General features: G+C 60.3%; 48 protein-coding genes and 1 tRNA gene (2 of these 49 running past the window's edge). 25 read left to right on the plus strand and 24 right to left on the minus strand.

From position 1 onward, the window contains the following. From grxD to INHI_RS0107255, 7 genes are all read right to left on the minus strand, one after another. Nucleotides 1-68 carry the 5' portion of a Grx4 family monothiol glutaredoxin gene (gene grxD / locus INHI_RS0107225; RefSeq protein WP_014874815.1) on the minus strand. It extends 295 nt beyond the left edge of the window, so 68 of the gene's 363 nt are visible here — the first part of the coding sequence; its start codon is at nucleotides 66-68; its stop codon lies beyond the left edge, outside the window. A 101-nt stretch (nucleotides 69-169) separates the two neighbouring features. After that, nucleotides 170-400, minus strand: a complete 231-nt coding sequence (locus INHI_RS0107230) for a hypothetical protein (RefSeq protein ID WP_014880117.1) — start codon at nucleotides 398-400, stop codon at nucleotides 170-172. Between the two features lie 6 nt (nucleotides 401-406). After that, nucleotides 407-643, minus strand: coding sequence for a BolA/IbaG family iron-sulfur metabolism protein (locus INHI_RS0107235; RefSeq protein WP_014874813.1), 237 nt, complete (start codon nucleotides 641-643; stop codon nucleotides 407-409). Between the two features lie 67 nt (nucleotides 644-710). Beyond that, nucleotides 711-1,259: a hypothetical protein gene (locus INHI_RS0107240; RefSeq protein ID WP_014874812.1), complete on the minus strand. Its 549-nt coding sequence runs from the start codon at nucleotides 1,257-1,259 to the stop codon at nucleotides 711-713. A 96-nt stretch (nucleotides 1,260-1,355) separates the two neighbouring features. Further along, on the minus strand, nucleotides 1,356-3,521 hold the full coding sequence (gene purL / locus INHI_RS0107245; RefSeq protein ID WP_027247227.1) for a phosphoribosylformylglycinamidine synthase subunit PurL: 2,166 nt from the start codon (nucleotides 3,519-3,521) through the stop codon (nucleotides 1,356-1,358). A gap of 214 nt (nucleotides 3,522-3,735) precedes the next feature. Further along, on the minus strand, nucleotides 3,736-4,131 hold the full coding sequence (locus INHI_RS0107250) for a CBS domain-containing protein (protein ID WP_027247228.1): 396 nt from the start codon (nucleotides 4,129-4,131) through the stop codon (nucleotides 3,736-3,738). Nucleotides 4,132-4,736: 605 nt separating this feature from the next. Continuing rightward, nucleotides 4,737-5,642 (minus strand): LysR family transcriptional regulator, encoded by a 906-nt coding sequence (locus INHI_RS0107255; RefSeq protein WP_027247229.1) that lies wholly within the window; start codon nucleotides 5,640-5,642, stop codon nucleotides 4,737-4,739. A gap of 169 nt (nucleotides 5,643-5,811) precedes the next feature. Between INHI_RS0107255 and INHI_RS0107260 the strand changes: the two genes are divergently transcribed. The 10 genes from INHI_RS0107260 to INHI_RS0107305 all read left to right on the plus strand — a co-directional run bounded on the left by INHI_RS0107260 (nucleotide 5,812) and on the right by INHI_RS0107305 (nucleotide 17,763). Next, a complete protein-coding gene (locus tag INHI_RS0107260) occupies nucleotides 5,812-9,231 on the plus strand; it encodes an indolepyruvate ferredoxin oxidoreductase family protein (protein ID WP_027247230.1) in 3,420 nt (1,139 codons plus the stop codon). A gap of 262 nt (nucleotides 9,232-9,493) precedes the next feature. Next, a complete protein-coding gene (locus INHI_RS0107265; RefSeq protein ID WP_051001644.1) occupies nucleotides 9,494-10,414 on the plus strand; it encodes a lysophospholipid acyltransferase family protein in 921 nt (306 codons plus the stop codon). A 20-nt stretch (nucleotides 10,415-10,434) separates the two neighbouring features. Continuing rightward, a complete protein-coding gene (locus tag INHI_RS0107270) occupies nucleotides 10,435-11,244 on the plus strand; it encodes a glutamate racemase (protein WP_014874806.1) in 810 nt (269 codons plus the stop codon). Nucleotides 11,245-11,375: 131 nt separating this feature from the next. Then, a complete protein-coding gene (argC, locus tag INHI_RS0107275; RefSeq protein WP_027247232.1) occupies nucleotides 11,376-12,404 on the plus strand; it encodes an N-acetyl-gamma-glutamyl-phosphate reductase in 1,029 nt (342 codons plus the stop codon). Nucleotides 12,405-12,457: 53 nt separating this feature from the next. Further along, on the plus strand, nucleotides 12,458-12,901 hold the full coding sequence (gene ccmE / locus INHI_RS0107280; protein WP_014874804.1) for a cytochrome c maturation protein CcmE: 444 nt from the start codon (nucleotides 12,458-12,460) through the stop codon (nucleotides 12,899-12,901). Between the two features lie 122 nt (nucleotides 12,902-13,023). Continuing rightward, a complete protein-coding gene (locus INHI_RS0107285; protein WP_027247233.1) occupies nucleotides 13,024-13,635 on the plus strand; it encodes a holin-associated N-acetylmuramidase in 612 nt (203 codons plus the stop codon). Continuing rightward, nucleotides 13,626-14,237 carry a holin family protein gene (locus INHI_RS0107290; RefSeq protein WP_027247234.1) on the plus strand — a complete coding sequence of 204 codons (612 nt, stop codon included), beginning with the start codon at nucleotides 13,626-13,628 and terminating at the stop codon, nucleotides 14,235-14,237. The genes INHI_RS0107285 and INHI_RS0107290 overlap by 10 nt, the downstream gene beginning before the upstream one ends. Before the next feature lie 106 nt (nucleotides 14,238-14,343). Continuing rightward, nucleotides 14,344-16,308: a heme lyase CcmF/NrfE family subunit gene (locus INHI_RS0107295; RefSeq protein WP_027247235.1), complete on the plus strand. Its 1,965-nt coding sequence runs from the start codon at nucleotides 14,344-14,346 to the stop codon at nucleotides 16,306-16,308. Then, nucleotides 16,305-16,799, plus strand: a complete 495-nt coding sequence (locus tag INHI_RS0107300) for a cytochrome c-type biogenesis protein (RefSeq protein WP_027247236.1) — start codon at nucleotides 16,305-16,307, stop codon at nucleotides 16,797-16,799. Before INHI_RS0107295 ends, INHI_RS0107300 begins: the two co-directional genes overlap by 4 nt. A 187-nt stretch (nucleotides 16,800-16,986) precedes the next feature. Further along, nucleotides 16,987-17,763, plus strand: coding sequence for an enoyl-CoA hydratase-related protein (locus tag INHI_RS0107305; protein WP_014880102.1), 777 nt, complete (start codon nucleotides 16,987-16,989; stop codon nucleotides 17,761-17,763). Nucleotides 17,764-17,915: 152 nt separating this feature from the next. Here INHI_RS0107305 and INHI_RS0107310 read toward each other — a convergent pair whose 3' ends face one another. The 3 genes from INHI_RS0107310 to gltX all read right to left on the minus strand — a co-directional run bounded on the left by INHI_RS0107310 (nucleotide 17,916) and on the right by gltX (nucleotide 21,965). Then, complete coding sequence (locus tag INHI_RS0107310; protein ID WP_254656906.1) at nucleotides 17,916-18,806, minus strand: calcium-binding protein; 891 nt, start codon at nucleotides 18,804-18,806, stop codon at nucleotides 17,916-17,918. A 336-nt stretch (nucleotides 18,807-19,142) separates the two neighbouring features. After that, complete coding sequence (gene gltA / locus INHI_RS0107315) at nucleotides 19,143-20,438, minus strand: citrate synthase (RefSeq protein WP_014874797.1); 1,296 nt, start codon at nucleotides 20,436-20,438, stop codon at nucleotides 19,143-19,145. A 126-nt stretch (nucleotides 20,439-20,564) separates the two neighbouring features. Next, nucleotides 20,565-21,965, minus strand: coding sequence for a glutamate--tRNA ligase (gene gltX, locus INHI_RS0107320; protein ID WP_027247238.1), 1,401 nt, complete (start codon nucleotides 21,963-21,965; stop codon nucleotides 20,565-20,567). Nucleotides 21,966-22,044: 79 nt separating this feature from the next. Between gltX and INHI_RS0107325 the strand changes: the two genes are divergently transcribed. Continuing rightward, nucleotides 22,045-24,114, plus strand: coding sequence for a ComEC/Rec2 family competence protein (locus tag INHI_RS0107325; protein WP_027247239.1), 2,070 nt, complete (start codon nucleotides 22,045-22,047; stop codon nucleotides 24,112-24,114). 316 nt (nucleotides 24,115-24,430) lie between these two features. Here INHI_RS0107325 and lexA read toward each other — a convergent pair whose 3' ends face one another. The 7 genes from lexA to INHI_RS0107360 all read right to left on the minus strand — a co-directional run bounded on the left by lexA (nucleotide 24,431) and on the right by INHI_RS0107360 (nucleotide 29,980). Then, entirely contained in the window at nucleotides 24,431-25,114 is a 684-nt protein-coding gene (lexA, locus tag INHI_RS0107330) for a transcriptional repressor LexA (RefSeq protein WP_027247240.1), read from the minus strand. Nucleotides 25,115-25,253: 139 nt separating this feature from the next. Beyond that, nucleotides 25,254-26,426 (minus strand): molybdopterin molybdotransferase MoeA, encoded by a 1,173-nt coding sequence (locus tag INHI_RS0107335; RefSeq protein ID WP_027247241.1) that lies wholly within the window; start codon nucleotides 26,424-26,426, stop codon nucleotides 25,254-25,256. Next, nucleotides 26,427-26,897, minus strand: a complete 471-nt coding sequence (gene moaC, locus INHI_RS0107340) for a cyclic pyranopterin monophosphate synthase MoaC (RefSeq protein WP_027247242.1) — start codon at nucleotides 26,895-26,897, stop codon at nucleotides 26,427-26,429. It abuts the gene before it with no gap. Further along, nucleotides 26,897-27,709: an indole-3-glycerol phosphate synthase TrpC gene (gene trpC, locus INHI_RS0107345; protein ID WP_027247243.1), complete on the minus strand. Its 813-nt coding sequence runs from the start codon at nucleotides 27,707-27,709 to the stop codon at nucleotides 26,897-26,899. Before trpC ends, moaC begins: the two co-directional genes overlap by 1 nt. Before the next feature lie 14 nt (nucleotides 27,710-27,723). Next, on the minus strand, nucleotides 27,724-28,377 hold the full coding sequence (locus tag INHI_RS0107350; RefSeq protein ID WP_027247244.1) for a uracil-DNA glycosylase: 654 nt from the start codon (nucleotides 28,375-28,377) through the stop codon (nucleotides 27,724-27,726). Then, on the minus strand, nucleotides 28,374-29,402 hold the full coding sequence (gene trpD / locus INHI_RS0107355; protein WP_027247245.1) for an anthranilate phosphoribosyltransferase: 1,029 nt from the start codon (nucleotides 29,400-29,402) through the stop codon (nucleotides 28,374-28,376). Before trpD ends, INHI_RS0107350 begins: the two co-directional genes overlap by 4 nt. Further along, nucleotides 29,399-29,980 carry an anthranilate synthase component II gene (locus INHI_RS0107360; RefSeq protein WP_027247246.1) on the minus strand — a complete coding sequence of 194 codons (582 nt, stop codon included), beginning with the start codon at nucleotides 29,978-29,980 and terminating at the stop codon, nucleotides 29,399-29,401. The genes trpD and INHI_RS0107360 overlap by 4 nt, the downstream gene beginning before the upstream one ends. Nucleotides 29,981-30,178: 198 nt before the next feature. Between INHI_RS0107360 and INHI_RS0107365 the strand changes: the two genes are divergently transcribed. After that, entirely contained in the window at nucleotides 30,179-31,852 is a 1,674-nt protein-coding gene (locus INHI_RS0107365) for a divergent polysaccharide deacteylase family protein (protein WP_027247247.1), read from the plus strand. A 148-nt stretch (nucleotides 31,853-32,000) separates the two neighbouring features. Here INHI_RS0107365 and trpE read toward each other — a convergent pair whose 3' ends face one another. The 6 genes from trpE to fabI form a co-directional block, all read right to left on the minus strand. Then, nucleotides 32,001-33,512 carry an anthranilate synthase component I gene (trpE, locus tag INHI_RS0107370; protein WP_027247248.1) on the minus strand — a complete coding sequence of 504 codons (1,512 nt, stop codon included), beginning with the start codon at nucleotides 33,510-33,512 and terminating at the stop codon, nucleotides 32,001-32,003. Nucleotides 33,513-33,527: 15 nt separating this feature from the next. Continuing rightward, nucleotides 33,528-35,369 carry a peptidylprolyl isomerase gene (locus INHI_RS0107375; RefSeq protein ID WP_027247249.1) on the minus strand — a complete coding sequence of 614 codons (1,842 nt, stop codon included), beginning with the start codon at nucleotides 35,367-35,369 and terminating at the stop codon, nucleotides 33,528-33,530. A 147-nt stretch (nucleotides 35,370-35,516) separates the two neighbouring features. Then, entirely contained in the window at nucleotides 35,517-36,707 is a 1,191-nt protein-coding gene (locus tag INHI_RS0107380) for an aminotransferase (RefSeq protein WP_027247250.1), read from the minus strand. Between the two features lie 205 nt (nucleotides 36,708-36,912). Further along, the gene (gpt, locus tag INHI_RS0107390; RefSeq protein ID WP_014874783.1) at nucleotides 36,913-37,416 is read right to left on the minus strand and encodes a xanthine phosphoribosyltransferase; all 504 of its coding nucleotides are present in this window, start codon (nucleotides 37,414-37,416) and stop codon (nucleotides 36,913-36,915) included. Nucleotides 37,417-37,466: 50 nt separating this feature from the next. Further along, nucleotides 37,467-38,081 (minus strand): LysE family translocator, encoded by a 615-nt coding sequence (locus INHI_RS0107395; RefSeq protein ID WP_027247251.1) that lies wholly within the window; start codon nucleotides 38,079-38,081, stop codon nucleotides 37,467-37,469. A 98-nt stretch (nucleotides 38,082-38,179) separates the two neighbouring features. Then, nucleotides 38,180-38,998: an enoyl-ACP reductase FabI gene (gene fabI / locus INHI_RS0107400; protein ID WP_014874781.1), complete on the minus strand. Its 819-nt coding sequence runs from the start codon at nucleotides 38,996-38,998 to the stop codon at nucleotides 38,180-38,182. 167 nt (nucleotides 38,999-39,165) lie between these two features. Here fabI and pdxH point away from each other — a divergent pair, with 167 nt between their 5' ends. The 5 genes from pdxH (at nucleotide 39,166) to INHI_RS0107425 (ending at nucleotide 45,590) form a co-directional block, all read left to right on the plus strand. Beyond that, nucleotides 39,166-39,771 carry a pyridoxamine 5'-phosphate oxidase gene (gene pdxH, locus INHI_RS0107405; protein WP_014880086.1) on the plus strand — a complete coding sequence of 202 codons (606 nt, stop codon included), beginning with the start codon at nucleotides 39,166-39,168 and terminating at the stop codon, nucleotides 39,769-39,771. 118 nt (nucleotides 39,772-39,889) lie between these two features. Next, a complete protein-coding gene (locus INHI_RS0107410; protein WP_014874779.1) occupies nucleotides 39,890-40,426 on the plus strand; it encodes a cold-shock protein in 537 nt (178 codons plus the stop codon). A 4-nt stretch (nucleotides 40,427-40,430) separates the two neighbouring features. Continuing rightward, nucleotides 40,431-40,973 carry a DUF192 domain-containing protein gene (locus INHI_RS0107415; RefSeq protein WP_027247252.1) on the plus strand — a complete coding sequence of 181 codons (543 nt, stop codon included), beginning with the start codon at nucleotides 40,431-40,433 and terminating at the stop codon, nucleotides 40,971-40,973. Between the two features lie 43 nt (nucleotides 40,974-41,016). Beyond that, a tRNA-Pro gene (locus INHI_RS0107420) sits at nucleotides 41,017-41,093 on the plus strand. A gap of 852 nt (nucleotides 41,094-41,945) precedes the next feature. After that, nucleotides 41,946-45,590 (plus strand): vitamin B12-dependent ribonucleotide reductase, encoded by a 3,645-nt coding sequence (locus INHI_RS0107425; protein WP_014880084.1) that lies wholly within the window; start codon nucleotides 41,946-41,948, stop codon nucleotides 45,588-45,590. 213 nt (nucleotides 45,591-45,803) lie between these two features. On the opposite strand, the gene INHI_RS0107430 is transcribed toward INHI_RS0107425, so the two are convergent. Continuing rightward, entirely contained in the window at nucleotides 45,804-46,973 is a 1,170-nt protein-coding gene (locus INHI_RS0107430; protein ID WP_254656861.1) for an MFS transporter, read from the minus strand. A 236-nt stretch (nucleotides 46,974-47,209) separates the two neighbouring features. Here INHI_RS0107430 and INHI_RS0107435 point away from each other — a divergent pair, with 236 nt between their 5' ends. The 8 genes from INHI_RS0107435 to INHI_RS0107470 form a co-directional block, all read left to right on the plus strand. Then, nucleotides 47,210-50,053 carry an EAL domain-containing protein gene (locus tag INHI_RS0107435; protein WP_027247254.1) on the plus strand — a complete coding sequence of 948 codons (2,844 nt, stop codon included), beginning with the start codon at nucleotides 47,210-47,212 and terminating at the stop codon, nucleotides 50,051-50,053. Between the two features lie 363 nt (nucleotides 50,054-50,416). Beyond that, the gene (locus INHI_RS0107440; RefSeq protein ID WP_027247255.1) at nucleotides 50,417-51,163 is read left to right on the plus strand and encodes a FadR/GntR family transcriptional regulator; all 747 of its coding nucleotides are present in this window, start codon (nucleotides 50,417-50,419) and stop codon (nucleotides 51,161-51,163) included. Then, nucleotides 51,156-52,307 carry an aminotransferase class I/II-fold pyridoxal phosphate-dependent enzyme gene (locus tag INHI_RS0107445; protein ID WP_027247256.1) on the plus strand — a complete coding sequence of 384 codons (1,152 nt, stop codon included), beginning with the start codon at nucleotides 51,156-51,158 and terminating at the stop codon, nucleotides 52,305-52,307. Before INHI_RS0107440 ends, INHI_RS0107445 begins: the two co-directional genes overlap by 8 nt. A gap of 41 nt (nucleotides 52,308-52,348) precedes the next feature. After that, entirely contained in the window at nucleotides 52,349-53,605 is a 1,257-nt protein-coding gene (locus INHI_RS0107450; RefSeq protein ID WP_027247257.1) for an ABC transporter substrate-binding protein, read from the plus strand. Further along, nucleotides 53,587-54,537: a carbohydrate ABC transporter permease gene (locus tag INHI_RS0107455; protein ID WP_014874771.1), complete on the plus strand. Its 951-nt coding sequence runs from the start codon at nucleotides 53,587-53,589 to the stop codon at nucleotides 54,535-54,537. Before INHI_RS0107450 ends, INHI_RS0107455 begins: the two co-directional genes overlap by 19 nt. Before the next feature lie 9 nt (nucleotides 54,538-54,546). Beyond that, entirely contained in the window at nucleotides 54,547-55,398 is an 852-nt protein-coding gene (locus INHI_RS0107460) for a carbohydrate ABC transporter permease (RefSeq protein ID WP_014880078.1), read from the plus strand. A gap of 11 nt (nucleotides 55,399-55,409) precedes the next feature. Then, nucleotides 55,410-56,477 (plus strand): ABC transporter ATP-binding protein, encoded by a 1,068-nt coding sequence (locus INHI_RS0107465; RefSeq protein ID WP_014874769.1) that lies wholly within the window; start codon nucleotides 55,410-55,412, stop codon nucleotides 56,475-56,477. Nucleotides 56,478-56,519: 42 nt separating this feature from the next. Next, a protein-coding gene (locus tag INHI_RS0107470; RefSeq protein ID WP_027247258.1) for an AGE family epimerase/isomerase crosses the window boundary here: on the plus strand, nucleotides 56,520-57,671 show its 5' portion. 102 nt of this gene lie beyond the right edge of the window; 1,152 of the gene's 1,254 nt are visible here — the first part of the coding sequence; it begins with the start codon at nucleotides 56,520-56,522; its stop codon lies off the right edge, out of view.

Below are 57,671 nucleotides of genomic sequence, written 5' to 3' on the forward strand. Positions count from 1 at the left end.
CCCTTCATGAAGAGCACGACATCGCTGGCTTTGACGGTTTCGTCGATGCGGGTTTTTACGTCGGTCATATTGCGTTTCCTTTTGGCGGATGGGCCGTTGGTCCGTTGTCCGTCATATAGGCACAAAGAGAGGGATTGCCAATCGGCACAGGATATTTCAGGTGGCGCTGTTACTTTTTCCCCTTGGGCACAAAGAAGCGGGCGTATTCGTCCGGGTCCTTGGGCACCTTCCATGTCCGCATGGAGCCGCCCCCCATGCCCGACTGATAATCAGAGCGTAAGGTGTGGTAATTCGGATCGGTCTCATCCTCTTCAATCGGCGGACGGCGCTGGCCAATCAGCGCGACAAGCGCGGTCATGACAACGATGCCGAGGATCAGAAGGGACATGAACAGCGACATGACAGGTTACTCGGGCGCCTTGGTGGTCAGCGCAAGGGCGTGCAGCTCTCCATTGGCGCCATCCATCTTGCCCTTCAGCGCGGCATAGACAGCGCGTTGCTGCTGAACGCGGTTTTTGCCGCGAAAGCTCTCATCGATAACCATCGCGGACATATGCACACCATCATGGCCACCAACCTGAATTTCCGCATCGGGGAAACTCTCGCGCAGCAGGTCTTCGATTTCTTGGGCTTGCATCGGCATTGGGGGGATGTCCTTATTTCTAGCTTATTGAAAATGTAGGGTGCTGCAGGGACCTCTGCAAGGCGGATTAGCCGCGTGGCACCACATAGGGGGCAAGGCGCGGCACGAACTCAGGAACCTGCGCCAGAGCGTCCTGAACCTCCGGTTCCTCAAAATCCCAGATCGAGGTGCCATCGCGCACGGCAAGGGTCTCACTCAGGCGGGCCAGTTGTGCCCGCAGCTCGTCCGGCAGTGTCAGGGCGGCGGCCTCCTGCAAGATCAGCAGCGCCTCATGGATGGGGCGCAGGACACGCAGGGCGTAGGTCATATGGGGCAGAAGGTCAGGGTCGTCGCGCCATGTCTCGCCCTGAAACAGCACCTCTGTCACCCGCTGCCCGGCGCCGGCGCAGGAATAGGCGATACAGCCGCCAAAACCCCGGGTATTCAGATTGGCGTGGATGGTGCAGCTGAAACAGGATTGCGAGAGGTTGGGGCACGGGTGGTCCGTCTCCTTCAGGATCGCGAAATCCTCATCCGCCTGAAACGGGTAGGCCACACAGCAGAGCGCGGCGCAGCGGCTGCAATCTGCTGTCAGTTCGGGGAGGTCGATCTGTGCTGACTTGCCGGGCAGGGGCATGCGGTCACCTGAGAGAGGTCAAAAAAAGGGTGGGATGACGCCGCCATCCCACCCGGTATCCTGTCGTTGAGGACGCAGCCCCAACGCTGACTGTCTTTAGGCCACAGCGGCAGCGAAGCTGCTGCGGAAGATGTCTGCCAGTTCGGCCAGAGGCGCTTCGGAGCCGCCGATTTTCACCATCTCGCCGCCGAATTTTCCGACGCTGGTGACCGTGACACCGGCCTGACCCGCAGCCATCATCAGGGCCTCGGCCTGATCGAAGTTGCAGGCCACGAGGTAGCGCGCCTGATCCTCGCCAAACACAGTCGGGGTGTCGCCTGCGTCGATCTGGACGCCAACACCAGCGCCTTCGGCGAGTTCAAAGGCTGCCATTGCCAGACCGCCGTCACCGAGGTCGGTGCAGGCTTTGATCAGCTCACGGTTGGCGCGGATGAACTCACCGTTGCGCTTCTCTGCTTCCAGATCCACTGCCGGGGCGTCGCCGTCCTCGCGGTTGAAGACCTCCGCCAGCAGGGCTGATTGACCAAGATGGCCGATGGTGTCACCGATCAGAAGGGCGATATGGCCGTCGCGCACTTCGCCGGTGATGGCCTCTTCGTCGGCAGCGATCAGGCCAACGGCGCCAATGGTTGGTGTGGGCAGGATGCCCTTGCCATCGGTTTCGTTATAAAGTGAGACGTTGCCGGACACGATCGGCATATCAAGGGCGGCCACCGCCTCGCCGATGCCTTTGATGGCGCCGACGAACTGACCCATGATTTCGGGTTTTTCTGGGTTGCCGAAGTTCAGGTTATCTGTTGTTGCCAGCGGCTTAGCGCCCACAGCTGTCAGGTTGCGGTAGGCTTCGGCCACGGCCTGTTTGCCGCCCTCATAGGGGTTTGCCATGACATAGCGCGGCGTCACGTCCGAAGTGAACGCCAGCTGTTTGTCGGTGCCATGCACACGCACGATGCCAGAGCCTGCGCCGGGGCGGCGGGCGGTGTCGCCCATCACCGTGGTGTCGTATTGTTCATAAACCCACTGTTTGCCTGCGTAGTTGGGGCTGGAGATCAGCGCCTTGAGACCATCAATGGGGTCGATTGTGGGCACATCGGCGTCCGTGAGCGGCTCAGCTGCCGGTGTCAGTACCCAGGGACGGTCGTATTCCGGCGCGGTAGAGGCCAGTTTCGACAGCACCAGATCCGCCTTCACTTCACCATTGTGCAGGATGAGGAAGCGATCTTCTGCGATGGTCTCGCCGACGATGGCGAAATCGAGATCCCATTTTTCGAATACGGCGCGCGCTTCGGCTTCCAGTTCAGGCTTCAGCACCATCAGCATGCGTTCCTGAGATTCCGACAGCATCATTTCATAGGCTGTCATATTCTCTTCGCGCTGCGGAACGTCTTCGAGGTTCAGTTTAACGCCCAGCTTGCCCTTGTCGCCCATCTCGACTGCAGAACAGGTGAGGCCAGCCGCCCCCATGTCCTGGATCGAGATCACAGCGCCGGTCTGCATCAGCTCCAGCGTGGCTTCCATCAGGCGTTTTTCGGTGAAGGGGTCGCCAACCTGAACGGTAGGGCGTTTTTCCTCGATGGTGTCATCGAATTCGGCAGAGGCCATGGTAGCACCGCCAACCCCGTCGCGTCCGGTTTTCGCACCGAGATAGACAACCGGCATGCCAACACCCGAGGCGGCGGAGTAGAAAATGCTGTCTGTTTTGGCGAGGCCGGCCGCAAAGGCGTTCACAAGGCAGTTGCCATTGTACGCCGGGTGAAAGCGGACTTCGCCGCCGACGCATGGCACGCCAAAGCAGTTGCCGTAGCCGCCAATGCCCTCAACAACGCCATTCACCAGCTGGCGGGTCTTGTGGTGGGACGGCTCGCCAAAGGACAGCGCATTCATCGACGCGATGGGCCGCGCGCCCATGGTGAAGACGTCGCGCAAGATGCCGCCAACCCCGGTTGCTGCGCCCTGATAAGGCTCGATGTAGGAGGGGTGGTTGTGGCTTTCCATCTTGAACACCACGGCATCGCCGTCGCCGATATCCACGATCCCTGCGTTTTCGCCGGGGCCACAGATTACCTGCGGGCCTTCGGTCGGCAGGGTGCGGAGCCATTTTTTAGAGGATTTATAAGAACAGTGCTCATTCCACATGGCTGAGAAAATGCCCAGCTCCGTGAATGTTGGCTCCCGCCCGATGATTTCGAGGATCAGATCGTATTCCTCGGGCTTCAACCCGTGGTTGGCAATCAGTTCAGGCGTGATGGCGGGTTCTTGCATCCGTGTAACGTCCCCAATGGCTGCGATTGCGCGCCTTTTAGGGCAAGGAGGGCCAAGGGGGAAGGAAAAAGCGCAAGGTGACAGCTGGCGCCGCAGTGCGCTGTATAAATGTGGGTGGCCAGACAAGGAGAAGGGCCAGAGCCGATACGGCTCTGACCCATAGGTGATCCCCGGCCCCGCGAGGAGCGGAGGCGATAGCTGTCGGCGATACCGTTTAGTTCAAGACGGATCCGTCGGTGAGCTTGTCCGGATTTTCGCTGGCGTAGGTCTCCAGCATGGTGCGCAGCTCGCCAGTGGTCTGACCCATGCGCAACACGCCGTCGGTTTCCCACATGCCATCAAGGTTGAAGCGCAGGCCGCTCAGCTTGTCGGAGAAGCTGTCGCGGAATTCCACCAGGATCTTGCGATCTGGGCCCGGCTCGGTGCCGACCTCGACAACCTTGCCCAGGAACACGCCGTTAACGTCAACCACCGGGGCGCCCATGAATTCGATATTTTCCTCAAGGAAGGTCTCGCCCGCGTCATTCGGGGTGGCGTTTTCGGTTAGCACTTCAGCGCTTGCGGCGCCGGTCATTGCGATCAGGGCGGCGATAGAGGTCATGCGAAGCATATTTGCTCTCCTTCAAGTCAGTTATGTCGTTTGCTTACGATCTGGCTACTCAACGGGACGGCTCCGTCGAAGGTTCCTGACTTTTTTCAAATAGGATCGGTTTTTATGCGGTGATCAACCGAATTATCATTGTTCAACCCATTGATAGGGATGAGTTAACTCGGATCGGAATACTTCGGGAAATCATGTGCCGTGAAAATCGCAGGGGCGGTAGTTTTCCTGTCGGTGCAAGCGATATCTGCATGCGGAGGGGTGATAAATCCGGCAATAGCGCTGAAATTTGCAGCAGTTGCGTTCGGATCGTACACGAAGGCCGGTCAAGGCGGGATCTGCTGGTTGACGGTGGCAAGGATGGCTGTGACCTTGCAGGTGCCGATATCGCCAGACCTGCCTATATCGCCAGACCTGCCAGAGGCATGGAGCGGGTATCGGCCAAAAAAAAGGCCGAGCACTAAGCTCGGCCGAAGTCCAACAGGGAGGTATGAAGGACGACAATGTCGCTGCCTTCGAGATGTGATTTAGGGGTGTGATGCGCCCCGATCAAGAGCAATCAGACTGGGAAAATGACAAGGCCGCCATGCATTTTTTGCATGGCTCTCTGAATGTCAGATTTTGCCCAGTTCTTTCATGTGCTTGCGATGTGCAATAATCTCATTCTGGACGAAGTCCCGGAATGCGGAAATCCGCCGGGAATGGCGCAATTCTTCCGGGTAGGCGAGATAGACCGGCACGTCGCTGGTGTCCTCTTCCTGCAGGACTGGCACAAGATCAGGGAAGTCCTCGGTCACGTAATCCGGCAACACCCCGATGCCCAGATCATGGATCACGCCCTGTAGCACACCAAAGTAGTTGTTCACTGTCAGCAGGGAGGACGGGTTATGGGTCATCAGTTTCTGCACCAGAACGGCAGCCGAGCCGACCTGAGCGGAGCGAGGGTTCTGGCAGATCAGCCGGTGATCGACAATATCCTCCGCCTGTTCCGGTGCGCCGTTGCGTTCGACGTAGGCGCGTGAGGCATATAGTTTCATCTGCACGGTCATCAGACGCTTGCGGATCAGATCCGCCTGGCTGGGTTCCTTCATACGGATGGCCACATCCGCCTCGCGCATGGGCAGGTCCAGCACGCGCTCTTCCAGCATCAGATCAATCTTCAGGTCCGGGTATTGCTCATAAAGCTTGGTCAGGCGCGGCGCCAGCCACAGGGTACCAAAGCCAAAGGTGGTGGTGACGCGCAGCTCTCCGAACACTTCTTCTTCGCTGTCGCGGATGCGGGCGGAGGCGGCCTCCAGCCGTTTTGACATCGATTTGGTGGCGTCAAACAACAGCTCGCCCTGTTCGGTCAGAATCAACCCCCGCGCGTGGCGGTGAAACAGTGTCGAACTCAGGCTCTCTTCCAATGCGCGAATCTGTCGGCTGACCGCCGATTGCGACAAGTTCAGCTTGTCGCCTGCGTGGGTCAGACTGCCTGCGTCCGCCACCGCGTGAAATATTCTAAGCTTATCCCAATCCATACCCGTCACTTTCGATGCCTCTGTTGCAGCCTATATGAAATGTATCGAAACTTTCAATTTGATAGGGCGGTCAGAAACATATTCCGGCAAAAAACAGTATACAGGTCAGTATTTATGACCTAATATGATGCCAAGAAGTGCAAGCTAATCGAGGTTGGGGAGGCCCAGGATGAGCACGCAGAAAATTTCTCTGAACGACAAATTTGATCTGACAAAATCTCAAGTAATGCTGAACGGCACGCAGGCGCTGGTGCGTCTGATGCTGATGCAGAAACATCGCGATAAGGCTGCAGGCCTTAACACCGCTGGTCTGGTCACGGGCTATCGCGGTTCGCCCCTTGGCGCGGTTGATATGCAGATGAAGCGGGCGGAAAAACATCTGACTGCCAGCGATGTTACCTTTCAGTTTGGTCTGAACGAAGACCTCGCCGTGACTGCCCTGTGGGGCGCGCAGCAGGCCGAGGTGCGCGGCGAGGGCAAATACGACGGTGTCTTTGGGCTCTGGTACGGCAAGGGGCCGGGGGTGGACCGCTCAGGCGATGCGATCCGTCACGCCAATATGGCCGGCTCGTCCAAACACGGCGGCGTTTTGGTTGCGATGGGGGATGATCACACCGGCGAAAGCTCCACCGTGCTGCACCAGTCGGAATGGTCGCTGATGGATTGTTACCTGCCCATTGTCAGCCCGGCTGGCGTGCAGGAAATCCTGGATTACGGTGCTTATGGTCTGGCACTGAGCCGGTTTTCCGGTCTGTGGGTCGGGCTGAAAACGATGAAAGACACGATTGAGGTCACATCCGTCGTCGATGGTGACCCCGACCGGATGAAGTTGGTCACGCCGGAGTTCGACATGCCTGCCGACGGGCTGAACATTCGTCTGGATGATGACCGGTTCCGCCAGGAAAACCGCATCATCGACTACAAGCGCTTTGCAGCGGAGGCGTTCAGCCACGCCAACAAGATGGACAAGCGCATGTGGGGCAAACCCGGTGCCAAGATCGGTTTTGTTGCGGCGGGCAAGAACTGGCTGGATCTGGTCCATGCCATGTCGCTGCTGAATATCGACGAGACCATGGCCGAACGTTTGGGCATCACCACCTATAAGGTCGGCCAGACCTGGCCGCTGGATATGAAGGGCTTCAACGACTGGGCCGAAGGGCTGGATCTGATCGTGGTGGTCGAAGAAAAGCGAAAGCTGATCGAGATCCAGATCAAGGAAGCTATTTTTGACGACCGTCAGGGCCGCCGCGTCTACGGCTGGTACAAGGGCGGCGCGGGTGCGATGCACCGCGAAGAGCTGTTCCCGACCAAATACGCGCTAGACCCGATCATGATCGCCGAAAAACTTGGTCAGATCCTGATCGAAGAGGGGCGCGAAACGGAGGCGATCCGCGCCGGGCTGACCGCGCTGGATGATGCCAAACGCGCCGACAACGCCGAAGAGATCGCCGCCCGTCTGCCGTATTTCTGTTCGGGCTGCCCGCATAACTCCTCGACCAAGCTGCCCGACGGCAGCCGCGCCTATGCGGGCATCGGCTGTCACTTTATGGTGCAGTGGATGGATCGCGAAACCACCGGGTTCACCCATATGGGCGGCGAAGGCGTGAACTGGGTCGGTGAGGCGCCGTTTTCCAACCGCAAACACGTGTTCCAGAACCTCGGCGATGGCACTTACAACCATTCCGGCGTGCAGGCGATCCGGGCGGCGCTGGCCGAAGGGACGAATATCACCTTCAAGATCCTCTATAATGACGCCGTCGCCATGACCGGCGGACAAGAGGCCGAAGGTGGTCTGACCGCGCATCAGATCGCGCATGAGCTGACCGCGATGGGCATGAAGACCATCGCTGTGGTTTATGACGAGAAAGAAGACGTTGACGCGAAGCTGTTCCCGGCTGGCATGCGGATGCATGAGCGGGCCGAGCTGATGGCGGTGCAAAAGGAAATGGAAACGGTCGAAGGCGTCTCTGCCATCATCTATATCCAGACCTGCGCCGCCGAAAAACGCCGCCGCCGCAAGAAGGGCCTGTTCCCGGATCCCGACCAGCGTGTGTTCATCAACTCAGATGTCTGCGAAGGCTGCGGTGATTGCGGCGTGCAATCGAACTGCGTCTCCATCGTGCCGAAGGAAACGGAGCTGGGCCGTAAACGCGCCATTGATCAATCGTCCTGCAACAAGGATTTCAGCTGTGTCAAAGGCTTCTGCCCGTCCTTCCTGACCATCGAAGGTGCCAAGATCCGCAAGGAGCCGACCGCCGCACTGGACCTGCCGGACCTGCCCAAGCCAGAGCTGCCGAGCATCAACGGCACTCATAATGTGGTGATCACAGGTGTTGGCGGTACCGGCGTTGTCACCATCGGCGCGGTGCTTGCACAGGCCGCGCAGATTGATGGCAAGGGTGCCGGCATGATGGAAATGGCCGGTCTCGCCCAAAAGGGCGGCGCCGTGCATATCCACTGCCGGATCGCCAACAAGCCCGAGGACATCAGTGCCATCCGTGTCGCCACTGGCGAAGCGCATGCGCTGATTGGCGGCGATCTGGTGGTCTCGGCCGGGGCGAAAACCATCGGGTTGATGAAAACCGGCAAGACCGGTGCGGTGGTGAACAGCCATGAAATCATCACTGGTGATTTCACCCGCGATACGAATTTCCAACTGCCTACTGACCGCCTTCAGGTCGCACTGGAGGCCCGGCTGCGGGATCGTCTGGATCTGTTTGATGCCTCCGATCTGGCGCGGGCCAGCATGGGCGACTCGATCTTTTCCAACATGATGATCTTTGGCGCAGCCTGGCAGCGTGGTTTGTTGCCGATCAGCCTGGAGGCCATTCAGGAGGCGATCACGCTCAATGGGGCTGCTGTTGAACGCAATTTACGCGCCTTTGATATCGGTCGCTGGGCGGTGCTATATCCGCAGGAGGTGCAGAAACTGATCGCGCCCAATGTGGTGGAGCTGCCGAAATCGCTTGAGGAGCAGATTGCCTTCCGCAGTGCGCAGCTGGTGGACTACCAAGGCCCGCGTCTGGCCAAACGCTATGGCAAGATGCTGGACGGCATTTCTGACAAGGCACTGAAGGAAGCGGTGGCCAAGGGCTATCACAAGCTGCTGGCCTATAAGGATGAATACGAGGTCGCGCGCCTGTTGCTGTCCAGCCGGGAGAAGGCCGAGGCAGAGTTCGAGGGTGATCTGAAGATCTCTTATAATCTCGCCCCACCAATGCTGACCGGTAAGGATCCTGACGGGCGGCCAAAGAAGCGGAAATTCGGCCCCGGTCTGGAGCGCGGATTGCGTCTGTTGGCTAAGTTCAAAGGCCTGCGCGGCACGCCGTTGGATGTGTTCGGCTATACCGCCGAGCGCAAGATGGAGCGGGCGTTGATCAGCCAATACGAGGCCGACATGAAGGCATGGCTGCCCAAGGCATCGCCTGAGATCATGGCGCCGCTGATTGCGCTGGCGGAATTGCCATTGGAGATCCGGGGGTTTGGTCCGGTGAAACAGGCCAATGAGGCAAAGGCCGCCAAACGCCGCGAGGAGCTGCTGGCCGCATTGCGTCATGGCGGCACCGAATTGAAGACCGCTGCAGAGTAATCGACTGCATTGTCCTGGGGCGCAGTTGATTACACACCAAAGAACGCTCCGGTTTACCGGGGCGTTTTTCTGCTTGGTCCATCGCGTAGGACCCAAAAGACACAGGATGGCGGGTGGGCTGTCGTGTGCCTGTTACCTCGGTTGTGCAAACTAGGATACCGGCTCTATAGCCGGAGGAGGCAGCGAGGCTGCCCCTACGTCAGACCGCGACTGAGATCACGAGGCCCATCCCATGTTTCCCACCCGCAGCACGCCCGGTAACATGAACAGTTCTCCTAGGGAAAACGGATCACGACGTGAGGCGATGCGCAGCGCGCGTGATCTCTCTTATGCGCATTCCGCCCAGACCCGGCCCGGACGCGCAATGATCCGGGTGATGGAGAACGCAACCGGGCGTTTGCAGCTGATCAAACGCGCCGAAGGGTATGAGGCAGATGTCGCCGCCGGGCAAAGCTTCTGGAGCGTGATGCGCGACCGCTATGGTCTTCAGCTGGAGGTGGTGGGCGGCGCGCTTGCCAATATCCCCCAAGATCAGCCTGTGGTGGTGATCGCCAATCACCCTTACGGCATTCTCGACGGGTTGATGCTAGGGCATATCCTGTCAGAGGCGCGCGGTGATTTCCGTATTCTGGCCCATCAGGTGTTTCGCAAGGCTGATGATCTTTCCCGCGTCATCCTGCCGATTGATTTTGCCGAAACCAAAGCGGCGCTGAAAACTAATCTTGAGACGCGCAAGACCGCATTGGAGTATCTGGGGCAGGGCGGTGCAATCGGTATCTTTCCGGGGGGCACCGTGTCGACCGCCGCGCGGCCTTTTCTGCGGCCAAGGATGCCGCCGATGGACCCGATGTGGCGCGGCTTTACAGCGCGGATGATTGCCAAATCCCGTGCGGTTGTGGTGCCGATCTACTTTGACGGGCATACCTCCCGGCTGTTCCAGATGGCCAGTCATTTGCACCCGACGTTGCGTATGGGCCTGTTAATCAAGGAGTTTCGCAAACGCGTTGATACGCCGGTGCGCGTCTCCATCGGTGCGCCGATCCTGCGCGATGTGCTGGACCCGCTGGCAGGTGACGCAAAAGCAATGATGGATTTCCTGCGCAAAGCCACGTATGAGCTGTCTCCGACGCCACTCAAATCCTATGACTACGGGTATGAGTTCGAGGAGAAACACCGCGCCTGAGCGCACAGCGAGAGAGACAGATGGCTGTAGGTATCTTTGATTCCGGCCTTGGCGGGCTGACCGTGCTGAATGCCGTGCAAGAGCGGCTCCCGGATGTGGACTTCCTCTACTACGGAGACAACGCGCATGCACCCTATGGTGTACGCGATGCCGAAGATATTTATCAACTGACCAAGGCGGCGGTTGAGGACATGTGGTCCAAGGGCTGCAATCTTGTGGTCCTGGCCTGCAATACCGCTTCTGCTGCCGCACTGCGCCGCATGCAAGAGGACGGTCTGCCCGAGGGTAAGCGGGTGCTGGGCGTCTTTGTGCCGCTGATTGAGGCGCTGACCGAACGCCAATGGGGCGACAATTCCCCGCCGCGCGAGGTGGCTGTCAAACATGTGGCCCTGTTCGCGACACCCGCCACGGTGTCCAGCCGGGCGTTCCAACGCGAACTGGCGTTCCGCGCCATTGGTGTAGACGTCGAGGCGCAGGCCTGTGGGGGTGTTGTGGATGCCATCGAAGACGGGGACATGATCCTCGCCGAGGCGCTGGTGCGCAGCCATGTGGATGCGTTGAAACGCAAGATGCCGGAGCCGCAGGCCGCGATCCTTGGCTGTACCCATTATCCGCTGATGGAAGAGATCTTTCAGGCCGCACTGGGCGCTGATGTGCAGGTGTTTAGTCAGGGCAGATTGGTCGCCGATAGTCTGGCCGATTACCTTGAGCGTCACCCGCAGATGATGGGGCAGGGGCAGGGTGGGTTCTACACCACCGGCGTACCGGCCCGTGTCAGCGACCGCGCCACGCAGTTCTTGCGACGAGAGATGATCTTTCAGGCGGCCTGACCGATATTGGTGCAGCAGCTTCACGCGTGAAGTTTGATCTGCGACAATTCCTCCAGTGCCGTTATCAGCTATTGCTGCCGCGTCCCTGATGCGGTGTCTCGGTTCTACCCCAGTCACGAAAGAGGTCCCTGATGACCCATAAAGTAGCTATTCTTGGCGCCTCCGGTTACACCGGCGCTGAACTGGTGCGGTTGATTTCCCAGCACCCCACGATTGAGATCGCGGCACTGTCCGCAGAACGTAAGGCCGGTATGACCATGGCCCAGGTGTTCCCGCACCTGCGCCATCTGGAGCTGCCGGTGCTGTGCAAGATTGGTGAGATTGATTTCACCGGTATCGACCTGTGTTTCTGTGCCCTGCCGCATAAGACCAGCCAGGAGGTCATCGCGGCGTTGCCGCAGGATCTGAAGATCGTCGATCTGTCTGCGGACTTCCGGCTGCGTGATCCGGATGAGTATGAAAAATGGTATGGCAACCCACATGCGGCCCTCGCCCAGCAGAAAGAGGCGGTCTATGGCCTTAGCGAGTTTTACCGCGAGGAAATCAAATCCGCGCGTCTGGTGGCGGGCACTGGCTGCAACGCCGCCACGGGCCAGTTTGCCCTGCGTCCGCTGATCGCATCCGGGGTGATTGATCTTGATGAGATTATTCTGGATCTTAAATGCGCGGTCTCCGGCGCGGGTCGCAGTCTCAAGGAAAACCTGCTGCACGCGGAGCTGAGCGAGGGCTATCACGGCTATGCCGTTGGCGGCACCCATCGGCATCTGGGGGAATTCGATCAGGAATTCAGCAAGATTGCCGGTCGCCCGGTCAAGGTACAGTTTACCCCGCATCTGGTGCCTGCCAATCGCGGGATTCTTGCCACCGTCTATGTGAAAGGCGATGCGCAAACGATCCATCAGACCCTTGCGACGGCCTATGCGGATGAGCCGTTCATCGAGCTGCTGCCGTTTGGCGAGGCGCCCTCAACCCGGCATATCCGCGGCTCGAACTTCTGCCACATTGGGGTAGCGGCGGACCGGATCGAAGGCCGTACCATCGTCATCGCTGCATTGGATAACCTGACAAAAGGTAGCAGCGGTCAGGCCTTGCAGAATGCCAACCTGATGTTAGGTGAGGAGGAGACAACCGGGCTGATGATGGCGCCGCTGTTCCCCTAACGACCCAAAGGTCTGGCGCAACATGCGCCGGACCCACACCTAAAGAGGCCGCGATGAAGTCACTGAAAAAACAGCGCCGCATCCAGATCATCGCACTCACCACTGTGGCATTGGTGGTGGCCACGGCGCTGATCGGCTATGCCATGCGGGACGGCATCAATTTCTTCCGCTCGCCCAGCCAGGTGATGGAACAGCCGCCAGAGGCCAGTGAGGTGTTTCGTATCGGCGGTCTGGTGGAGGAAGGCAGCATCATGCGCGGACAGGGGGAAACCGTCCGCTTTGTTGTGACAGATGGCGGGGCGTCGGTCCCGGTGGCTTACACTGGGGTTCTGCCCGATCTCTTTTCTGAAAACCAGGGTATGGTCGGGACCGGTCGATACATTAACGGCACCTTTGAAGCCTCTGAAATTCTTGCCAAACATGATGAAACATACATGCCGAAAGAGGTTATGGACGCGCTGAAAGAGCAGGGCGTTTATCAGGAACCCGATACCTAAATTTCGCCCCTGTTACAGGGCGCACCCTGAGGGGTGTTGCGCCCTCAGCGTGCGCTCAGGTCCGGGTGCGCTCATTCTTTGTTGTCATGCTGATGTCCCGAACCAACCAAAGGGACAGACACATGCAAGACATCAAAGCCATTGCTCACGAAATCGTCGCCCGCGAAGGTGGCTATGTTGATGACCCGGATGATCCGGGCGGGGCGACGAACCACGGGGTGACGCTTGGCACCTTGCAACGGTTTGATATGGACCTGACTGGTGACGGGCGCATCGACAGGGCAGATGTGGCAGCGGTCAGCGTGGACCAAGCGGCTGAGCTTTATATCCGGCACTACTTCAATACCCCCCGGATCGCCGCATTGCCAGAGGTCCTGCACCCGTCGGTCTTCGATATGTATGTCAACGCCGGCGCCAATGCGGTGCGGATCCTGCAACGGCTGTTGGTGCAGATGGGATATCAGGTTGCTGTAGATGGTCGGATCGGTCCGCAAACGGCGGGCGCGGCCCGTAAGGCGGCCAAGATCGGGCGGGTTGCGCTGCGCGATGCCTATGGCGTGGCCCGGCGCAACTATTACTTCCGCATCGCAGATCGCCGTCGCGCCAGCCGCAAATACGCCCGCACCCGCAAAGGCGGCAAGGGGGGCTGGATCCTGCGGGCCGAGAGCTTCGTCTCGCCGCAGTACCATCTGAGTGAGGCTGAGTTTCAGGCGCGGGTGGCGGCATGGGGTTGATCGCAGATGTGCTGCGCGGGCTGTTCGGGCGGGAGCGCAATGTGGTTGCCGAGACGCTGGAGGTATTTCGCGAAAACGCGGAAGCCGGCGCGATACGGGATCACACCAGCCGGGCGGACGCGTTGGCGCAGTTTACAGCAGAATTCGCCCGTAGTCAGACAGGGCTCGGCCCCGTCAGCCGGTTTGATCGCTGGATGGATGGGGTGAACCGCCTGCCACGGCCCTTGCTGGCGCTGTCAACGCTGGCGCTTCTGGGCTCGGCGATGGTGGACCCCTTGTGGTTTGCCGCCCGGATGCAGGGGTTGGCATTGGTGCCAGAGCCGTTGTGGTGGTTGCTGGGGGTCATTGTCTCGTTTTACTTTGGCGCGCGCCAGCAGTTGAAAAGTCAGGGGTTCCAACGCGAGATTGCCGCCAGCCTGGCCCAGGCCCCCGCTGTGGCGGCGAATGTCTCCCGGATCAATGATTTGCGCGCGGCTGGACCTGATGCGCCTGTGATAGCCGCCCCTTCCGAAGGAGATAATGTTCAGGATGTAACCATCGATAACAACATGGAAAATCCAGCACTGGAAGAATGGCTGGAACTATCCAAGGCGGGCAAGTGAACGGCTTGCACCGGCCGCTTTCAGGCGCGCGTGGGCGGGGACACTGCGGCGTGAAGACGCGCCGATTGCGATTGGCGGCCTTGTCGGATCGGCCTATAGATAGGCTATGATTACAGAACTCGGTCACTTCGCCCTCATCCTCGCATTTGTGATTGCCATCGTGCAGATGGTGGTGCCGCTGGTCGGCGCCCATTTCCGCTGGCCCGGCTGGATGTCAGTTGCGGAACCTGCGGCACAGGCGCAGTTCTTCTTTACCGGCTTCGCCTTCATGGCGTTGATGTGGGCGTTCATCACCTCCGACTTCTCGCTGCGGCTGGTCGCGCTCAACAGTCATTCTGCCAAGCCGATGCTTTACAAAATCTCAGGCACGTGGGGCAATCACGAAGGCTCGATGCTGCTCTGGGTGCTGATTGTCAGCCTGTTCGGGGCGGTTGCATCGGTGTTTGGCAACGGCTTGCCGCCGACGCTAAAGGCACGGGTGCTGGCAGTGCAGGCCTCTATCGGGGTCGCGTTCTTTGCCTTCATCCTGTTTACCTCCAACCCGTTTCTGCGCCTTGCGGTGCCGCCGTTTGACGGGCAGGGGCTGAACCCACTGTTGCAGGATCCGGGCCTCGCGTTTCATCCGCCATTTCTCTACCTCGGCTATGTCGGCCTCAGCATGGCGTTTTCCTTTGCCGTTGCTGCGCTGATTGAGGGCCGTGTGGATGCTGCCTGGGGGCGCTGGGTGCGGCCCTGGACGCTGGCGGCCTGGATCTTCCTCACCATTGGTATCGCGCTGGGGTCGTGGTGGGCCTATTACGAGCTAGGCTGGGGCGGGTTCTGGTTCTGGGATCCGGTTGAAAACGCCTCCTTCATGCCGTGGTTGCTGGCGGCGGCACTGCTGCATTCCGCCATCGTCGTGGAAAAACGCGAAGCGTTGAAAAGCTGGACCATCCTGCTGGCGATCCTTGCCTTTGGCTTCTCCCTGATCGGCACATTTATCGTGCGCTCCGGGCTGTTGACCTCGGTTCATGCCTTTGCCAGTGACCCGGAACGCGGGGTGTTTATCCTGTATATTCTGGCGTTTTTCACCGGTGGCGCGCTGCTGTTGTTTGCGCTGCGCGCACAGGCGATGCAGGCCAAGGGTGTCTTTGGTCTGGTGAGCCGCGAAACCGCGCTGGTGGCTAATAACATCCTCTTGGCGGTGAGCTGCTTCGTCGTCTTCTTTGGCACGCTGTGGCCGGTGGTGGCTGAAATGGCCTTTGACCGCAAGCTGAGTGTGGGGCCGCCGTTCTTCAACGCGGCCTTCACTCCCTTCATGGTGGTGCTGGGTGCGATCCTGCCGGTGGGCGCGATGCTGCCGTGGAAACGCGGCCTACTGGGACGCACGGCCTGGCGGCTGCGCTTTGTCTTTGCCTTGGCTGTTGCTCTTGGCGTGCTGGCCTGGGCGATGCAGACCGGCCGGTCTGGGCTGGGGCCGATTGGGCTGTTTATTGGCGTCTGGGTGGTTGTCGGGGCTTTTGCCGACCTCTGGCTGCGGGGCAGCGCGACCGGGCGCTGGCAGCGTCTGCTGCGCCTGCCGCGCGCCGACTGGGGCAAGGCGCTGGCCCACGCGGGGCTGGGGGTCACGATCTTTGCCATTGCCGGGCTGACCGCCTGGCAGGACGAAGACATTCGTGTCGCCGAGGTCAACCGCCCCTTCAACGTCGGCGCCTATACGCTGGAATTGCAGAATGTGCGCCGGGTTCAGGGACCCAACTACCTCAGCACGATGGCGGATATTGAGGTGACCCGGGCCGGGCGTTTCGTAGCGCTGTTGAACCCGGAAAAGCGGGACTACCCGGTTTCGCGCATGCCCACCACCGAGGCGGCGATCGATTACCGGTTCCTGCGGGATCTCTATGTGGTGATCGGCGACCAGCAGGCCAATGGCGGCTGGACGGTGCGGACCTACATCAAACCGCTGGCCAATTGGATCTGGGGCGGTTGTCTGTTGATGGCGCTAGGAGGGTTGCTGAGCCTGACGGATCGGCGGTTCCGTGTTGCAGCTGGGGCACGTCGCACCCCGCATGAAGGAGTGCCTGCGGAATGAGACGTCTGTTTCTTGCCCGGCTGTTGCTGTCGTTGACGCTGCTGGCTCCGATGGTTGTCGTCGGGACCCCGGCGCTGGCGGTTGAACCTGACGAAATTCTTGACGATCCGGTTCTGGAAGGCCGCGCGCGCGATCTGTCCAAAGATCTGCGCTGTCTGGTGTGCCGCAATGAGAATATCGACGAAAGCAACGCCGACCTGGCCCGTGATCTGCGCCTTCTTGTGCGCGAGCGTCTGGTTGCCGGTGACAGCAATGATGAGGCGATGGATTTCATCGTGGAGCGCTATGGCGAATATGTGCTGCTCAGCCCTCGGGCAAGTGGTGCCAACTGGCTGCTTTACGCGGCTGGCCCGCTGATGCTGGTTCTGGCGCTGATACTGGCCGGGGGCTATATCCGCACCCGCAGCCGCACCCCGAGCGCGGAGGATCCCGGTGCCGAGGGGCTCAGCGCGCAGGAGCGGGCGCAATTGGATCGCATCCTGAAAGACTGACCGCACAGATGTCAGCATATTCCGATGTAGCGGGCCTCGGATCAGGTGGGCTACAACCCCTCCGGCATACAGCGACAGGGGCGCACCGTCTGGGTGGTTTTGCAGCCCGGGGTTACGCGGCGTTTGCCTTTTCCTGCGGGCTTGCATAGGCAAGTCTGCGAAAAACCTTTAACCACGAGGCCCTTTGATGGATTACCAGGAAATTCTGTTCTCGCTGGAAGACGGCTTGGCCGTTGTGACGCTGAACCGCCCCGCCAAGATGAACGCATTGACCGGTCTGACGCGGGCGGAAATCACCCATGCGATGCAGCGCGCCGGCAAAGAGGCCCGTGCCGTGGTTCTGACGGGGTCCGGCGTGTCATTCTGCTCAGGTCAGGATCTGTCCGATGCGGCAAGCCAGGGCAAGCTGGATCTGGAGCGCACGCTGCGGGATGAATACACCCCGATGCTGGAGGCGATCTACAACTGCCCGGTACCGACCATTGCCGCCGTAAACGGCCCGGCTGCGGGCGCGGGCGCCAATCTGGCGCTGGCCGCAGATGTGGTGATTGCAACGGAGAGCGCCTATTTCATGCAGGCCTTTGCCCGTATTGGCCTGATGCCGGACGCCGGGGGGACCTGGTTCATGCCGCGTCAGATGGGCATGGCAAAGGCGATGGGGGCCGCGCTGTTTGCAGACAAGATTTCCGCCAAACAGGCGAGCGACTGGGGCATGATCTGGGAGGCCATTCCCGACGCCGAGTTCGACGCCCATTGGCGCGCACGCGCGGCCTATCTGGCGTCCGGTCCGACCCGTGCCTTTGGCGCGATCAAGACGGCCATCCGCGATGGCTATGGCAACAGCCTGCCGGAGCAGCTGTCCGAAGAGGCACATCTGCAAGGCCAGTGCGGCAAAACCCGCGATTTCATGGAAGGGGTCACAGCCTTCATGGAAAAACGCCCGGCGAAGTTTGAGGGCCGCTGAGCCGCCGCGATCTGCGTCTGACTATTGAACAGTGCAAATATAAAAACCCGCCCCTCCGCTATGCGGTCGGGCGGGTTTCTTTTTGCGGCATTCATGCGGGCTATACCGGGGCGGGCCAGATCAATTGATCCCACCCCCAGCGGAGTTATCTATCAGCCGCTGCGGGCAACCAGAGCGACATGCTCTGCCAGGTTAAAGGTGGTACCGGCGTTGATCAGGCGTACCACTTCCTCGCCATTGGCGACCAAGAAGGCATCGGTGCCGCCATCATCGTTAGCGCGGGTGACCACGTCCAGATCCGGCTCGTCTTCGTTTTCGTCGTAGTAGTAGACCACCCGGTCATCATCCGCCGTGAAATCGGTGACGGTCGCCTGTTCATCATCGGTCAGCCAGGCTCCGGTTTCGAAGCTGTCGTTGCCGCTGCCACCGGTCACCGTATCGTTGAGACCAAAGAGCACGGAGTCGTCCCCAGCACCGGCGTTGATGGTATCGCCTGCAGCGTCCTGATCGGCCGTGTAGTCAAAGTTCAGCAGGGCGTTGACCTCGGCTGCGGAGGTCGGCGTCTCACGGCCCTGAACGATGTCTTCATAGGCGCCTTCGTCCAGAATGCCTGCGGCGATGATCAGGTCATTGCCCTGACCGCCGACCAGATGATCTGCGCCGCGGGTGTCGATCAGGGTGTCATCCCCAGCGTTACCGCGCATGAAGTCATCGCCATTGCCGCCGACCATCGTATCGTCGCCGTCTCCGCCAAAGACGTTGTCATCTGCCGAGCCACCGTCCAGCCGGTCGTCGCCTGCGCCGCCTTCGATCGTATCGGGACCGCCGCGTGCGTCGATATTGTCGTCACCAGCGCCGCCAAGCAGGTTTTCACTGCCGGTTGTGCCAAACAGCAGGTCGGCGCCGTCGGTGCCCTCGACAACGGTTTCGGTGTTGTCTTCGTTACCGCTTTCGTTGGCGCCGGAGTCTGTGCTGTCGGAATCGTCGGAATCATTGATGATCACGCCAGCCAGCAGGCCAACCCCAAGCAATGTCATGAGCATAAGCACGGTGCGTCTCCCGTTAAGGTTTAATTAGCAATTGACGACATGCCTATGCAGGAGGTCGAATTTCGTCAATCGAAACCCGCTCTAATTGAGTAAAATGCGATGAAAGGGGTTAACCAGGTTTCCGGATTGGAAACATCAGCTGGCTATCCTTTTGATTGTCGCACTCACCGAAAGACGTAGGTCTGCAATCGAAAGGTGTATTTCTCGATTTGGGGACGGCAGGTCCGTCGTGCCTTCATCGTGTCGGCTGAGACCATGAAAAAACCCTGCCTCCGGGAAGGCAGGGTTTACAGTTTTCCGTCACCGATGATGCGGCGAAGTAGCCTGTGATCAGCGGCTTTCGATATCGATGTAGTCGCGGGCAGTTTCGCCGAGGTAGAGCTGACGCGGGCGACCGATTTTGTTCTGTGGATCCGCGATCATTTCTTTCCACTGCGAGATCCAGCCGACGGTGCGCGACAGCGCAAAGATCGGTGTGAACATCGAAGTCGGGAAGCCCATCGCCTCAAGGATGATGCCGGAATAGAAATCCACGTTCGGGAACAGTTTCTTCTCGATGAAATACTCATCGTTGAGCGCAGTGCGCTCCAGTTCCTTGGCGACCTGCAGGAGGGGGTTGTTTTCAACACCCAAGAGTTCCAGCACTTCGTCGGCGGATTGTTTCAGCACCTTGGCGCGGGGATCGGTGTTCTTGTAGACCCGGTGGCCAAAGCCCATCAGGCGGAACGGATCGTTCTTGTCCTTGGCGCGCTCGATGAACTCAGGGATACGGTCAACCGAGCCGATTTCCTTCAGCATCTCCAGGCAGGCCTGGTTGGCGCCGCCGTGGGCCGGACCCCAGAGGCAGGCGATGCCGGCCGCGATACAGGCAAACGGGTTGGCACCGGAAGAGGACGCCAGACGCACGGTCGAGGTCGAGGCGTTTTGCTCATGATCGGCATGCAGGATGAAGATGCGGTCCATCGCACGGGCGAGGATCGGATCGACATGGTATTCTTCTGCCGGAACAGAGAAGCACATGTGCAGGAAGTTTGCCGCGTAATCGAGATCGTTGCGCGGATACACGAAGGGCTGGCCGATCGAATACTTATAAGCCATCGCAGCAATGGTGGGCAGTTTTGCGATCAAACGGATCGCGGCCACTTCGCGCTGCCAGGGGTCATTGATGTCGGTGGAATCGTGGTAGAAGGCCGACATTGCACCAACAACACCCACCAGGGTTGCCATCGGATGCGCGTCGCGGCGGAAGCCACGGAAGAAGTTGTGCATCTGTTCATGCACCATGGTGTGACGGGTCACACGGGTCTCGAAATCCTCCAGCTGGGCTGCGGTCGGCAGCTCACCATAGAGCAGCAGGTAGCAGACTTCGAGGTGGTGCGATTTGGATGCCAGCTGGTCAATCGGGTAGCCGCGGTGCAGCAGTTCGCCCTTGCCACCATCGATATAGGTGATGGTGCTGTCGCAGCTCGCGGTGGAGGTGAAGCCGGGATCATAGGTAAACACACCGGCCTGGCCGTAGAGCTTGCGGATATCCAGAACATCGGGCCCGGTCGTCGGCGAGAAAATGGGAAGCTCGTAAGTTTCGCCATTCAGGCTGAGCTGGGCGGTCTTCTTTGTATCGGTCATAGATGTCCCTTCCTGATACAGGCACGAAAGCGGGGGAGGCCCCCGCCTTGTGCAGGCAGCACCTGCACGGCAATCGCGCAGGTGAGGTCATAGCGGTACCGACTTACCCAGCAGTTAACGACAGGGTTAGCCAGCAACGTCGGAGAGTCGGGCCAGTGTTTCGTCCCGGCCCAGAATCAGCATCATGTCGAAAACTGAAGGGGTTACCGCACGACCAGCCAGCGCCGCCCGCAAGGGGCCCGCCAGTTTGCCGAACTTGGTATCCTGTGCTTCTGCGAATGCGTTCAGAAGCGCCTCCAGATCGTCTCGGGACCAGCTAGCATTTTGCAGCTGCGGCGTCAATTCACTCAGTATACCGTCGGATACAGATGCAAGGGCTTTTGCGGCCTTCTGATCTGGCTCAATCGGTCGTGAAACCAGAATAAAATGAGCTTTTTCAAGCAGCTCAGGGAATGTCTTGGCGCGATCCTTGAGGCAATACATCGCACGTTCAAGATCGTTTGACTGAACGTCATTTAACTGTGGCTTGCCAGCCGCAGCCAAATAGGCCTGCAGCTCATTCCGCAGCGCAGCATCATCGCTGATGGCGATATGCTGGCCGCAGAGGTTTTCCAGCTTCTTGGTGTCAAACCGTGCGGGGCTTTTGCCGATGCCGTCGAGATCAAACCAGTCACGCGCCTGCGCATCGGTGAAAAACTCATCATCGCCATGGCTCCAGCCCAGACGGGCCAGGTAGTTGCGCATCCCGGCAGCAGGATAGCCCATCGCCTGATACTCCTGCGCGCCCAAGGCGCCATGGCGTTTCGAGAGTTTCTTGCCGTCCGCTCCGTGGATCAGCGGGATGTGGGCCCAGACCGGCACATCCCAGCCCATCGCCTCATAGATCATCATCTGACGCGCAGCGTTGTTGAGGTGATCATCACCCCGAATGACATGGGTGACGCCCATATCGTGATCATCCACGACAACTGCCAGCATATAGACAGGCGTCCCGTCTGAGCGCAGCAGGACCATATCATCGAGCTGCGCGTTCTTGATCGTGACATCGCCCTGAACCTCATCGCGGATCACGGTGGTGCCGTCCTGCGGGGCCTTGATGCGGATCACATAAGGTGCATCGGGATGGCTGCTGTCATCGGCATCGCGCCAGGGGGAGCGGTAGAGGGTCGATTTCCCCTCGGCCTTTGCCTGATCACGGAAGGTCGCGATTTCTTCCTGTGTGGCAAAGCACTTGTAGGCCTTGCCAGCCTCAAGCAGTTCACGGGCAACGGCTGCGTGACGTTCGGCGCCTTCGAACTGGCTGACCACCTCACCATCGTGATCCAGGCCGAGCCAGGCCATGCCCTGCAGGATCGCGGCCGTCGCCTCCGGGTTGGAGCGCTCGCGGTCGGTGTCTTCGATCCGCAACAGGAATTTGCCGCCACGGCCACGGGCATAGAGCCAGTTGAACAGTGCGGTGCGCGCACCACCGATATGCAGATAGCCGGTGGGCGAGGGGGCGAAACGGGTGACGACCGGTTTGGACATGGGGGTGATTTACCTTTTGGAAACCATGGAAGGGCTAGTTTTGTCGCCTGTCTACCGAGCCAGAAGGCAAGGAGCAAGCATGCGCGCCCTGGGCGTCCTTGATGGTCTGTTGCAATCCCAGCGCGGGGATCTCTTTCCCTGGGTGCCGGTCTTGTTCGGAATTGGCATCGGGCTGTTTTTCTCACTTAAGTTTGAGCCGGAACCGGCGCATTATCTTTGGGGCGCTGGGATTGCCTGCGTCGCGCTGGCACTGGTGTGGCGCGGCGACCGGCAGGATACAGTGGTCTTTCTGGGCTGGACGGTGCTGCTGATTGCCCTCGGGTTTGCAGCCGCCGGGATGCGCGCACATGCGGTTGGCGCGCCGGTGCTTCAGCACCGCAGCTATGGCGCGGTGGAAGGGCGGGTGATTGCCATCGACCGCTCTGCCCGTGACCGGCTGCGGATCACGCTGGATCAGCTCTTTCTTGACCGCATTGCGCCTGATCAGAGCCCGGCGCGGGTGCGGCTGTCGCTGCCGGAGGGGGCACGGATTCCGCGCATTGGCGACCGGGTGATGACCACGGCCCATCTGATGCCACCGCAGGGTCCAGTTGAACCTCATGGGTTTGATTTCCGGCGACATGCCTGGTTTCAACAGCTCGGCGCGGTGGGGTACACCCGTGTGCCCGTACTGATCATCAACCGCAGCCCGCGTGATCTGCCGGTTGAGCAATTGCGCCAGCGGCTCTCCACCGGTATCCGTTCGCAAATGCCGGTGGCGACGGGCGGCTTTGCGTCGGCCATTACCACGGGGGATCGTTCTGCGATCCCCCAGGTGGCGCTGGAGGCTTTGCGTGCCAGTAACCTCGCGCATTTGCTGGCAATTTCCGGGCTGCATATGGGGCTTCTGGCAGGCGTTGTCTTTGGCGGGTTGCGGCTGTTATTGGCGCTTGCGCCGGCCGTGGCGCAGCGTGTCGACACCAAGAAACTGGCGGCGGTTGGAGCTTTGCTTGCAGCCAGCGCTTATCTGGTGCTGTCCGGGATGCAGGTTGCCAGCACACGCGCGTATATCATGGTGGCGATGATGCTGGGGGCAGTGCTGCTGGATCGGCGGGCGTTGTCCCTGCGCGCGGTGGCTTTGGCTGCCATCGTGATCCTGGTCTTGCGCCCGGAAAGCCTGCTCAGCCCGGGTTTTCAGATGAGTTTTGCCGCCACCACCGCCTTGATCGTGGTTTTTGGCGGCCTGCGAGACCGGCTGACCCCAACCGGCCCGCGCTGGCTGCGGATGGCGGCGGGTGTTGTGCTGTCCTCGCTGATAGCGGGAGTAGCGACCGCGCCGTTTGGGGCGGCGCATTTCAATATGATCTCGCATTACGGATTGCTGGCCAATGTCCTGGCTGTGCCTGTAATGGGCGCGCTGGTGGTGCCAGCTGCGGTTCTGTCGCTTTGTCTGGCACCTGTGGGGGCGTCATGGGTTGGTCTTGCACTGATGGATCTGGGGATCGGCTGGATCCTGTTTGTTGCCAATTGGGTCGCCGCTCTCGATGGGGCACAAGGGGCGGTGCCGATGCCGCCTGCGCTGGTCTTGCCGCTGGTGGCTTTAGGGGGGCTGCTGCTTGGCCTTTGGCGGGGGCGGTTGCGACTTCTTGGTGTGCCGGTGCTATTGGGGGCCGCGCTGATATGGCATGGCAGCCCGCGCCCCGACGTACTGGTCGCGCCAAATGGCGGCATCGTCGGGGTCCTGAGGGCGGAGGGACGGGCATTGTCGCGTGCCAAGGGCCATGGGTATGCGGCGGAGCGTTGGGCGGAGAATGACGGGAGTTTACGGACGCAGGCAGAGGGCGCGCAGCTATGGCCGCTGGTTGCAGGTCCGGAGGCGCCCGGTAAATCGGTTACGGCATATCTGGCTGCGACGGATCAGAGGCTGATCCATGTGATCGGCAAGGCAGCGGCCGAGGCACTGACCGTATGTGCAGCCGATGAGGTAGTCATCAGCGCCAAGTCAGTGGCGCCGGTCGGGGACTGCCTGGTGTTTGATGCAGACGCGCTGCATCGTCTGGGGAGCGTGCAGATGGATGCGGCGGGGCGCTGGACTTCGGTGCGGGATGTGGTTGGGGCGCGGCTGTGGAGCCACGGTCCGGTGCGGTCACGATTGGAACAATGGCAATAGTCCAACGACGATCAAGGCCAGCGATGATCGGAGGGAGCCCCATCTTCGCTTTGGCTCATCCAACCTTAAGGTGCTGATGCGCTATCTGCATGGAGGTTACGTCGGGCTGCGTCTGGCCGATGTATGATCGCGCAGCACCGAGTTGGCACAGCGATACTGTCCGAACATCATCAAGAGCTAAGCCGAAACACAGGCTGCGTATCGGTCGATTTTTGTCGCTTTGCCCGTATTGTCTTGCCCGTGCCAGATTGTCCCTATCGAAGCGCATGGGCTGATCCATGCGCTTGTCCTTGGATATTTTCGCCCGCGACGCTGGTCAGTAGGTGCGGATGAGGCCGACGAGGCGGCCCTGTACCTTTACCTGATCCTGCGGGTAGCGGCGGGTTTCATAGGCAGGGTTGGCGGCCTCCAGCGCGATGGTGCTGCCCTTACGATAGATGCGTTTCAGTGTGGCTTCCTGCCCCTCGACCAGGGCAACCACCACGTCGCCGTTGTCTGCCACAGCTGTTTCCCGGATCACGACGATATCGCCGTCGTTGATCCCGGCCTCAATCATGGAGTCTCCGCGCACCTCCAATGCGAAATGTTGCCCCTGGGCGGAGAGCATGGAGGCGGGCACTGCGACCTGATGGGATACCTGATTGATGGCCTCAATCGGGACACCGGCAGCGATGCGTCCCATGACCGGCAGTTCCATCGCGGCGATCATGGCGGGCGCCGACACCTGATTGGCGGGGCCCGGGGCAGCAGGTGCCGCCTCAGCCGCTTGCGCGGTGTTTCCGAGGCTGTCCGGCAGGCGAATAATCTCAATCGCGCGGGCCCTGTGGGCAAGACGGCGAATGAATCCCCGCTCCTCCAGCGCGGTGATCAGCCGGTGGATGCCGGATTTTGAGCGCAAATCCAGAGCCACCTTCATCTCGTCGAAGCTGGGGGGGACACCATCCTGCTGCAGGCGTGTGTTGATGAAATCCAGCAAATCCAATTGCTTCTTCGTCAGCATGACATCCCTCTCAACCGCTCAATGTTTCTCTTTGTTCTACGCATGTTCTCGTTTTGTGTCAACGGTGCCTGGCGTAAAACCTTTCATATTCAGCGGAATTGACGGTGAATTGTTGGCAAAGTGAAAGCGGAGTATGGTGTCAGATAACAATGTAGGAGAGTGGCTCACCCTTACTCCGAGAGGGATCATGCGGGGGTCGGATGGCGAGAGCATTGGCCTCTGACAAAAGTGTCAGCCGCGCGCTGTCTTGATCGTCGAAGACATGCAGATCGCCACCGCTCAACCTGGCGCGCATATAGTGCGTCCGCGGTCCGTTTGCAGGCAGCTCATGAGCCAAATTCGCCGTCGCTGGCTGGTGATCCATAGCGGGCAACCCCTGCATCACACGCAGCATGGGCAACAGGAAGACATGCCCGCAAACCATTGCCGAAACAGGGTTTCCCGGCAATCCGACCATCGCGGAACGGCCCAGGGTTCCGGCCATCAGCGGTTTCCCCGGGCGCATGGCCACCTTGTAGAAGGCGCGGGACATCCCGAGCCCTTCGGTCACTCCGGCAACCAGATCGTGATCCCCAACCGAGGCACCGCCAATGGTGACGATCAGGTCAGCGTTCTGCGCCAGGTCCAGTGCCATGCGCAGGCTGCTTTCGGTGTCGCGGGCAATGGGCAGAATCCGGGACTCGGCGCCTGCAGCGGCCAGCATTGCGTCCAGCCCGAAGGTATTGGATGCGATGATCTGATCCGGGCCGGGGCTTTCGCCGGGCATAACCAGCTCATCCCCGGTGGAGATCAGCGCCACCGTTGGTTTCCGGCGCACGGGTACCTCGGCGATATTCATCGCCGCAAGCAGGGCAATGTCTGCCGGCGTCAGGACACGCGGCGCATCAACGGTGGTGCCAATCTGGAAATCACCGCCTTTTGCGCGAATATTATGGCCGGGTCCGGGATGATCTGTGATAGTCAGCAGAGATCCGGTAACGCTGGTATCTTCCTGAATAACAACGAAATCAGCGCCATCAGGCACTGGCGCTCCGGTGAAGATCCGCACCGCCTGACCGGGTCCGACACGCCCCTGAAAGCCATGGCCGGCAGCGCTTTCTCCGATAACTTTGAACATTGCATCCCGCTCTACCTCTGCCGCTTTCATTGCGTAGCCGTCCATGGCGGAGGCGGCAAAGGGGGGCTGGTCGCGGTTGGCAGACACCGGCTCCGCAAGCACGCGACCGGCAGCGGCGCGCAGGGGAACAGTCTCCACTTCAAGCGGTGCCACCAGATCAAGCAGCGTGTTCAATGCGTCGGAAACTGAGATCATTTAGGCCTCGTATCGTCCTGATTTTCCGCCATCTTTCAATGTTACACGGATGCCACCGATTTCCATCGCCTTGTCGACGGCCTTGGCCATGTCATAGACCGTAAGCGCGGCAGTGGAGACAGCGGTCAGCGCCTCCATTTCGACCCCGGTCTGGCCGGTGGTTTTCACGGTGGCCGCGACGCGCACGCCGGGCAGGTCGGGGTCAAGGGTCAGATCCACGGCGACCTTAGTCACGGGGAGCGGATGGCAGAGTGGGATCAGATCCGGTGTCTTCTTGGTGCCCATGATCCCTGCGAGCCGTGCCACCGACAGGACATCGCCCTTCTTTGCGCGACCTTCTGCAATGATATCAAAGGTTTCGCGCGCCATGGTGATGTGGCCTTCGGCGGTGGCGATCCGCGAGGTCACTGCCTTGTCCGAGACATCGACCATATGGGCGTCGCCGCTGCTGTTGAAGTGGGTAAGTGGCATCACATTGCCCCCGGCATCAGCGGGTTAGCAAGAATATCACGGGTCGCGGCGGCGACGTCATCCTGGCGCATCAGGCTTTCACCGATGAGGAAACTACGCGCGCCATAGCGGGCCATGTCGGAGAGATCCTGTGGTGTGGAAAGCGCGCTTTCGCAGACGATGGTCCGGTCGGCAGGAACCAGACGGGACAGGGTGCGGGTGGTGTCCAATGTGGTCTCAAAGGTCTTGAGATTGCGATTGTTGATGCCAAGAAGGGGCGATTTCAGCTTGCAGGCGCGATGCAGCTCTTCCTCGTCATGGACCTCCAGCAGCACGTCCATATTCCAATCAGCGGCGGCGGCTTCCAGCTCAGCCGCCTGTGTGTCGGAAACGGAGGCAAGAATGATCAGGATGCAATCGGCACCAAGCGCGCGCGCCTCGGCGACCTGATAGGGATCATACATGAAATCCTTGCGCAGGGCCGGGAGGGCACAGGCCTCGCATGCCTCCGTCAGAAAGGATTTCGCGCCCTGAAAACTGGGGGTATCGGTCAGCACGGAAAGGCAGGTTGCACCACCGGCCTCATAGGCCCGGGCGAGGTCTGCGGGGTGAAAATCTTCCCGGATCAACCCTTTGGAAGGGCTGGCTTTCTTGATTTCGGCAATCAGTCCGTAGCCATCGCGGCTGGCCTGCATCAGCGCCTTGGCAAAGCCACGCACCGGGCTGGCATCACGGGCTTCGGCCTCAACCGCTTCGAGGGGTTTGGCTGCCTTGTCGGCGGCGATCTCTTCCAGCTTGTAGGCCTTGATCTTGTCCAGCACTGTTTCAGTCATCTTGACGCCTCCCGTCACGCGTTCCAGTCAATTGTTGGCTGACCCTGCTCAGCAAGCCAGCGGTTCACCGTCGAAAAGGGGCGCGAGCCAAAAAAGCCGCGACGCGCAGACAGTGGTGAGGGGTGCGCGGTCCTCAGGATAAGGTGATCACCCGGTTGGATATATTTTTCAAGCCCTTGGGCCTGTTTCCCCCAGAGAATATAGGCCGTCGGGCGCTGACTGGTCAGGCTGAGGACCTCATGCGCCAGCTGCTGCCAGCCAAGGTTTTTGTGGCCGTTGGCATCACCTGCGGGAACTGACAACACGGTGTTGAGCAGCAGAACCCCCTGACGCGCCCAGCCGCGCAGGTCGCCTGTTTTGCGTTCGACACCAAGATCATCGTGCAACTCTTTGAAGATATTGTTCAAAGAGCGCGGCAGCGGGCGCACATCAGGCGCCACTGAAAACGCCAGGCCATGGGCATGACCCGGTGTTGGATAGGGGTCCTGACCCAGAATAACCACGCGGGTTGCCTCTGATGGGGTCAGAGAGAGTGCAGCAAGGCGCTGATCCGCTGGCGGAAGAATGTCGCGCGGATCCTCGGCCACGGCCTCAGCAATGGCCGGGTAGCGTTCTGCGAAAAACGGCAGCTTGGACCAGCCGCCAAGATCCGACAGGTCCGGGGTCATGTGGCGGCGGCAGCCGTGGTGATGCGGGCGAGCGCTTCGATCTTCTCGCGTGCCGCACCGCTATCGATGCTCGCGCGGGCCATCTCTGCGCCGGTTTTCAAATCGCTTGCAGCCCCTGCCACCACCAGCGCCGCGGCAGAATTCAACAGCACAGCATCGCGGTAGGCTGATGCCTCGCCCGACAACAGTGCCGCAAAGGCCTTTGCGTTTTCTTCCGGGGTGCCGCCGACGATCGCCTCAAACGGATGCACGGGCAAGCCTGCGTCTTCGGGGTGGATTTCCATCTCAGTGACACTGCCACCTGGGTTCAGCGCGGCGACCCAGCTGACGCCGGTGATGGTCAGCTCATCCGTGCCGTCAGAGCCATGGACCAGCCAGGCCTGCTCTGACCCCAGCTGGCCAAGGGTTTCAGCCATCGGCCGGATCAAATCACGGCTAAACGCGCCGGTGAGTTGTCGTTTGACGCCGGCAGGGTTGGTGAGCGGGCCGAGGATGTTGAAGATCGTGCGCGTGCCGAGTTCCTGCCGGGTGGGCATCACATGGGCAATGGCGGGGTGGTGCATCGGCGCCATCATGAAGCAGATACCTGCCTCGCGCAGGGCCTGTTCGGCCACTTTCGGACCGACCATGACATTGATCCCCATCTGACCCAAGGCATCGGCTGCGCCGGATTTCGACGACAGGTTGCGGTTGCCGTGTTTTGCAACAACGGTTCCGGCCCCGGCCACGACAAAGGCGGTTGCGGTGGAGATGTTCAGCGTGCCCTTGCCGTCACCGCCGGTGCCGACAATGTCCATCGCGCCCGCAGGCGCTACAACGGGGTTGCATTTGGCGCGCATCACGGCCGCCGCCGCCGCGTATTCATCTACGGTTTCGCCGCGGGTACGCAGCGCCATAAGTAGGCCACCCATCTGGCTCGGCGTGGCGTTGCCTTCAAACAGCTGGGTGAAGGCGGCCTCTGCTTCCTCCCGGCTAAGGGCGCGCTCCGCAGCGGCATCGATCAGCGGCTTCATTGCATTGCTCATGCGGGCACCTTCATCACGTTGAGGAAGTTCTTCAGCAGCGCGTGGCCGTGTTCGGAGGCGATGGATTCCGGGTGAAACTGCACGCCGTGGATCGGAAGCGTCTTGTGCTGAAGACCCATAATGGTGCCGTCTTCCAGCTCGGCAGTGATCTGAAGACTGTCAGGCAGGCTGTCGCGGTCCACAATCAATGAGTGATAGCGTGTCGCCTCAAACGGTGAGGGCAACCCGGCGAAAAGACCTGTGTCGGTGTGATGCATGGTGCCCATCTTCCCGTGGACGATATCCTTGCAGCGCACAACATTGCCGCCAAAGGCCTGACCGATGGTCTGATGACCGAGGCAGACACCAAGCAGCGGGGTCTGGGTCTCAGCCGCAGCCTCGGTCAGGGCGAGGCAAATACCGGCCTGATCCGGATCGCAGGGACCGGGCGACAACAGAATGCCGGCCGGGTTCATTGCCATGGCCTCCTGCACATTCAGCGCGTCATTGCGGTGGACCTGAACGTCAGCGCCCAGTTCCCCCAGATAATGCACGAGGTTGTAGGTAAAGGAGTCGTAGTTGTCGATCAGCAGCAGCATAGTCGCGGGCTCGTTTAAGGGCTGGCGGGCCGGGGCCGCGCCGCAGTATAGTGGTCGCAACATACATGTTCAGGGTTGCGCGGCAGCGTCAAGAGCACATCACCAACAGCAGGCGGGCCAAGCGTGCGCGACAGCTTTGGTGTGGCCTGGCCAACAGAATGCGACCGGTTCCAGAAGGCAACGAGAGGCAGGACAGAGATGCGAGGGTTTCTTGGAGGCGTGAGTTTCGGGGCCTTGGTGGCCGCAGGCGGCGCCGTGGTGTGGTCGCTGTCGGTGCCCTTGCCCAAATCGGTTGAGGTCAGCGTGGCCGAACCTGCTCGCAGTGAAGTGCAGGCCCCGGCGGCGGACACTCCGGTTGAAAGCGCTGGAAGCGATCCCGACCTGGTCGAAACCCCGCCAGCGGCGCTGGATCCGCAGGTGGTCGGTGATGATCTGGCCGCGCTTGCGGATGCCGATACCGATCCCGCCAGCCGCCCCGACGTTGGCACCGAGCTGGGCAGCGGGGATCGCGCCGCGCCCGGTGGCGTCGGCGCACCGGCAATTGATGTGGCGCGGGATGCACCTGTCACCCCGGTTGAGGCACTGCCGGCACCCAATGCCCCCAGTCAGGAGCAGCGTCTTGTAGTGGTGTCCGAACCGGCTCAGCCACCTGTGCCGCAGACTACGAACGAAGCGCCGTCCCGACTGACGACAGCGCCGGATCAACCCTCTTCCGATCAGCCGGCGCAGGACCAGTCCACGCCGTCGGCCGAGGTTGATGGTGGCGGTGATGAGGCCTCCGCAACCGCCAGCCTTCCGGTGCCGGATGTGGCAACCGGTGGTCCGGCACTCAGCGGGGCAGAGGCCGGGGGGGATCAAGGACCAGCGTTGGGTGCGGTACCCGGCCCGACGGCGATTCCTGTGGTGCCGGGACTGGGACAGGCCGGCCCGACGGAGGTGGGCACGCAGCCTGCCACAAATTCCAGACAGGTTGACGGGGCTCAACCCGAGACGACAGGCGAAGATGCAAGCGAAGACGCTGGGGCGCGGCGGATTGCGGATCTGCCAACAACCAAGCCCACGACAGAGCCGGACAGCGCAGTGGATGAAGCCGAGAGCCGCCCACGGATTGGGACCCCGGTCCGCCCGCTGACGGAGCGGGATCAGGCCAATGCACCGGCGGTCGGCAGTCAGACCAATGCGCAGGCGGATGGGGTGCCGTTTGAACGCAACGCCGAAGCCTTCACACCGGAGGCAGACCGCGCCCTGATGTCGATTGTTCTCATCGATGATGCCGATGCGATAGGCGCTGAGGCCTTGCAGGATTTCCCCTATCCGCTGAGCTTTGCGCTGGATCCAAGGGACCCGGAGGCGGCCGCGAAGATGGCACGCCACCGCGCTGCCGGGTTTGAGGTGATGCTGATCGCCGATCTGCCCCGCGATGCCGCTCCGCGGGATGCTGAGACGGCGTTGCAGGTCTGGCTGGAAAGTTTGCCAGAGGCCGTCGCGGTGTTGGAAGGCGTGAATACCGGGTTTCAGGGCAACCGCCCACTGGCCGATCAGATGGCCACGGCGCTTGGCGCGATGGGCTACGGGATGGTGACGCAGGATGCCGGGCTCAATACCGTGCAGAAACTGGCCCTGCGCGAAGGCGTGCCCGCCGGGGTGGTGTTCCGCGATTTTGACGGCGCCGGGCAGGATCCCCGCGCGATCCGGCGCTTTCTGGATCAGGCTGCGTTTCGCGCCGGGCAGGAGGGCGCGGTGATCATGCTGGGCCGGGTTCAGCCGGATACGATTTCAGCGCTGTTGATCTGGGGCCTTCAGGATCGTGCCAACAGGGTGGCGCTTGCGCCGGTGTCGGCCTCTCTGCGTGCGAAGTTGCAGGCGGAATAATCGGGACGGTCAATTGGGACAGGCGACTGACACTTATAATCAAAAGCGCCGCTCCGATTGGAGCGGCGCTTTTGGTGCCTTCGGCGAGAGTATTTTAGGAAAGATGACAGGCGGGCGCTGATGACAGGACGCCTGTCGGGGCCTTGACCTAGCTGTTGCCGTTGCCGGTGAATCGGGCGGCATCCGCAGCCGCGCGGCGGATGGCGTTGGATTTATGAACCGTTTCCATATATTCCGCCTCCGGGTCACTGTCATAGACAACGCCGCCGCCGGCCTGGATATAGAGGTTCTGGTCCTTGACGATGGCTGTGCGCAGCGCGATGCACATGTCCATGTCGCCGCCTGCCGAGAAATAGCCGACGCCGCCGCCGTAGACGCCGCGTTTTTCCGGCTCCAGCTCATCAATGATTTCCATCGCCCGAACCTTGGGGGCGCCGGAGACGGTGCCTGCGGGCATACCGGCAAAGAAGGCGTCCAGCGCGTCCTTGTCCTCTGCCAGCTCACCCACAACGTTGGAGACGATGTGCATCACGTGGCTGTAACGCTCGATGATGAATTTCTCGGTTGGGCGCACGGTGCCGATTTTGGCGACCCGTCCGGTGTCGTTGCGGCCCAGATCCAGCAGCATCAGATGCTCGGCCAGTTCTTTCTTGTCGGCGAGCAGATCCAGTTCCAGCGCCTTGTCTTCCTCGGGCGTGGCGCCACGTGGGCGGGTGCCTGCAATAGGCCGAATGGTGACCTCCTGCCCGAAGACACGGACGAGGATTTCCGGAGAAGCCCCCACCACCTGAAAGCCGCCGAAGTTGAAGTAAAACATGAAGGGCGAGGGGTTGGTGCGGCGCAGGGAGCGATAAAGCGCGAAGGGGGGCTGGCGAAATTCCTGGGTCCAGCGCTGTGCAGGCACCACCTGAAAGATGTCGCCCGCGCGGATGTAGTCCTTGGCCGTCTCCACCGCGGCCATATAGCCGTCCTTGGTGAAATTGCTCACAGGCGGCGCTACCTCATCGGCATCGCCGAGATCGCGGCTTTCGGCGGGCATGGCGCGTTCCAGATCGCGGACCGCGTCCATCACCCGCTCAGCGGCCTGGGCGTAAGCCGCCTTGGCCGACTGGCCGTCGCTGGCCCAGGCGGGGGAGACCACGGTCACCTCACCCTTAACCCCGTCGAGCACCGCGATAACAGAGGGGCGCAGCATCAGCGCGTCAGGCAGGCCAAGAGGATCGGGGTTCACGTCCGGCAGATGTTCGACCAGCCGGATCATGTCATAGCCGAGGTAGCCAAACAGGCCGGCTGCGGCCTGCGGCAGATCATCCGGCAGGTCTATTTTGCTTTCGGCGATGAGGTCACGCAGGCAGTCCAGCGGGTTGCCGTCCAGCGGTTCAAAGGCATCAGCGTCAAAGCGGGCAGACCGGTTGAGCGCGGCGCGCTCCCCGTGGCAGCGCCAGACCAGATCCGGTTTCATGCCGATGATGGAATAGCGTCCGCGCACCTCACCGCCAGTGACGGATTCCAGCATGAAGGCGTCCTTCTGGGCACCTGTCAGCTTCAGCATCAGCGACACCGGCGTGTCGAGATCGGCGGCAAGCCGGGTGTAGACAACCTGGTTGTCACCGGCCTCATAGGCCTTGGCGAAGGTGTCGAAATCGGGGGTCAGGGCCATCTGGATCTGCCTTGGTTACTGGAAGTTGGCCTGCACGGCGTTGAGCGCCTGCGGGTCGATGCGCGGCGCGGCGCGTGTCTGGGAATCCTGTACGAAGGCTTCGAACAGGGCCTGTGCCAGCGCCTGATCAAGCTGGGTGCCCATTGCCTCGGCCAGCGCTGTCATCTCCGGCGTGTCGGCCACCGGCAGGGTTTCAGCGAGGCGCACCACAACAGTGGCAGTGTCATCGCTGACCACGGCGACGTCGCCCTCTGCCAGATCAAAAACACGGGCCATCAACGGCTGCGGGGCGGCGTCAATATAGGCAGCGCGGGTCAGGCCGGTTTCGGACGTCAACTCAATACCCTCGGGGAGGTCTTCGGCGTTTCGCAGCATGCCGGCAAGACGCTCGGCCTCGGCTTCCAGCGCATCCTGCAGCCGTTTGCTCTGCCAGGCAGCGCGCAGTTTGTCCTGCGCATCTGCGAAGGGTTCGGGGCGCGGTTCCAGTTCCTCATCAAGGCGGATTGCAAACAGGCTGCCATCTTCAAGGAAGGCCACTTCGGGAAAGTCTTCGGCGGTGACCGCGGAGGCGGCCTGGCGGAACCCGTCATAGGCGGCGATGCCATCGGTGCTGCCGTTGTGCCAGTCGATTTTGCCGAGTTCCATGCCGGGTTCGTCAATCAGCTCTTCCAGCGTGGCGCCACCGGCCAGCATGTCGTTGATCTCCTCAGAGCGGGTTTCAATCAGGCGACGGGCACGGTCGGTGGCCAGTTCGGCGCGCAGCTCATCCTTGACATCCTCAAGGCTGGTCACGCGCGCTTCAAGACGGCCATTGATGCGGAACAGGGCCGGGCCCAGATCGCTGTCGAGCGGGCCCACGACATCACCGACCTGCGCGGCAAAGACGTCCTGACCGGCACTGGCAAGGTCGCCCATGGTCACATCGCCCAGATCCACGTCCTGCAGGCTGAGGCCACGATCCGCGACCAGCGCGTCAAAGGTGGTGCCGTTGATGTCGAGCTGTGCCTTGGCGCTGTCGGCGGCGTCCCGGTTGGCAAAGACCAGACGTTCCACCAGACGGCGCTCCGGCACCTGATATTCGGCGCTGCGATCGTTGAACAGCTGTTCCAATGCTGCCGCGTCGATCTCGATCTCATCCACCAGCGCGTCGGGGCGCAGGGCGGCATAGGTGATGACCTTGGTGCGGGGCAGGGTGAACTGGTCGATATTGGCGTCATAGAAGGCTCGCAGCTCGTCTTCGCTCGGCTCGACCGCAGTGAGGGCAATGCTGTCTTCGCTTACGGTCAGCCAGTCGAAGCTGCGGCGCGCGCCGACATAGCTGGTCAACGTGTCGCGCAGCGTGTCGGGCATTTCGGTGCCGGCCATGATGGCGCCCTGCACTAGGGTACGGGCGGATTCGCGGCGCAGGTCGGCTTCAAACGCGGCCTCGGTCAGGCCGATATTATCGAGCGCATATTGATAGGTGTCGCGGTTGAAGGCGCCGGTGCCATCCTGAAAGGCCGGGATCCGGCTGATTTCGTCAAACAGGTTTTGATCACCAATCGACAGGCCAAGATCGCTGCTTTCCTGATCAAGAGCGGCAATGGCAATCAAGCGACCCAACACCACGCGGTCAAGGCCGAGCGCGGTCATCTGGGCGATGGGGACGCGTTGGCCCGTCTGGGCCTCAAGTGCGCGCTGCTCGCGCTGCAATTCGCGGGCGTAGTCATCGACCGAGACCTCCTGATCGCCAACCACTGCGACGGAGGACACAGAGCCTGTGAAGTTCACTGCGCCAAACCCGGCGAGACCGATAATCAGCATCCCCATCAGGATCCAGACAAATGTATTTGATAGTTTTTTCATGCCTGCAGCCATGATGTCCTCGTATTGCCGGTCGCCGGACTGCGCCGCGGCAGCCGGGAATGCTGAAATGTCGAGGCTCTGAATACGCTGCCACCTTGAAAGGGGCAAGGGACGACTGATCAGCGTCAGTGTTCAGAGCGGGTGAGTGGGATGGATGGGTCAGGCTGTCCAGTTTGTCAGCCGTTCAAAAAGCGTGCGGATGCCATGTGAATCGACATTGGCAAAGGCAATGCGGAACTGTCGCGCGCCGGTGGGGTCGCCATCCGGAGTGAACATGCTGCCGGGCAGCATCAGGATGCCAGCCTCCTTCACCAGACGTCTGGCCAGTTCGTCCGATGATGCCGCAAAGGGATGGGCGACATAGGCAAAATAGGCGCCACATCCGAGGAGCTGCCAGCCTTGCGCGGCAAGCGGGGCAAACCCCGTCTCAATCGCGGCGCGGCGGTTGAGCAGTTCCTGCCGTTCGCCGGCAAGCCAGTCATCGAGGTTTTCCAGCCCCCAGAGCGCCCCGGTCTGCCCGAGTTGGGCCGGACATATGGTGACAGTATCGAGGAATTTTTCCATCTCCAGCAGCTGGTCCGGGTGGGCGGCAATCGCGCCGAGCCGATGGCCGGTCAGCCGATAGGCTTTGGAGAAAGAATAGAGATGGATCAGCGTCTCCGACCAGTTCGGATCCTGAAACAGCGTATGGGGCGGCCCGTTGCGGCTGTCAAAGTCGCGGTAGGTTTCATCCACGATCAGCGCAAGACCATGGGCACGGGCAAGATCATAGAACCGCTGCACCAGACCGTCCGGATACTTCACCCCGCAGGGGTTGTTTGGGGTCACCAGAACGATCGCGCGTGTCCGGTCGGTGATCAGCTTTGCGGCGGCATCCGGGCATGGCAGCATGGCTGCGCCGACCGGCAGCGGGCAGGTGTCCACCCCCTGCATGTCGAGCCACATTTTATGGTTGAAATACCAGGGCGTTGGCAGGATCACCTGATCGCCCTCACCACAAAGCGCCGCGATGGTCGCGGCAAAGGCCTGATTGCAGCCAGAGGTGATGGCCACTTCCGCCGCAGAAAGATCGCCCGCGTAGTGACGGTTCATCTTGTCGGCGAGGGCTGCGCGCAGCTCATCCCGCCCGAGCACCGCGCCATAGAGATGGCTGCTGTCGTCAGTCAGGGCCGCCTCTGCAATGGCGCGGCGCAGCCCCTCCGGGGGAGGATCAGCTGGTGCGGCCTGACTGAGGTTCAGCAGTGGCAGATCCGCCGGCAGCGTCAGCCCCTGAAGCCAGCGTCGGGATTCGACAATCGGCGAGACAAAGGTGTCACGGGTGCGGGCGCTCGGAAATGAAGCCTGTGGCATGGGTGGTCCTGTTCTGCGTCAGCGCAAGGGCCGGAACGGCGGCGCCTGTTCGGGCCACTCCGCCGCAAGTTCACAGGTTTTGCAAGGGGTTTTGGTCTTCGTCAGTCAAGCCGTCACGCGATTGGACACCCTGCATTTGGGCGCAAATGAATAAGACGCCCCCGAAGGCGCGTCTTACTAGATGAATTGCTTGGATCCGCAAAGATCAGTCGGTCCCGCGATAGGGTTCGACATATTGCAGCGCCATATCCCAAGGGAAGAAAATCCAGGTGTCCTGGCTCACCTCGGTGATGAAGGTGTCGACCATCGGGCGGCCTTTGGGCTTGGCGTAGACGGTGGCGAAATGTGCCTTGGGGTACATCTGGCGCACCAGCTCCAGCGTTTTGCCGCTGTCGACCAGATCGTCGATGATCAGCACGCCTTCACCGTCGCCCATCAGCTCTGCGTCGGGGGCTTTCAGTACTTCGGCCTGTCCCTGATCCTGGTGGTGGTAGGATTTCACGCCGATGGTATCGACAATGCGGATATCCAGCTCGCGGCTGACGATCATCGCGGGGGCCATGCCGCCACGGGTGATAGCCACTACGGCGCGCCAGGCGCCATTATCGGGCCCTTGCCCGTCGAGACGCCAGGCAAGTGCGCGGCTGTCACGGTGCAGCTGGTCCCAGGAAATATGAAAGCCTTTTTCATGAGGCAGACGATCGGTCATATTATTGATGCTCCTGTTAGGGTCTGGCGTCCGGGATCGCGCATCTGCCCTCAGAGGGCGGCGATCTTGACGCCGAGGGCGGCCAGCAGACCACCAAAGACCCGGTCGATCACATGTTTCAGATTGATATACCCGCGGCGCGTTTTCTCAAAGGAGAAGATACGGGCCACGAGGGTGTTCCAAGTGACTTCACCCAGAAAGATGCAGGTGAGCAGGGCGGTAAGGGCCAGGTTGCTGCTACCTTCGGGTACGGTACCGACAAAAACGGCGCCGAAAAAGGCGGCCGGTTTGGGGTTGGCCAGCTGGGTGAAGATCCCAAGACGGAAGGCCGCAAAAGCAGTCTGCGGCAATTGTGCGTCACTGTCCTGCGACATCGGTTCGCTGGCATGACGCCACATGTTCCAGGCCATGTAGATCAGGAACATGGCGCCGCCGATTTTCAGCAGGGTCAGCAGAAAGGGGGCATAGTCAAACAGCAGGTTCAGCCCAAAGAGCGCGGCGGAGGCCCAGAATACTGCCCCCGCGCCGATACCAATCGCCAGGGCCAGTCCGCTCCGCCAGCCATGGGCCAGGCCGACGCGCGCGGCCATGAGGACAGCAGGGCCGGGGCTGATGGCGGCCATCAGACAAAGCAGGACGGAAGCGGTAAAGGCGGCGAGTGTCATGATGCGGTCCCTGTCATTGGAAGAGGCGCGCGTGGGCCGCGCGCCTGCTGTGTCTTGCTCTGTGGTGCAGATGCGCGCAGCATCTGCTGGACCCGTGTTTATTTGCGTCCGGTTGCCGCGTCGATGTCGGGGGCGTCAACCGCCTTCATCCCGACGACGTGATAGCCGGCATCGACGTGCAGGTTCTCGCCGGTCACACCGGAGGAGAGATCCGACAGCAGATAAAGCGCGGATTTGCCCACGTCATCAATGGTCACGTTGCGGCGCAGCGGCGAATTATATTCGTTCCATTTCATGATGTAGCGGAAATCGCCGATACCGGAGGCCGCCAGTGTCTTGATCGGGCCAGCCGAGATCGCATTGACGCGGATGCCGTCCTTGCCCAAATCTTCGGCCAGGTATTTGACGGATGCTTCCAGCGCGGCCTTGGCAACACCCATGACATTGTAATGTGGCATCACCTGTTCCGCGCCATAGTAGGTTAGTGTCACGGCGCTGCCACCGTCGGACATCATCTTTTCGGCGCGCTGCATCACCGAGGTGAAGGAGTAGACCGAGATATCCATGGTCATCTGGAAATTGCCGCGCGTGGTGTCGACATAGCGACCGCGCAGTTCGTTCTTGTCGGAAAAGCCGATGGCGTGCACCAGAAAGTCCAGTTTGCCCCATTTCTCTTCCAGCGCGGCAAACAGCGCATCGACGGAGCCCTCATCGGCCACATCGCAGGGCAGGACGATATCGCTGCCCAATTGCGCCGCCAGCGGGTCGACGCGTTTTTTCAGAGCATCGCCCTGGTAGGAAAACGCAAGCTCAGCGCCGGCGTCGGCGCAGGCTTTGGCAATGCCCCACGCGATGGATTTGTCATTGGCAAGGCCCATGATGAGGCCACGTTTGCCGGCCATCAGTTGACTAGACATGCAGGTTCTCCGCCTGTGATCTTCGATTTAGACGACGTTTAGTCTGTCCCGCGGGACGCTTCAAGGGCGCTGTCTCTTGTCGTGGGCCCGTTGTCGACCTAGGTTGCCTTCAGCAACGCGCATTCACGCGCCAGCCAACCCAGACAAAACAGACTATGAGGTGCGCCATGTCCGATCGCAGCGGTATCTTTGCGGGAGAGGATCCCTTTGCCATTGCTCGCAGTTGGCTGAGTGAGGCCGAGGAGAGCGAGATCAACGATCCCAACGCGATTGCGTTGTCCACGGTGGATGCAGATGGTCTGCCGAATTGCCGGATGGTCCTGCTGAAGGAGATCGAGGACGCGGCCTTTGTCTTTTATACTAACTACGAGAGCGCCAAGGCGCAGGAGTTGGACGGGGCAGGCAAGGCCGCCTTTGTCATGCATTGGAAATCACTGCGTCGTCAGGTGCGGGCACGCGGCATCATCACCCGCGAGAACGGACCGCAGGCGGATGAATACTACAAATCCCGTTCACTCAAGAGCCGCTTGGGGGCCTGGGCCTCGGCGCAGTCGCGGCCGCTGTCCAGCCGTGGCGCCCTGATGGCAGAAGTGGCAAAAGTGACTGCAACCAAGGGGTCAAACCCGGATCGCCCGCCATTTTGGGGCGGTTACCGGCTGACGCCGCTGGAGATTGAATTCTGGGCTGATGGGGCTTTCCGCCTTCATGACCGTTTTGTCTGGCGGCGCGAAACCCCCGAAGCGCTTTGGACCGTGGACCGGCTGTGCCCCTAGGTTACGCGCGGAAAATAGCAGAATTGTGATATTGATGGGTGTTTTTAGCTTGAACTTAGTTCCGAGAATAGAGCATCACCTACGGGTTAAAAACTGAAGAATACGGTGGACTACGGCAGTGGCAGAAGACTTGAGCAGTTTGCAGCAAATACGCGGGCTGGTGAAATGGTTCGATCCGACCAAAGGGTTCGGATTTGTCGTCTCTGACGAGGGCGGACCGGATATCCTGCTGCATGTGAACGTGCTGCGCAACTTCGGCCAGAGTTCCATCGCGGATGGGGCCGAGGTCGAGTTGGTGACGCATCGCACAGAACGCGGTGTTCAGGCGGTGGAAGTCCTGTCGATCACACCTCCGGCGCGCGACGACAGTCCGGTGCTGAGCGATTTTGCCGAGATGGATTCGGATGTTCTTTACTCTGAGCCACTGGTGCCCGCGCGGGTGAAGTGGTTTGACAAGGGCAAGGGCTTTGGCTTTGCCAATGTGTTTGGTCGCGATGAAGACGTGTTCCTGCATGTCGAGGTTCTGCGTCAGTCTGGCCTGTCGGAGCTGCAGCCGGGGGAGGCCCTGGGGATGCGGGTCATCGACGGCAAGCGCGGCCGTATGGCGGTTGAGGTGCTTGCCTGGGAAGCCGCCCTGCTGGAAAAACAGGACTAAGAAGATGCAGCCCCTCTGGATCCGAATGTCAGGCTCGATCATGCGCCGATTGACAGCAGGAGCCAGAGCCAGCGCAGTTTGTATCCTGTCTGTTGCCGCCGTTGTGGCAGCAGAGCACGCGGCAGCCCAAAGCGGGCCGGACGCCTGCCAGCCTGATCAGGTCGCCCTGCGTGGGCCCTGGGGGCAGACACAGTTTACCGTGGAAATCGCTGATACTGTTGAAGAACGTGCCGCGGGGCTGATGCATCGGCCGCATATGGCGCGGGGCGCTGGCATGCTGTTTGTCTACGAGATGCCGCAGCGCGCCAGTTTCTGGATGAAGAACACGCTGATCCCGCTGGATATGCTGTTTGTCGATGTTACCGGAACGGTTCGACACATCCACCACCGGGCAATCCCCGGCGATTTGACACCGATTCCCGGTGGCGACAACGTCTTTGCGGTGCTGGAAATCAATGGTGGTCTGGCAGCACGCTACGGGATTTCCGTCGGTACGGAGCTGCGCCACAAAGTTTTTTCAAAGACAGGCGCAATTTGGCCCTGTTAGGGCTTTTCAAATCAGATTGGCAACGCTAGGAAGGCGCACGGTCCGGGGCGTGGCGCAGTCTGGTAGCGCACCTGTTTTGGGTACAGGGGGTCGTGAGTTCGAATCTCGCCGCCCCGACCATTTCATCCTTCGGGATGCAACGTAGACGCCGACTTGCCTGTTTCAGGCAGTCGGCGTTTCGCGTATCTGAGATACTCCAATGTCTAACACCGAATGATCGAGAAGGTAACCTCATATGCGGCAGAGGTCCGTTGCGCCAAACCTGCGCACTATCGGTGAATGGGGGCGGAAGGATCCGGCCCAGCCTGTGCCGGGCGGAGATTCGAAGTGGTTTCCAAATCGTCACCAAAATCACCTTAAAGGCGGCCCTGTTAAGAAGTGATTAACCAACTGTTGCGCTTTGGCGTCGAATTGGTTTTGCGCTTCGTGTGCACATAGAAAAAAATCTCCACGACACACGCTTAACTTTTTCGACGGGCATTTCACTTTTTCAACCCTCGGTCAGGTTGTGTCCTGCTGATACGACCCGATGTTATCATCTGGATCCTTCTCGCAAGACGCGGGGCAAGCCCCTCTCTTCAAGGGGATTTCTCGCCTCATGACTTTGGTCGCGCGTGGACCGGCAGAGGTGTTGTGATCAACTTTGAATCGCAGCTTCGTGATTGCCCTCAGACCATCAAGCTATCGTCAATGAAAAAGTTGGTTACGAAACCCTAAAAATGGCGTTGACCAGCTATGCCTGAATACGTCAAATTGTGTACGTCGGATGATGCAGCACAAAATATGGTGGATTTCACCCCGCGCTGCACCAAACGGAGCAAAGCATCAAGCGCTAGCTGAAATGGGGTTTCGGCCCTGACTCGCATCTTCTATGAGGTGCGTAACAGGATGTTTTGTCGTGAACGACAACAAGGAATGCGCCGGAAAAGGCGTGATTTGTGACAGTGGGACTGCAGAAAAGAGGCAGATGGCATGAAGATTGAGCGGAAATTCACAAAATCTGGGCAGGACGCATATGCCGATCTGGAGTTCGTTCCTGCAACGTCGGAAATCCGCAATCCGGACGGTACCATCGTGTTCCGCCTTGAGGGCGTCGAGGTTCCGGCGGGCTGGAGCCAGGTTGCCAGCGACGTCATCGCGCAGAAATATTTCCGTAAAGCGGGTGTGCCCAGCAAACTGAAAAAGCTCCGTGAAAAGGGCGTTCCTGAATTCCTCTGGCGCTCTGCTCCGGCGGGTGATGATGTGGAGTTTGGCGGGGAGATTTCCTCCAAGCAGGTGTTTGATCGCCTGGCTGGTGCCTGGTGCTACTGGGGCTGGAAAGGGGGCTATTTCTCCACCGAAGAGGATGCGCGCGCCTATTTTGACGAAATGCGCTACATGCTGGCGACCCAGCGCGCCGCACCCAACAGCCCGCAATGGTTCAACACCGGTCTGCACTGGGCCTATGGTATCGATGGTCCGGCACAGGGGCATCACTATGTCGACTACAAAACCGGCAAGCTGACCAAATCCGACAGCGCCTATGAACACCCCCAGCCCCATGCCTGCTTTATCCAATCGGTTTCCGACGATCTGGTGCAGGACGGCGGCATCATGGACCTTTGGGTGCGGGAAGCGCGTCTGTTCAAATATGGCTCCGGCACCGGCACCAATTTCAGCCATCTGCGCGGCGAAGGGGAGCCCCTGTCCGGCGGCGGCAAATCCTCTGGTCTGATGGGTTTTCTCAAAATTGGCGACCGTGCGGCAGGTGCCATCAAATCCGGCGGCACCACGCGTCGCGCCGCCAAGATGGTGATCGTGGATGCGGATCACCCCGATATCGAACAGTTCATCGACTGGAAAGTGATCGAGGAGCAGAAGGTCGCCTCTATCGTTGCCGGCTCCAAGATGCATGAGAAAATGCTGAACGGATTGTTTGAGGCCATTCGCAGCTGGGACGGGGCCGAGGCCGACGCCTATAATCCGACTGTGAACGACGGGCTCAAGCAGGCCATTCGCGAGGCGAAAAAGGTTGCGATCCCGGAGACATATGTCAAACGCGTGCTGGACTACGCCAAACAGGGTCATACCTCGATTGAGTTTCCGACCTATGACACCGATTGGGACAGCGACGCCTATAGCTCGGTCTCCGGTCAGAACTCCAACAACTCCATCCGGGTCACCAACGCCTTCCTGCATGCGGTGAAGAAAGACGCCGACTGGCAGCTGATCAATCGCGTCGATGGCAAGGTTGCCAAGACGGTGAAGGCCCGCGATCTGTGGGAAAAGGTGGGGCATGCGGCCTGGGCCTGCGCCGATCCAGGCATCCAGTTCCACGACACAGTGAACGAGTGGCACACATGTCCCTCCGATGGCGAAATTCGCGGCTCAAACCCTTGTTCGGAATATATGTTCCTGGACGATACCGCCTGTAATCTTGCGTCGCTGAACCTGCTGACATTCCTCAAAGACGGGGTGTTCCAGGCCGAGGATTACATGCACGCCTGCCGTCTGTGGACGGTGACACTGGAAATCTCGGTGATGATGGCGCAGTTCCCGTCCAAGGAAATTGCGCAGCGCTCCTATGACTTCCGCACGCTGGGCCTTGGCTATGCGAATATCGGCGGCCTGCTGATGAACATGGGCTTTGGCTATGACAGTGCCGAGGGGCGTGCGCTTTGTGGTGCGCTGACGGCGATCATGACCGGTGTGTCTTATGCGACCTCGGCGGAGATGGCGTCTGAACTGGGGCCGTTTGCCCGTCATGAGCAGAACGCCAGCGATATGCTGCGGGTGATCCGCAACCATCGGGCGGCTGCACATGGATCGGTTGACGGTTACGAAGGCTTGGCCGTGAAGCCTGTACCGCTCGACAGTGCGAATTGCCCGGACCCGCGTCTGGCAGAACTGGCGATGAGCAGCTGGGATGAGGCGCTGGAGCTGGGCGAACGCCACGGGTTCCGTAATGCGCAGGCTACCGTGGTTGCACCAACCGGCACCATTGGTCTGGTAATGGATTGTGACACCACCGGGATTGAGCCGGATTTCGCACTGGTGAAGTTCAAAAAGCTCGCAGGTGGCGGCTATTTCAAGATCATCAACCGCTCGGTGCCTGCAGCGCTGGACGGGCTCGGCTATTCCCCGGCCCAGATCGAGGAGATCGTCTCCTATGCGGTGGGTCACGGCACGATCGGCAACGCGCCGGGCATCAACCACACCTCGCTTGCAGGCCATGGATTTGGCCCGGCGGAGCTGGCGAAGGTCGATGCCGCACTGGAAAGCGCCTTTGACATCCGCTTTGTCTTCAACCAGTGGACTTTGGGTGAGGATTTCTGCACCGGCGTTCTGGGCATCCCGGCGACCAAGCTGAACGACCCGACCTTTGACCTCTTGCGTCATCTTGGCTTTGGCAAGGCAGATATTGAGGCCGCAAATGACCATGTCTGTGGCTCGATGACTCTGGAGGGCGCACCGCATCTGAAGGAAGAACACTATCATATCTTTGATTGTGCCAATCCTTGCGGCAAGAAAGGCAAGCGTTATCTTGGGGTTGAGAGCCATATCCTGATGATGGCCGCGGCACAGAGCTTTATCTCCGGCGCGATCTCCAAGACCATCAACATGCCCAATGACGCCACCATTGAGGATTGTCAGAAGGCTTATGAACTCAGCTGGTCACTGGGGGTGAAGGCCAATGCTCTGTACCGCGATGGCTCCAAGCTGAGCCAGCCCTTGGCAGCTGCGCTGGTTGAGGATGATGATGAAGCCGCCGAGGTATTGGAAAGCGGATCGCAGCAGGAAAAAGCCGTGACCCTCGCCGAGAAAATCGTCGAAAAGGTCGTCATCAAGGAAATCATCAAATCGCATCGCACCAAGATGCCTCAGCGCCGCAAGGGGTATACCCAAAAGGCGGTTGTCGGAGGCCACAAGGTCTATCTGCGGACCGGGGAATATGAAGACGGCAACCTTGGCGAGATCTTCATCGACATGCACAAGGAAGGTGCTGGCTTCCGGGCGATGATGAACAACTTTGCCATCGCGGTGTCAGTTGGCCTGCAATACGGTGTCCCGCTGGAGGAGTTCGTGGATGCCTTCACCTTCACCAAATTCGAGCCTGCGGGCATGGTGCAGGGCAATGACAGCATCAAGAATGCGACCTCTATTCTGGACTATGTGTTCCGCGAACTGGCGGTCAGCTATCTGGACCGCACCGATCTGGCGCATGTCAAACCCGAAGGGGCCAGCTTTGATGATCTGGGCCGGGGTGAGGAAGAAGGCGTCTCCAACGTCTCCGAACTCAGTGAGACCGCCGCCACCCGGTCGCTGGAAGTGCTGAAACAGATTTCTTCGACCGGGTATCTGCGCAAGCGTCTGCCGCAGGAGTTGGTGGTTCTTCAGGGCGGGCAGACGGAAATGCTGGCGGATGGTGCCGATCCTGTCTCCGCCTTGCAATCGCTGGTTCCTGAGACCTCAACCGCGGCAGCACCGGCGGTGTCCGGCGGCATGGATGCCCGCACCAAGGCCAAGATGCAGGGCTATGAGGGCGAGGCCTGTGGCGATTGCGGCAACTACACGCTGGTGCGCAATGGCACCTGCATGAAATGCAACACCTGCGGCGGTACCTCCGGCTGTAGCTGAGGAGGGCAGGCAACGGAATGATGATCGTCGCGGCACGAGGCGTGTCGCGGCGGTCCGGAACCCGGGATGGGTGCGCTCATCCCGACACGGATCAGGACACAGGCAACGACCTCGGGCGGTAATAAGAACCACCTGATCCGTGCACCTGGAGGGGAGGCCGCTGTGCCTCCCTTTTTTCTTGCCAGACGACAGGTTGGCTGCGCCTTGGAAAGGTTAGATACGCCTTAGAACGTCTGAGAAAATAACGATAAAAACTGCAAGTGCAGCAAGGATCAGGAAGGCTGCAGGCAGCGATATCAGCTCAGCAGTGACACCAATCATCGGCGGACCGATCAGGATGCCGCCGTAGCCAAATGTTGCAACGCTGGCAATGGCGGCGCCAGCGGGCAGATCCGGATCGCTGGCCGCGCGGCTGAAGGCCAGCGGCATGACCAGCGCATAGCCGATCCCCATCAGGGCGAAGCCGGTCATCGCCGCGCCGTAGCTGCCCCAGCCGACCGCAATCAGCGCGCCAAGACTGGCACTTGTTCCGGCAAGACGGCCTGCTGTCACGGGGCCAATGCGCGCGACGACAAGGTCGCCAATCAGCCGCATCGCCACCATCGCAATGGAGAAAACCGCAAAACCAAGTGCGGCATCAGCCTCGCTTGCGCCGGTGGTCAGCACCAGGAAAATCGCACTCCAGTCGGCCATGGCGCCCTCGCCAACTGCGCCGCAGAAGGCGACGAACCCGACCGCCAGCAACGCGCCGCGTGGCAGCAGGGCCGGTTTCGCAGCGCCGCTTTCCGGGGCGGGGCACGCGACCCAGGGGATCTGCGCCATATAAAGCGTGAGCAACGCAGAAACACAGCCAGCCACCAGAAAATGCGCGGGGATCTGCGCGTCGATGGATGCCGCTGAATACCCGGAGAGCGCCCCGAGACCGGCGCCAAGGCTGAACATCGCGTGAAAAGACGACATCATTGGCCGCGCCGCGCGGGCCTCGACCTCGCTGGCCCAGGCATTCATGGCCACATCCATGCTGCCATGGGCGGCACCAAAGACGAATAACGCTGCCGCCAGCAGCGGCAGGTTTGGCGCCAACGCCAGCAACACCAGGCCCAGCACATATGCCAGCGCCACCCGGCGTGTGACATGGGCCGCGCCGATCCGATCAGCCGCGCGTCCGGCAAGCGGAAACGACAGGATCGCACCGGCCGCCATCAGCAGCAAAAGCAGTCCAAGCCCGCCGGGAGACAACTCGTGGATCTCAGATACCGCAGGGATGCGCGAGGCCCAGATGCCGAAGAGCGCGCCGTTTAGCACAAACATCGCCGACACCGCACGCCAAGGGCTGCGCAGCTGACGCGGTCGGCGGGAATGATCAGACTGGGCTTCGGACACGCGGGATCCTTCGGGAGTAAATCACTATCGGAGATTTCGCGGCAGGTTGCTCGGAAATCGGAGCAGACGCAAGCGGCCGCGCCATGGTTAATGATTGCGGGAAAATTAGCTCAAAACCCGAGGGGTATTTCACGCACGCTTTGTGGTGGGGCAACGGTTTCTTGGGATCGAATTGCTACCTTTAGGAGAATTTTGCCGCAACCATTCTGGTGATGGCGATATCCGGAGGGGCTCTGATGGCCGAATTTGACACCGCCTGGACGGTCATTATGGCGCTCTTGGTGCTGATCCTGCAATGTGGGTTCCTGTGCTTGGAATCCGGCACCGTACGTGAGAAGAACGCCGCCAATGTCGCGCTGAAAAACATCGCCGATATCTGCCTCGTTGGGACCGTGTTCTGGATCGCCGGATTTGGCCTTATGTTTGGCAGCAGCCTGGGCGGGCTGGTTGGTGTTGATGGCTTTTTTCCGAACCTGTCCAATGTGGTAACGGGAACCGCGGGACGTGTGCCGGATCACGCTCATGTCGGCGATGCTGACCACAGCGGCGGGCTGGAGGCGCATGTCTCCGCAATGTTCCTGTTTCAGACGGCCTTTGCCGCGACGGCGGCGACGATCGTCTCCGGTGCCGTGGCGGAACGGGAGCGGTTTCTGGGCTACATCGCCACCTCGCTGACCCTCGCAGGGTTGGTTTACCCGCTGGTCGGGCACTGGGTGTGGAACCCGGCGGGATGGCTGCGTCAGATCGGCTTCATAGATTTTGCGGGGGCGACGGTGGTGCATAGCGTTGGCGGGTGGACCGCATTGATTGCAGTGCTGTTTCTGGGTCCCCGGCTTGGTCGCTATGGGCACAAGAACCGGTTTTTCGAAGAAAACTCCGTTTCGCTGATGGCGCTGGGGGGCATGCTGCTGTGGATTGGCTGGGGCGCGTTTAATGGCGGTTCCGCGATGGTGTTCAACGCGGATGTGGCGCCGATTGTGGCGCGGACCATGCTGTCCGCAGCCGGGGCCGGGGTGACCTGTATCGTGGTGGGGCTGCTAGTGAACGGCCACATCCGGGCAGAGCTGTTGATCAACGGCATTTTGGGGGGGCTGGTGGCCGGGACCGCTGCGATCCATCTGGTGACCGGACCGGTGGCATTCCTGATCGGTGTTGCAGGGGCGTTGACCGTGATGTTTGTCCGCGACGTATTGGACGCGCTTAAAATCGACGATGTCGTTGGTGCTGTTCCGGTTCACCTGGCAGCGGGAATTGTCGGGACGCTGGCAGTGGCGGTTGCGGTCCCCTATGAGGCGCTTCCGGCGGGCAGTCGTCTTGGTCAGCTCGGCATTCAACTCCTTGGTGTTGGTGCGGTCGGGGCATGGGTATTGGCCACAATGGCGCCGCTTCTTTGGATGTTGAACCACCGCGGTTTGTTGCGCGCCAAGCCACGGGACGAGGTGCGCGGGCTGAACCTTGCGGAAAACAACCAGCGCAACGCGCTTCTGGACTTGCTGGAGGATATGAAACGGCATCAAAGATCAGGCCGGTTCAGCCAGCGCGTGCGGGTAGAGCCATCCACCCGGCTTGGTGCCCTGGCGTATCGCTATAACCGCGTGCTGGATCGCGTTGAGACGGAAATCGCTCAGCGGATTGACGCCCTGCGCCGCGAACGGGATATGCGCGCCATTGCAGAAGACGCGTTCGATGCCATGTGTGAGGCCCAGAAGGAGAGCGCCTGGGCTGCACGCCATGACAAACTGACCGGGATCGGCAACCGGAAATACCTTGAAGATTTCCTCGCCGCCCCGGTTCAGGTGCCGGGGGAGGTGACGCTCGTGATTGCGCTGGACCTGGACCGGTTCAAGGAGATCAATGACACCTACGGCCACGCGGCGGGGGATGCGGTGCTTCAGGTTGTGGCCCGACGGTTGTCAGGCCGGATGCAGGACGGGCGGGATTTTGCCTTTCGCATCGGGGGAGATGAATTCACAGCCTTTGTTCAGGTCTCGGACGGGGGGGCGGAGGCGGAGGAGCTGTGCCAGGACCTTGCCTTTACCCTTCTGGAGCCTTTTTATTATCAGGAGGTGCGTCTGGGGTTCGGGGTGTCGGTCGGGTTTGCCGTCATGGACCCGGGGGAGCCCTTGAAATCCACGCTGCGGCGCGCAGATCTGGCGTTATATGAGGCAAAGTCATCAGGATCAGATCATGTTGTGGCCTATAGCGATGCAATCGGGCAGGCCCACAGCGATAAGATGAACCTGATCCGCGATTTCCGAGAGGCTTTGGAGCGCAACGAGATCACGGCACTGTTTCAGCCGCAGATCGAAGCAAAAACCGGGCGCCTCATTGGGTGCGAGGTGCTGGCACGCTGGCAGCACCCGCATCGTGGTCTGCTGACGCCGGATCTGTTCCTACCCATCGCCGAGGAGATGAACTGCAGCGCAGATCTGGATCTGGCGGTCCTTGATCTGGCCTTGCAGGGCTACTGGGAGCTGCATCGTCAGGGCATTGAATTGCCGGGTATTTCGGTCAATGTCTCCGCTGCCCGTCTGGCTGATCCGCAACTGGTCGCGGAATTGCACAGCCGCGATGACATTCCGAGGGGTGCGCTGACCTTTGAACTGCTGGAAACTGTGTTTCTGGATTCGATCAGCGATGATTACGCGCAGAAGATCGCCATGCTTAAGGATCTGGGCATCAGCATTGAGATCGATGATTTTGGGACCGGTCATGCCAGTATTGCCGGCGTTTTGGCCTTGCAGCCCGATCGGCTCAAGATCGACAGGGTTTTTGCCAGTGAAATTGATCGCAAACCAGCGCGTCAGGACTTGATGCGCGGGCTGATAGAAATGGCAGCCAGTGTCGGTGCCGAGACCGTGGTTGAGGGCGTTGAGACATGGGAGGAGGCCCGGGTGCTCACCACCTTGGGTGCAGATGTACTGCAGGGCTACGTGATTGGCCGACCGATGGCGTTCGAGGATTTGCTGCGCTGGCACAGCGCACGTGAGGGACAGGCTGAGACCGCTGCCGTTCACGATGGGCAGCCCGATGGGAGGCAGGATCAAGGGCAGGATAGGTCCTTGCGCAGCGCAGGATAGGCTCGGCCCTGTATCCTGCGCTGGTGTCGCTGACCGCCGCAGATGCTCCCGCCGAAACATGAGACCCTGCACAAAGGTCTGCGCGTATCCACAGGTTTCTACCGGTTCCAGAACGGGCGAATAATCCGGGCGCGGCTGCGGGTTACCTATGTCGAATCGCGCTGTCTGCCGCCTTCATCGGTTGCCTTGAAGGCGTAGGTGATACCGCATGTCACACAATGGTTTTCGAGTTTGGATGGTTTTAACATACTGATAACTATGTAAAATATATTGTCCTACAATAACATTGATAATGTCGGACAATACTGACATGCTTTTCTGAGACGGGGTTCGGCACAACGCCGACCCAAAGAGAGGCAGAGCATGGCAGCGCGTGATCCGAAACAATTCAGCCACAGCATGGCACCGCTCCCGGCGCGCAGCAGCAGCCGTGATGTTCTGGAAGCTCTGACGCATATGATTGAGGTGGACGGGCTTGGCATCGGTGATCGACTGCCGCCGGAGGTCGATATCGCCCGCCAGCTTGGAATTGGTCGTGCCAAAGTACGTGAAGCGCTGACCGCCTGGCAGAACATGGGCATTGTGACCCGAAACAAGAAGGCAGGCACGCGGCTCGCGACCGAGGTGGTTTCCAACGCCATTCACCTGCCCGTAACGGTCAAGCTGGAGGCCGAGAGCCTGCTGCGCACCCACGCCGTGCGTCGCCCGCTTGAGATCGAAACCGTGCGCTTGGCGACGCGCAATATCACGCCCCATAGTAGCCGTATCATCATGGGTCGCGTGGGTGAGTTGATCGCGATCCACAGTGCCGGGCAGGACTGGCGCGCGGCGGACTATCACTTTCATGAAGCCTTGCAGGAGGCCTGCGGCAATCCGCTGTTCGGTCAGCTGATCCAGCAGATCCAACATGGCTTCAACGAGGTCTATGAGGCGCCGTTCGGCAAGCCGCATCTGGGCGAGGCGTCGATCCCGCTTCACCTGCCGCTCGCCGAAGCTGTGGTGGCCGGTGATGAGAACATGGCGGTGGAGGTCATGGAGCGCATTCTGGATATGGTCGAGGCGGAGATCCGCGAGTCGATGCAGTCGATGATGGAGGGACGCAATGACTGAGGGGCTGGATCTGGCGACATTGATGGCGGCGGTGATGGAGGACGGCAGCGGCGCGATCACACCGCCGATTGTGCAGACGTCGCTGTTCAGCTTTGACAGCTATGAGGCGTTTGAGGACCGAATGGCCGGGCGCAGTAACGCAGCGATCTACACCCGCGTGCAGAACCCGACGGTTGCTGCATTTGAATCACTGATGGCCAAGGCAGAGCAGGGCGAGGCGGCCGTTGGTTTTGCCTCCGGCATGGCGGCGATTTCGTCGACGCTTCTGGCCTTTGTCAAACCGGGGGATCGGATCGCCTGCGTCGAGCATGTCTACCCCGATAGCTACCGGTTCATGGAACGGATGCTGCGGCCATTTGGGGTGGAGATCGACTATTACGCGCCGCATCAGCTGGAAGATGAGCCGGAGCTGCTGAACGGGGTTCGGCTGGCTTATCTTGAAAGCCCCAGCTCGGTCGTGTTTCAGCCGCTGAACCTCAAGAAGGTGACGGCCCATGCCAAACGGCACGGCGTTCTGACGATGATCGATAACTCCTGGGCCAGCCCGGTGTTTCAGAAACCTCTGACACAGGGTGTTGATATCGTTCTGCATTCTGCGTCCAAATACATCTCCGGCCATTCCGATACAGTGGCGGGCGTGGTGGTTGCGGCGCAGCAGTATATTGACCGCATCCGCGATCTGACATTGCCACTACTGGGCGCCAAGTTGGCGCCGTTTGAGGCGTTTCTACTGACACGAGGCCTGCGGACCCTCTCTGCGCGGATGCGCCAGCATCAGGCCACGGCGACGCTGTTTATTGACCGCCTGTCAGCACTGCCACAGGTGCGCCGGGTGCATTCTCCCGGACCGAACGAGGTGCCGGGGCTGACCGGACGCTCCGGGCTGATGGCGGTCGAGTTTGACGACAGCGTGGATATTCCTGCGTTTTCTAATGCGCTTAGCCATTTTCGGTTGGGCGTTAGCTGGGGCGGATTTGAGAGCCTGATCCTGCCAGCCCGTGTCGGGCTTGCACAGATTGGCGAGGAAAATTCGATGCAGCGTTTTGGCGTTTCGCCGAACCTCGTTCGGCTGAACCTCGGGCTGGAGGAGGCCGAGGACCTGTGGGCGGATATCACATCTGCCCTCGCGACCAGCACGGTCTGACAGGGCCGTGTGCACCGTCACACGACAAGGGGAAGGACAAGATGAAAAAATTTCTGACAGGGATCACCACCGCAGCCATGCTGATGGGAAGCGCGGCCTATGCGGAGACAACGCTGAAGCTGGTCGAAGTGATCACCAGCCCGGAACGCACCAAGGTTTTGCAAGGCATAGTCGACGGCTATGAGGCCGCGAACCCGGATGTGACGGTTGAGATTATCAGCCTGCCGTGGGGACAGGCGTTTGAGAAGCTGGCCACGATGGTCGCCGGTGGCGATATTCCGGATGTTGTCGAAATGCCGGATACTTGGCAGGCGCTTTATGCGGGCTCCGGCCAGCTGGCCAGTCTGACTGATCACGTTGCCGACTGGGAGCATGGCGCAACACTGACAGACAAGACGATCGCCATGGGCAGTCAGGCCGGGGATCTCTATATGATCCCTTACGGGTTCTATCTTCGGGCGATGTTCTACAACAAGGCACTGCTGGCCGAAGCCGGGGTTGAGCCGCCGGAAACCATGGCAGACTTTATGGCCGCGTCGGCAGCGGTGTCCGAACTGGATGGCAAATCAGGCTACTGCCTGCGGGGCGGTCCCGGTGGCACCAATGGCTGGGTGATGATGGCGGCCGCGATGAACGGCACCAATGACTTCTTCACCGAGGATGGCAAGAGCCGGATGAATGAGCCCGGATCGGTTGAGGGGATCCAGTTCATGCTTGATCTCTACCAGAAAGGTTACGCGCCGAAGGATGCGGTTAGCTGGGGCTTCAATGAGATCGTGGCCGGGTTTTATTCCGGCACCTGTGCGTTTCTTGATCAGGACCCGGATGCGCTGATTGCGATTTCAGAACGCATGCCAGCCGAGGATTTTGCGGTTATCCCGATGCCTGTCGGACCTTCCGGCAAGGCGTTTCCGACCATCGGTTTTGCCGGTTGGTCGATCTTCAAGGCGACCGAGCATGAGGACAAAGCCTTTGATCTTGTGGCCGCACTGTCCGCACCGGAGGCCAATGGCACTTGGGCCAAGCGCGTCGGTGTGATCCCGGTCCACAAAGGTGCGGACCAGGATCCCTATTTCCAGACGGAGCAATTTGAAGGCTGGTTCAAGGAGCTGAATGGCGCACAGTATGAGCCGACAACCATGCCGACCTATCTGGAGAAATGGGGGTATTTTGCCAGCACTGTGGTTCTGGAAACCAGTCAGGAAGCACTGCTGGGACAGCGCAGCGCGCAGGATCTGGCGGATGAATGGGCAGAATTCCTGACCGATGAACACGCCAAATGGCAGGCAAAGCAGTGATTGCGCGCGCAAAAACAACCGTCGTGTCCGGGGGAACCGGGGCACGACGCTCGCTCTACTGGCAGTATATGGTGGAGCCGTTTCTTTACCTGTCGCCGATGATCCTGTTGATCGGCAGCGTTATGTTGATCCCGTTGATTGTTGGAATTTCGTATTCCTTTCAGTCGATTGAGCTGCTCAACCCCTTTGCTACCGGTTGGGTCGGCTTTGAAAACTATGAAAAGCTGTGGAGCGATCGCAAATTCTGGATCGCGCTGGAGAACACCTTCTTCTGGACCTTCTGGTCGATCTTCTTTCAGTTCTTCCTCGGGCTTGGTCTGGCGATGCTGCTGAATACGCAGTTCTTCGGCAAGAAGCTGTTTCAGGCGCTGGTGTTCCTGCCCTGGGCGGTGCCCACCTTCCTGTCGGCGTTGACCTGGGCCTGGCTGTTTAACCCGGTGATCGGACCGATCCCGCATTGGCTCGCGGCCCTTGGGGTGTTGTCTGAGCCCTATAATATTCTGGGCGATCCTGATCTGGCGATTTGGGGACCGATCACCGCCAATATCTGGTTCGGGGTGCCGTTCTTTGCGATCACGCTGCTGGCCGCACTGCAATCTATTCCGGGGGAGCTGTATGAAGCGGCAGAGATCGATGGCGCAACACCCTGGCAGAGTTTTACCAAGATCACGCTGCCGTTTCTGGCGCCGATGATTGCCATCACAGTGATGCTGCGGACGATCTGGATCGCCAATTTCGCGGATCTGATCTTCGTGATGACCGGGGGTGGTCCGGCCAATTCGACGCAGATCCTGTCCACCTATATTTTCACCACTGCGTTCCGCAAATTGGACTTTGGCTATGCCTCGACCATTGCGGTGGCGCTGTTGATTATCCTGTTGGCCTATGCTGTCATCCTGCTTTGGATGCGCAAGCGGCTGGTCAAGATCTGAGGTTTTCCCATGGGTTCTGTCGCACGCTCAAGCAGCCGTCATCCGGCACTTGCGTTCGGGAAATATGCCGCCATCGCCTTCTATCTGGGCTTTGCGCTGTTCCCGCTTTACTGGCTGATGAAAATCGCAATCACACCGGATGCGTTGATCTTCTCAGAGGGCACGCGGATGCTGCCGTCCGCCGTAACGTTCGAGAATTTCGCCACGGTGCTGTTTGAGACCGAGTTCCTTGCCTATTTCCGCAACTCGCTGACAGTATCGCTGGGGACTGCGTTCTTTACCACGCTGATTGCCGCCGGGGCGGGCTATGCTTTTTCGCGGTTTGTCTTTGCGGGCAAGCGGATCATCATCGCGGTGATGCTGATCACCCAGATGTTTCCGCTGCTGATGATCATTGCACCGATCTACAAGATCGTGGCCGACCTCGGGCTGCTGAATTCGCTCACCTCGCTGATCGTGGTTTACACCGCGTTCAACATCCCGTTCGCCACCTTCCTCATGCAATCCTTCTTTGACGGGATCCCGAAGGATCTGGAAGAAGCCGCGATGATGGATGGTTGCTCGCGGTTTCAGGCGTTGCGCACGGTTGTGTTTCCGCTGACGCTGCCGGGGCTGGGGGCCACGCTTGGGTTTGTCTTCACCGCCGCGTGGTCTGAGCTGCTGTTTGCGCTGATGCTGATCTCGAAAAATGACGCGATGACTTTCCCGGTCGGGCTGTTGACCTTTGTGTCGAAATTCTCGGTGGACTGGGGACAGATGATGGCGGCTGGCGTGCTGGCGCTGGTGCCGAGCTGCCTGTTTTTCATTTTCATACAACGCTACCTCGTGCAGGGCCTCACGTCCGGCGCGGTCAAGGGATAGGGGGCCGGATCATGGCACGGATCGAACTCAGAGATGTGGCGAAACGCTATGGCGCCGTCGAGGTGCTGCGCGATATCAATCTTGATATTCAGGACGGTGAATTCATCGTCCTGGTGGGGCCATCGGGCTGCGGGAAATCTACGCTGCTGCGGATGATTGCGGGGCTGGAGCCGATCACCTCCGGTGATTTCGAGATCGACGGGCAGCGTATGAATGACGTCCGCCCGCGTGATCGCGATATTGCGATGGTGTTTCAGTCTTATGCGCTCTACCCGCATATGGATGTGGCGCGGAATATGGGTTTCTCCATGGAGATCCGCAAAGATCCCGCAGAGGAGCGCCGCTCCCGCGTTGCCAGAGCGGCGGAGACACTAGGGCTTTCATCTTTGGTTGATCGCCTGCCCAAGGCATTGTCTGGCGGTCAGCGACAGCGCGTTGCCATGGGGCGCGCCATTATCCGAGATCCACGCGCGTTCCTGTTTGATGAGCCGCTGTCCAATCTGGACGCTGCATTGCGCGTTGAGATGCGGCTGGAGATTGCCCGGCTGCATAAACAACTGGGCGCCACCATGATTTATGTGACCCACGATCAGGTGGAGGCGCTGACCCTCGCCGATCGCATCGTGGTGTTGAACGGCGGCGATATTCAGCAGGTCGGCTCGCCGCTTGAGCTTTATGAACGCCCCGCCAACAAGTTTGTCGCGCAGTTTATCGGCTCACCCACAATGAATATTCTCCCGGTGTCCGGTGCGGCCTCTGGCGTGATGGCGACAAATGGGATGATGCTGACGCTGGATCATATGCACGACACGGCTGCAGCGGTTGAGCTGGGCATCCGGCCTGAACATCTGGATGTGGTCGAGCCGGGCGAGGGGCATCTGATCGCTGTCGCCGATGTGGTGGAGCGCTTGGGCTCTGACACCAATATTTATGCCAAAGTGGACGGGCTTGGGCCGCTGATGGTCCGTAAGCACGGCAATGTTCCGGTCCGGAGCGGAGAGCGTCTGGGCTTGCGCGTGCAGGCCCAAAATGCGCATATTTTCGATGATCGCGGCATTGCCCTCAGGCCTGCAGCCTGAGCCGTTTCGATCGCGACCCTGGCAGCAAAAGGAGAGCAGCCGATGAGCACCCATTCCGCAGTCGGAGATCTTTCCGCGCCCGGGGCCTGGTTGGAGGATACGGGCCATCAGGCCTATCTGATTGCAGATGCCAGACGGCAGCTGGATTTCTTCGCAGGCAGTCTGCGGGCGGAGCCGGGGTTTCACACTCTTGATGCAGCTGGTCGGCCCTTGCCGGATGACAAGCAGGAGCTGCATACCACCACACGGTTGGTCCATTCCTACGCGTTGGCGCATATCTGCGGTTATGCAGGTGCGGAGCAGATGATCGATCACGGTATGGCCTATCTCAACAGTCACCACCGCGATCAGATTCATGGCGGATACCTGTGGGCGCTGTCCGGTGATGCCATCGCGGATGATCGCAAGCTGGCCTACGGTCATGTCTTTGTCCTGCTGGCTGCGGCCTCGGCGAAACTGGCTGGGCATCCCGGTGCCGATGCCTTGCTAAGTGATGTGGCGGAGGTTCTGGATCAGCGGTTCTGGGAGACGGGGCCAAAACGATTTGCCGACGAATGGAACCGCGACTGGACACCGTTTTCGACCTATCGCGGGATGAACGCCAATATGCACGGGGTGGAAGCGTTGCTGACGGCATATGAGGCCACCGGTGAGACGGTGTTTCTGGACCGCGCAGGCCATATCCTCGATTTTTTTGTGGGCGAGGTTGCGTCCGCGGAGGGCTGGCGCCTGCCTGAGCATTATACTGAGACCTGGCAAATCGACCGCACCTATGCCGGGGACCCAATGTTCCGGCCTGCTGGGACCACCCCTGGCCACTCCTTTGAACTGGGGCGGTTGATGTTGCAGCACTGGGATCTGGCAGGGCGACGCGATACGGGCGCTCCGACGCGCGCACGCAGCCTGATTGAACAGGCACTTGCCGATGCCTGGTTAGCTGATGGTGGTTTTGCCTATACGCTTGATTTTGAAGGCAAGGTCGCGATGCGTAACCGGTTCTGGTGGCCGGTGACAGAAGCGATTGGTACCGTCGCTACGCTTGTGAAACTGGACGGCAGAGACGAAGACGAGCAATGGTATCGCCGCCTCTGGGGATTTGCGCAGGCGCATTTCATCGATGAAGACCGCGGCGGCTGGTTTCCTGAAATTGATGGGAACGGACAGGTGACGCGGACGATCTTTACCGGGAAGCCG

The sequence above is a fragment of the Phaeobacter inhibens DSM 16374 genome (assembly GCF_000473105.1).
Lineage (GTDB): Bacteria > Pseudomonadota > Alphaproteobacteria > Rhodobacterales > Rhodobacteraceae > Phaeobacter > Phaeobacter inhibens.

Bases quoted from the DNA above. Each gene is read 5' to 3' on its own strand.
- INHI_RS0107310 (WP_254656906.1), bottom strand. From the start codon at position 18,806: ATGCTCATGACATTGCTTGGGGTTGGCCTGCTGGCTGGCGTGATCATC.
- INHI_RS0107235 (WP_014874813.1), bottom strand. From the start codon at position 643: ATGCCGATGCAAGCCCAAGAAATCGAAGACCTGCTGCGCGAGAGTTTC.
- argC (WP_027247232.1), top strand. From the start codon at position 11,376: ATGACCCATAAAGTAGCTATTCTTGGCGCCTCCGGTTACACCGGCGCT.
- INHI_RS0107460 (WP_014880078.1), top strand. From the start codon at position 54,547: ATGGGTTCTGTCGCACGCTCAAGCAGCCGTCATCCGGCACTTGCGTTC.
- INHI_RS0107380 (WP_027247250.1), bottom strand. From the start codon at position 36,707: ATGCCACAGGCTTCATTTCCGAGCGCCCGCACCCGTGACACCTTTGTC.
- INHI_RS0107285 (WP_027247233.1), top strand. From the start codon at position 13,024: ATGCAAGACATCAAAGCCATTGCTCACGAAATCGTCGCCCGCGAAGGT.
- INHI_RS0107350 (WP_027247244.1), bottom strand. From the start codon at position 28,377: ATGACCCCGGACCTGTCGGATCTTGGCGGCTGGTCCAAGCTGCCGTTT.
- INHI_RS0107270 (WP_014874806.1), top strand. From the start codon at position 10,435: ATGGCTGTAGGTATCTTTGATTCCGGCCTTGGCGGGCTGACCGTGCTG.
- INHI_RS0107465 (WP_014874769.1), top strand. From the start codon at position 55,410: ATGGCACGGATCGAACTCAGAGATGTGGCGAAACGCTATGGCGCCGTC.
- INHI_RS0107435 (WP_027247254.1), top strand. From the start codon at position 47,210: ATGGCCGAATTTGACACCGCCTGGACGGTCATTATGGCGCTCTTGGTG.
- fabI (WP_014874781.1), bottom strand. From the start codon at position 38,998: ATGTCTAGTCAACTGATGGCCGGCAAACGTGGCCTCATCATGGGCCTT.
- INHI_RS0107445 (WP_027247256.1), top strand. From the start codon at position 51,156: ATGACTGAGGGGCTGGATCTGGCGACATTGATGGCGGCGGTGATGGAG.
- ccmE (WP_014874804.1), top strand. From the start codon at position 12,458: ATGAAGTCACTGAAAAAACAGCGCCGCATCCAGATCATCGCACTCACC.
- INHI_RS0107230 (WP_014880117.1), bottom strand. From the start codon at position 400: ATGTCGCTGTTCATGTCCCTTCTGATCCTCGGCATCGTTGTCATGACC.
- INHI_RS0107360 (WP_027247246.1), bottom strand. From the start codon at position 29,980: ATGCTGCTGCTGATCGACAACTACGACTCCTTTACCTACAACCTCGTG.
- pdxH (WP_014880086.1), top strand. From the start codon at position 39,166: ATGTCCGATCGCAGCGGTATCTTTGCGGGAGAGGATCCCTTTGCCATT.
- gltX (WP_027247238.1), bottom strand. From the start codon at position 21,965: ATGTCCAAACCGGTCGTCACCCGTTTCGCCCCCTCGCCCACCGGCTAT.
- INHI_RS0107335 (WP_027247241.1), bottom strand. From the start codon at position 26,426: ATGATCTCAGTTTCCGACGCATTGAACACGCTGCTTGATCTGGTGGCA.
- INHI_RS0107415 (WP_027247252.1), top strand. From the start codon at position 40,431: ATGCAGCCCCTCTGGATCCGAATGTCAGGCTCGATCATGCGCCGATTG.
- INHI_RS0107260 (WP_027247230.1), top strand. From the start codon at position 5,812: ATGAGCACGCAGAAAATTTCTCTGAACGACAAATTTGATCTGACAAAA.
- trpE (WP_027247248.1), bottom strand. From the start codon at position 33,512: ATGGCCCTGACCCCCGATTTCGACACCTTCGCCAAGGCCTATGAGGCC.
- INHI_RS0107265 (WP_051001644.1), top strand. From the start codon at position 9,494: ATGAACAGTTCTCCTAGGGAAAACGGATCACGACGTGAGGCGATGCGC.
- purL (WP_027247227.1), bottom strand. From the start codon at position 3,521: ATGCAAGAACCCGCCATCACGCCTGAACTGATTGCCAACCACGGGTTG.
- INHI_RS0107455 (WP_014874771.1), top strand. From the start codon at position 53,587: ATGGCAGGCAAAGCAGTGATTGCGCGCGCAAAAACAACCGTCGTGTCC.
- INHI_RS0107375 (WP_027247249.1), bottom strand. From the start codon at position 35,369: ATGGCTGCAGGCATGAAAAAACTATCAAATACATTTGTCTGGATCCTG.
- INHI_RS0107425 (WP_014880084.1), top strand. From the start codon at position 41,946: ATGAAGATTGAGCGGAAATTCACAAAATCTGGGCAGGACGCATATGCC.
- INHI_RS0107305 (WP_014880102.1), top strand. From the start codon at position 16,987: ATGGATTACCAGGAAATTCTGTTCTCGCTGGAAGACGGCTTGGCCGTT.
- INHI_RS0107290 (WP_027247234.1), top strand. From the start codon at position 13,626: ATGGGGTTGATCGCAGATGTGCTGCGCGGGCTGTTCGGGCGGGAGCGC.
- INHI_RS0107295 (WP_027247235.1), top strand. From the start codon at position 14,344: ATGATTACAGAACTCGGTCACTTCGCCCTCATCCTCGCATTTGTGATT.
- gltA (WP_014874797.1), bottom strand. From the start codon at position 20,438: ATGACCGATACAAAGAAGACCGCCCAGCTCAGCCTGAATGGCGAAACT.
- INHI_RS0107450 (WP_027247257.1), top strand. From the start codon at position 52,349: ATGAAAAAATTTCTGACAGGGATCACCACCGCAGCCATGCTGATGGGA.
- INHI_RS0107300 (WP_027247236.1), top strand. From the start codon at position 16,305: ATGAGACGTCTGTTTCTTGCCCGGCTGTTGCTGTCGTTGACGCTGCTG.
- INHI_RS0107395 (WP_027247251.1), bottom strand. From the start codon at position 38,081: ATGACACTCGCCGCCTTTACCGCTTCCGTCCTGCTTTGTCTGATGGCC.
- trpC (WP_027247243.1), bottom strand. From the start codon at position 27,709: ATGACTGAAACAGTGCTGGACAAGATCAAGGCCTACAAGCTGGAAGAG.
- INHI_RS0107240 (WP_014874812.1), bottom strand. From the start codon at position 1,259: ATGCCCCTGCCCGGCAAGTCAGCACAGATCGACCTCCCCGAACTGACA.
- trpD (WP_027247245.1), bottom strand. From the start codon at position 29,402: ATGAGCAATGCAATGAAGCCGCTGATCGATGCCGCTGCGGAGCGCGCC.
- INHI_RS0107255 (WP_027247229.1), bottom strand. From the start codon at position 5,642: ATGGATTGGGATAAGCTTAGAATATTTCACGCGGTGGCGGACGCAGGC.
- INHI_RS0107325 (WP_027247239.1), top strand. From the start codon at position 22,045: ATGCGCGCCCTGGGCGTCCTTGATGGTCTGTTGCAATCCCAGCGCGGG.
- INHI_RS0107365 (WP_027247247.1), top strand. From the start codon at position 30,179: ATGCGAGGGTTTCTTGGAGGCGTGAGTTTCGGGGCCTTGGTGGCCGCA.
- moaC (WP_027247242.1), bottom strand. From the start codon at position 26,897: ATGCCACTTACCCACTTCAACAGCAGCGGCGACGCCCATATGGTCGAT.
- lexA (WP_027247240.1), bottom strand. From the start codon at position 25,114: ATGCTGACGAAGAAGCAATTGGATTTGCTGGATTTCATCAACACACGC.
- INHI_RS0107250 (WP_027247228.1), bottom strand. From the start codon at position 4,131: ATGCTTCGCATGACCTCTATCGCCGCCCTGATCGCAATGACCGGCGCC.
- INHI_RS0107440 (WP_027247255.1), top strand. From the start codon at position 50,417: ATGGCAGCGCGTGATCCGAAACAATTCAGCCACAGCATGGCACCGCTC.
- gpt (WP_014874783.1), bottom strand. From the start codon at position 37,416: ATGACCGATCGTCTGCCTCATGAAAAAGGCTTTCATATTTCCTGGGAC.